Source organism: Paeniglutamicibacter sp., from assembly GCF_046714615.1.
Taxonomy (GTDB): Bacteria; Actinomycetota; Actinomycetes; order Actinomycetales; family Micrococcaceae; genus Paeniglutamicibacter.
The window spans coordinates 1-57,671 of record NZ_JBKKAP010000118.1; the positions used below are offsets into that span (position 1 = coordinate 1).

Genomic DNA, 57,671 nt, shown 5'->3' on the forward strand with positions numbered 1-57,671 from the left:
AATAAGTAGGGCCCGCAGCCCTACGGAATTATGGGTGTTGACTAAGACATTCATAATTCCAAGGACCACGAGCCGTGTTAAATACTACGGGCGCAGGCGATGCTGCGTCGACCCTGTTCAATCTTGACGACTATGCGGTGCTGGGCGTAGAAGGATCTGGTGATTCCCGCTCGGTGCTGGTGGAGCCCCGCAATCCCGAGGCTCCGTGCCCTGCGTGCGGGGTGTTCTCTCGGCGGATCCAGGCCCGGCCCGTGCACCGGGTCAAGGACGTGGCCTGCGGCGGCAAGGGCCTGGAGGTGCTAGTCAGGAAGCGGCGTCTGGTCTGCCAGGAGGATGCCTGCCCGAAGCGGACGTTCGTGCAGGTCACCGATCAGGTGCCCTTGAGGTCGCGGCTGACCACGAGGTTGGTCGGGGAAATCGTGGAGGACGCCGTCCACGAGCTGCGCGCGGTCAGCGGCATCGCCAAGGCGCACGGCGTCTCCTGGCCCACGGTCATGCGCAAGTTGTTGGTGACCGAGCAGATTGTCCTGGACGTGGACCGGCGCCTGGTGCGCCGGCTCGGAGTGGACGAGCACCGATTCCGACGGGTCCGTTTCGTGCTGGGCACCACGGGAAAAATGATGCGGGTTGAGCCGTGGTCGATCGTGTTCACGGACCTGGACACCGGCACGATCCTTGACATCGTGGACGGGCGCCGAGGCAAGGCCGTGACCAGCTGGATGTCCCAGCGCCCCGAGCAATGGAGGCGGAACATCGAGTACGTCGCCATGGACATGTCCGCGGAATTCCGCAAGGCCATCCGCGACTCCCTGCCCGCCGCCCGGATCTCGGTTGACCATTTCCACATCATCCAGCGTGCCAACCAGATGATCACCGCGGTGCGCCGGCGCCGTTCCCATGACACCCACGGCCGCCGCGGGCGGATCACCGACCCGGCCTACAAATACCGCAAGTTGCTGACCTGCAACATCGAGAAGCTCTCCAACAAGCAGACGGAGAGGCTCAAGGAAGTCCTGGCATCGGATGTCGAACTCGGGGTCGTCTACGCCATCAAGGAACACGTCCGTGACCTGTTGAAAACACGTGACCGGGAATCATTCGCAGCCGCCTGGGCGAAGCTCGAAGCCTCCGTCAAGGCCACCGGCATGCACGAAGCCAAGTCCCTGTTCCGGACCTTCACCGCCTGGAAAACGGAACTGGAAACCTTTTGCCTCACCAGACTCACCAACGCCCGCAGCGAGGCCGCCAACCTCACCGCCAAGAACATCAAGCGGATCGGCCGGGGATACGTCAACCACCACAACTACCGATGGCGGATATTGTTGTACACGGCACGCCTCCGGCCGTGCTGAACACCCGGTCACCACGCTTAAAGTCGGAGAGCCCGATTCACCCCGCCCCAAGCCGTCGCGGCCATGACGCGGCAGGCGAGCACACTGATGGCAGGCGTGAGGTGAACGCGGGAACAACGATGAGCCAGAAACCATGCGGCGCGGTTTGGTCCCGGATGCGGTCTTATGCCGTCGTCCCAGCGAGCCTCCGCGGGAAAAGTGGCTCACGGCATCTTCATAAAGGCGAAAAATACTAGTCAGAATAAGAATTAAGGCCGCTTGACCGACAACCGTGGCGTCATCCCTAACCGGAGCCTGCCGCTCGTGCTGCCCACACGATGCAGCGATCTCCGTGGGCAAACGTCATGACGATCCGCGGCCGCAATCAGGGCTGTCGAAATGGCCTGAAACCATGCTGAAACGGCTTGGTTCTTAGCACTGAAATGGACTACTTTTGGTCGCCGGAAATCACATGCTCCTACCCTCCCCAAGTGGGCCGTGAAGCGGATGTGGTGTGAAATGAGATGGGCGGGTCGTTTCCGACCCGCCCATCTCGAACTGCGCGAGTGGATCCCGGTTGTGTCGCTTGCGGTTAGGTGGCGGGAGGCGCAGCAGGCGCGATCTGGGTCCCAACCTTGTCGAACATGAGGTCCAGGTTCGTGCCGATCAGGAAGACGGCGACCATGACGACGACGGCAATGCCTGCGACCATGATGCCGTACTCGACTGCGGTCGCTCCCTTTTCTGCGCGGCGAAGCTTGTTGCCGACGGTCTGCATGGCAAAGTAGATGTTTGCGAGCATGGTGTTCATGATGTTTCTCCATTTTCTACGTCAAGAAGGTGCGAAATCTATCGCCCCCCAGCGAATCATTCTTGATGAGAAATTGTGAAGGAATGAAGTGGTCCCCAAGTATCTAGACCCCATCCGATGCCTACTGCCTCTGGCAGCCCCCCAAACGGTTCCCCAACCGTTGGCACCTAGCTTGGAGTCTAGGAGAGAACTTTTATTCTGTAAAGGGGCTTCAAGATTTATTCTCTTTTCATTCTTCTCGGCGTCTCGAACAACGAAATACCGCATGTTGGTCGTTTTTGAGTGAGAAGCAGATTAGGGTTTACAACCGGCTGGTGATTAGGCATGTTCGCTCGCACTGGCTCGGTCCGGCATGATGAGAAAGTGCGCTTCGAAATTTGACGACCATGCTTGAATGGGCGAATCCCGGGTTATATGTTGACCGGTCGACAGCACCCAAATCCACCGCAGTATGGCGGGGATCGGTTCAATGCACCGCCGCGACCAGTGGTCAACGAGCTGCCCCCTATGGCTTCCTGGCTTTGATAGCTCTCCTCATGCGAGGCATCGCAAATCAAATGCGTCATGCCATGCTCGGCATGGGGTGCAATCAGTCGGCAGATTGGGCTCAGGGCCCGAGGCCATGAGTACGGACCATACATCCGCGAACACCTGTCTTCGATCGAAATTACTGTGGCCGCGTAGTAACCAACGGCGCATACTTATGGGGCAGGAAGACCCACACACACCAGACCTTGGAAGGGCGTGCGGACATGGTTGGCTCATGGCAAGCATTGGTTATTGACTGCGAAAACCCCGATACGTTGGCCAGCTTCTATGAGGAGCTGCTGGGTATGGTCCGAATCGAAAACGACGACGATTGGGTGGGCATCGGCGATGCGCCCGACCGCCCGGCCATAGCCTTCCAACGGGTGGATCCCTACGTCGCCCCGGAGTGGCCCGGGCACCTGCATCCGCAGCAGGCCCACATTGACGTCAAGGTCAAGGACCTTGATCTGGCCGAAGCCGAGGTCCTGTCCATGGGTGCAACGTCAATGGGAGCGGGCTCCAAGACTTACCGTGTGTACCTTGATCCGCAGAAGCATCCGTTTTGCTTGGTCAGCTGGTGAGCGTCGACATCGTGGACGAAATCCGACTGACATTGGGGTAGCTTCGCACTAATATTCGGGTGGACAAGAAGCGATGGCGTTAGCTGGATTTGGCCACGACGGAACTTGTCCTTATCGTCCGGCAGGAAGGGCTTGTTTAGCCCAGGGTCCACGCTTGCTTGGAGGTTACCCGGGAGCGGCTCGACAACCTCATGACTTCGCCCTTGCCTAAAGCGGATAGCTATCGGCCCGATCGACCCTGCCAGGTCCACAAAAGACGAGGAACCGACTGCGATGTCGGCGAACACTCGGCTCCCCGTGCGCATTCCCGGTCCGTTCGGCCCGTGGTAATGCCGCGGCAGGTGATGTTGCGTGACTCCACGACCTGGCGAATCCAGGCCCGGCCCGTCTGATAGTGACAACCCTTTGACGACAGTCCGGCCCGTTACCAACTCTTTACTTGAGCTGCCGCAAAAAAGGCTTGACGTGAACTGCAAACGCTTGCAGTATGTTTCATGTCACAGCAGGTCATTGCTGTCGGCATTGGGGCAGGATCTGATACAAGGTGGTGTGGGGGTGGCTGTAACCGTTCGCGATATTGCCCGGATTGCCGGAGTTTCCATCTCCACGGTGTCCCGCGCACTGTCCTCGCCCGAAATGGTGAACGCAGCCACCCGAGCCCGAGTGCAGGAGACTGCACGGAAGCTCGGTTACACGCCCAACCTCAACGCCCGCAACCTCATCACCGGCCGCAGCGGCGCCATCGGTCTGGTCGTTCCGGACCTCGAGAACCCGTTCTTCGGCTCCATGGCCAAGGGCGTGCAGGCCAGAGCACGGACCGCCGGCTATGCCGTCTTCGTTGCCGACACGGACGAGGACGTCTCGGTCGAAAGTGAAATCATCCGGGGTCTTTCCCGGCAGGTGGACGGTGTCATCGTCTGTTCGGCGCGAGGCACCGATGCCAGCATCCAGCAGCTTTCCCGGGACATGCCGCTCGTGCTGGTCAACCGGCGCGTCCCGGAAGTACCCTCGATCACCTTCGACCATGCGGAGAGTTTCCGATCTGTCATGGGCCACCTGATGGCGCTGGGGCACCGCAGAATCGCCTACGCGGGCGGCCCGCAGACCTCTTGGTCGAACCTCCAGCGAGTGCACGCCTTTACGGCATCGGGGCAGGAATTCCCGGAACTCGAGCTGGTCGATCTCGGCAACTTCCAGCCGGTCTTCACCGGCGGCATCCACGCAGGGGACCTGGCCATCGCCAGCGGCGCGACGGCGGTCATTGCCTTCAACGACCTGGTCGCCGTCGGGCTCATGGACCGGCTCCGGCAGCGTGGCCTCAGCGTGCCGGGGGACATCAGCGTCACGGGCTTCGACAACGTCCCGGTTTCCACACTGGTCTGGCCCACCCTGACCACCGTCGACTTCCCCCGCGTGCAGATGGGCCGGACCAGCGTCGACGCGCTTCTCGAGGCACTGCAGGGCTCGCCACGCACGACGGACTGCCACGAAATTCCGTTTGAACTGGTCGTCCGGGAATCGACAGGTGTCGCCAGGCCCCGCCCCGCGGCGTCGCCATCTAGCACCACCACATCCGCCCTCGGCGGATGACTCGCAACTTCTGGGCACCCACGTCCAGAGAGAAAAAGGATGAAGGAACACGATATGAAGGCTCGAAAGATCAAATATCTTGCGTCTACAGTCGCCGTGCTCGCCTTGGCAATGACTGGATGTGCGGCGCCGAACACCGGCTCGACGAACACAAGCCCTGCCGCAAGCGGCGGAGAGGTGCCGGACAAACCCTCCGCCCCCGTTAGCCTGCATATTCTGGATGTCGCGGGAAACCAGAAGCTCACGGGCCAGATGGTCGAGGACTTTGCGGCGGCAAACCCGGATGTCATCTCCTCCGTCACGTGGGAGACCGGCGGCGCGCCGGACCTGGTAGGCACCATCAAGCCGCAGGTGGACAGCGGGAATCTGCAGGTTGACCTGGTCCTGACCGGCAACGACGGACTCTCCGCCGGAATTGGGCAGGACCTGTGGGTCCCGCTCGTGACGGAGTACGGCGACCGGCTCTCCAACCAGGCGAACTACCTGGAACCGGCAGCCGCCATGCAGGAACTTGCCGGCGGCTTCGGCGCGGTCGTCACCTACTACCCGTCCGGACCGCTGCTGCAGTACGACCCGGACGTGGTCAAGGACGTCCCGAGCACCCCCGAGGAAGTCCTGGCCTGGGCCAAGGCCAACCCCGGCAAGTTCGGCTACGCCCGCCCGGCAAACTCCGGACCCGGCCGCACCTTCCTGATGGGCCTGCCCTACATCCTGGGAGACTCGGACCCGACCGATCCCGAGAAGGGCTGGGACAAGACCTGGGCTTACTTGGAGGAGCTGGGTGCCACCATCGACAACTACCCGACCGGCACCGGCCAGGTCATCACGAACATGTCCGACGGAACCTGGTCGCTGATCCCCACCACCACCGGCTGGGACATCGAGCCGAGGGCCGACAACCGCGAGCCGAACAAGATCGAGGCAGCTGCATTTGACGACTTCACCTGGGTAACCGACGCACACTACGCGGTAGTCCCGAAGGGCCAGTCGGCAGACAAGATCTCCGCGATCCTGCTCATGCTCCAGGACATGCTCACCCCCGAGCAGAACGCCAAGGCCTACGATTCGGGCTACTTCTACCCCGGCCCGGCCATCGAGGGCGCCACCCTGGACAAGGCACCGCAGAAGAGCCAGGACACCATCGCCGAGTTCGGCCGCGACTGGTACGACGCGCTGATCGAGGAAAAGGACAAGGTGACCCCGTTGACCCCGGAGAAGATGGTCAAGGCATTCGATCTCTGGGACCGCAAAATCGGCGCCGGAAAGTTCGAGGTCAAGTAACCATGCCACTTTCGGCCAACGCATTCGGATCCCTTGAACTGAAAAACGTAGGACGCAGTTTTGGAGGCCACGACGCGTTGGTCGACCTCAACCTGACGATCCGGGCGGGGGAGTTCATCGCCCTGCTCGGACCGTCGGGCTGCGGGAAATCGACGGCACTGAACTGCCTTGCCGGACTCCTGCCACTGACCCACGGGCAGATCCTCATCGACGACAAGCGTGTGGACGTCCTGCCCTCCGAAAAGCGGGACTTCGGGATGGTCTTCCAGAACTATGCGCTCTTCCCCCACCTCACGGTGGAGAAGAACGTGGCGTTCGGGCTGCAGATGCGCAACCGGCCGCGGGCGGAAATCTCCCGCCGCGTCAAGGAAGCCATCGCCCTGGTCAAGCTGGAGGAACACGCCAAGAAGCTGCCCGGCCAGCTCTCCGGCGGCCAGCAACAGCGCGTGGCCATCGCCCGCGCCATCGTGATCGAGCCGCGGCTGGTGCTCATGGACGAGCCGCTGTCCAACCTCGACGCGAAGCTGCGGCTGGAGATGCGCACCGAAATCCGCCGGCTGCACCAGTCCCTCGGACTGACCACCATCTACGTCACCCACGACCAGGAGGAAGCCCTCAGCCTCGCGGACCGGCTGGTGGTGCTGCGCGAGGGCCATGTCCAGCAGGTCGGCACCCCTGCCGAACTGCACGACAACCCGGCCAACTGGCACGTGGCCGACTTCATGGGATACCGCAACCTGCTGGACTTGAAGGTGGTCTCGGTCTCCGGTTCCTCCGCAAAGGTCGAGGGCAACGGACTCTTGCTGAACGCGACGATGGTCCAGCCCGCGGCCGCCGGCGACGAGGTGAGGGTGGCCATCCGCCCGCACGACCTCGTGGTCGCCCGCGAGGGACAGCCGACCGAGGGACGCAACACGTTCGAGGCGACGGTGTCCGTGGTCGAGTACCAGGGCCGCGAATTCGCCGTCGGGGTGAACACGTCCACAGGCAAGAACCTGTTCGTTCATTCCGAGTATGCCCCGACGCCCGGGGAAACCGTCAGGTTGGTGCTGGATCCGGCCAGGGCACTGGTCTACCGCACCTCGCTGGCCGCCGTCTCCGCCGAGGAGCAGGAACTCCTGCAGGTGCGCGGATGAGTACCCTCAAGACTGCACCGCGCCCGAAGGCTTCGGCCAGCCGGCGGCACCGGCTGGCGGAGCGCGGCATTGACAGCCAGCTGCTCATGCTCATCCCGGCGTTGCTCTTCGGGCTCGTGCTCTTCGTCTATCCGTTCACCTACGGCATCGGCCTGACCTTCCAGCCGCTGCCACGGACCCAGGAGCAATGGGGAGGCGGCTTCCTCGCCAACTACGTCGCGTTCTTCAAGGACCCGTTCCTCTTCGACTCGGTCTGGATCACCATGCGGCTGGCCCTGCCGGTGGCGCTTTTCAACGTGCTGGTCTCGGTGCCGATCGCCTTCAAGCTGCGCCACCGGTTCCGCGGCAAGCGACTGCTCTCCACCCTGCTGGTCCTGCCGATCACCCTCGGCACGGTCCTCACGGCCCAGGGCCTGCTGATCTTTGGAGGGCGCCAGGGCTGGGTCAACCGCTTCCTGATGGAGGCGGGCATCATCAACGAACCGTTCCCGATCGTGAACAACTACCTGGGTGTCATGCTCTCGCTGGTCATCTCCGGGTTCCCGTTCGCGTTCCTGCTGATCTCCTCCTACCTCTCGGGCATCGACCCGGCGATCGAGGCCGCGGCAAAAACCCTGGGCGCGGATTGGAAACAGCGATTTCGGCGCATCATCCTTCCGCTGCTCGCCCCGGGGCTGGCAACCACCTTCATCCTCACCTTCGTCCTGGCGTTCAGCGTCTTCCCCTCGGCCCGGCTGGTCGGTGACCCGCTGGGGGAGACCAGGGTGATGGCGCTGATGGCCTACCGCGCGTTCGGCGAACAGCAGGACTACGCCATGGCCTCGACGATCGCCATCATGATGGGCGTCGTGGAGCTGGTGGTGATCGCCGTGGTGCTGCTGTGGCGTTCGTTCCTCTACAAGGGTTCAACAGGAGGCAAGGGATAATGGCAATCACACCCATGGTCGAGTCGGCGCCGGAACCCGGACCCGCCCGCAAGCGCGGCAGGAAGCCGTATGCCAAGCCCTCCCGGCCTCCCGGCGAGGGGGCGCTGATCGCCTCGCCTGGCACCTGGTTCGTCTGGGCGGGTATCGCTGCCTTCTTCATCTTCCTGGCCGGCATCATCTCCAGCGTCGTGGTCGACTCGTTCGGCAAGCCGTGGTTCGACGCGTGGCTGCCCGAGACATTTACCCTCGACTGGTACACCGGGGCCTGGGAACGGTTCAACCTGAGCCAGATCGTCCTGGTGACCCTCGGAGCATCCTTCACCGTCGTCGTCCTGTCGATCCTGATCGGGGTGCCTGCCGCCTACGTGCTCGCGCGCCGGGACTTCCCGTTCAAGAAGCTGGTTACGGTACTGTTCCTGCTGCCGGTGCTGATGCCGCCGATCACCTACGGCATCCCGTTGGCCACGGTGATGTACAACTTCGGCCTGGGCCGCACGGTGGTGGCGGTCATCCTGGTGAACCTGGTGCCGTCGGTGCCGTTCGTGATACTGACCATGACCCCGTTCATCGAACAGATCAACCCGGCCATCGAGAATGCAGCCCGCATGTCAGGTGCGAGCATGCGCCGGGTCTTCACCCGGATCCTCGCCCCGCTGCTCATTCCGGGGATCCTGGCGGCCGCCATCCTGGTCCTGGTCAGGACGGTCGGCATGTTCGAGCTGACCTACCTGGTCTCCGGTCCGACCTCGGACACCCTGGTGGTGGCGATCTACCGGGCCATGACATCCTCCGGCGGCGGCGAGGCCCGGCAGCTGGTCTCCAGCATGGGCGTGCTCTACACCGCGATGATGCTGATCATCCTGGTGGTTGCGCTGAGGTTCGTGAATCCGACCCAGTTGGTGGCACGGGTGAAGGAGTCCCGCGACGACTGAGCGGACACCGTTGGTCGGGCCGGTGCGGGGGCGCCTGCCCGACCAACGACGCAGTGCAGTGGTGCCAAGCCGGATTGTCGCCACATATGGCGTCATCAGGTGGTGGAAAAGGATGAGTGCTCGCACAAACCCGACCCGACGAGGCAACCCCTTTTCAGAATCCAAGCAATATGTGCAGTGATTTTCCGGATTCTCTGCCAAGACGAATGGAACGAAGATTCGCACACTTTGGACCTTGGGGAAGGTATCCAATGGGCGAATGATTGGGGGATCGGAAGCATGGGCATGGGGGATGCCAAATCGGCACAGCGCAATGTGGCTGTGTTCATTGACATGGAAAACCTCGTTGGCGGCAAAGCAGCGGGTAGCACGGGGCTGCGGCTTGGTGAGCTGGTGACCGGCATTGAGAGCATTGTGCGGAAATCCGGTGTCGGCTCACACACCGCCGTGGTTCGCGCTTTTGCCCATTGGGGGAGTCCCGTGATGGCCGGCTTCCAGAGAGAAATCCTTGAAATTGGCATCGAGCCGGTTCAGATTTTTTCTTTTGACAAGCAAGTCAAGAACGCTGCCGACATTGAGTTGTGCGTGGATGTCCTTTCGGTTGCGCACGAGTCGCCGTGGATTGACGTGTTTGTGATTGCCACCGGGGATGGAGGGTTCATTCCCTTGGTTCGCAGGCTTCACGCCCTCAACAAGTTCGTGATTGTGGTCTCTACCAATGATCCGGATTCCGGGTTTGTCAATTCGCTCTTGAAGTCCGTTGCCGATGAATACCACCAAATTCCGATGTCGATGGTCCACGTACCGGTTTCGGAGCGGCCGTTGAAAGCACCCGCATCATTGGCTGCTGCAACTGTGAAGACAGTTCCCAAGGCTTCTGCCGCGGCCGCACAGAAGAAGCCCATCCAGCAACCCAAGTTCATGGTGGTCCGAACGGAGCAGTTTCCGGATCGGAGCAAGTTCTCGGCCATCACGGAGTTTCGACGCACCATTTATAGGCTCATCGAGCAGAGCCCTGAGCTTGTGGTCGACAACAGGGTCAACGCTGCCGGGTTGGGAAGCCGCCTGCGCAGCGAGTATCCACGACTTGGCTACAAGGCATGCGGGTCCAGAACTCTGACCGAATTTTTGGCTACGTACTGTGCGCTGGGAATCATGAAAATCGGTTCGCCACAGGTGCCCACGGCGGCAGCAGATATCACCGCGCCCAATCCTGTGGGTGTGTTGGCAGCGCCGGATGCCCTATCAACGCGAGCACAGAGAGTTGTTGTGGATGCTGTCCGCAGGGAATTTACCGCTGGTTCGCTGGGGCACGAAGTCGAGGTACGCGGTGCCGACGGATTGAATCTCAGCCAGGTAGGAATTCAATTGCGTACCGTCATCGAGGGATTCACGCCAACTCGCGCTGGTTTCCCGTTTCTTCACCAAGTCTTGGACCATGCGCTGAATCGCACAGACTACCGTGTTCGTTTCGAAGCAGGCAGTGCCGCCGTTGTGCATGCCTCCTATGCCTAAAGGGCCAAAGGCGAGGACCGGGCACCTCGAACCGGCCTGAAGCACTGCGTACGTCTCGCACCGGCGGTTCGCCAACAATCCCCAACGATTTCGTCAAGGGCCTGTTCAGACCCTGAATGAAATGCCACTATTGCTTTAGGGTCCGGTCCTGCGGATCCAATGACTTGGGGGAGTTGCAACATGGACGCAATAGACACTTGGTTGATTCAGGTCGACGTCGAAACCGTGGAAGAGCACGCGCAGCAGATTGCCTACGCCGAAGAGCCGGAGCCATTTTGGCCCGTCGCAGATCGGTCCGGTACGAATCCTCAGGTTGGTGACCGGTTGGTGCTCTGGCAAATGGGGGCAGGTGAAATCGCTGGTGCTGTAGCACTCGGCGTCGTATCAGAAACCGGTATGCGTTATCACGACCCGGATTATCACCTTAAGACGGAGGAGGATAAGCTCCGCCGTTCAGTCCATATGCACTTCACTCACTGGTTCCGCGATGCTCGTGTGACGCGGGTGGAGTTGAAGGAGGACCCGCGCTTCGAGGGGTTTGTGATGTTCAAGCCCTATGGCCCCGTAGGCAAAAATCCTTGGGCGCTCACCGACGCCCAGTGGGACGCTATCTCTGAGCGTATGCCGAAGTGGGCTGCCGTGGACCATCCCCAAAAGTCCTACTCCGTCAGCATCGAATGTGATTTTCCGGTGGATGACCCTAGAGATCCTCTTGAGAGTTTCCGGGAATTGCTCATGAATAGAGAATTCGACTGGTTCGGACTGAGTGCCACAACAGAAGAAATTCCCCTGCGTGACTGGGATTCTTATTTCATCAAGTCAGTGGAAATCACGGGTGTAGATGATACACATTTGGTCACGTGGACATCGACGGTAGTTGCCCGCTCGGCGGAAGAGGCAGCGTACATTGGCCTGGTCAATTTAGCCCACGAAGCCGACGAATCGGCCAGCGAAGATATCGTCGTCAGCGCGAAGCGCTATCCGGTCAGGCTGTAGTTTTCGGGTGTCTTCGCCAACATAAATTCCAGTATCGGGCAGAGTGTCCCACGAATGATGTGTGCTTCCGTGGGGCAATCTGCCGATGTGGATTCGGAATTGATGTTGAGCAAGACCGTACGTTGAAGCATTAACCATGGCGTACGCCAGCGCCTGGTTGTACGCTAGCCACAGGGAACAATTGGCTTGGGGCCACGGCCGTTTGAAGGCGGCCGATCGCATTTAGTGGGGACAGATGCAGAACAAGAAATGGCTTGCTTGGGCGCTCGCCGTCATCGTGGTTTTCGTGGGGGCATCTATTGCCTTCAACGTTGCTGCGCGCACGCCGGCTGCCAGCGTGGCCGGTAGCGATCCGAGTCCGAGCGCCACAGAAACGGCCACAACACCAGCCACTTCCTCCGGTGCGAACGTGAGCGCGCCAAGCAGTGAGAGCACCGCTACGAGAGCCACCACAAAAAAGCCATCGTCGGAGCCACCGGCATCCAGTGCCACGGGATCGAAGGCAACGGGCTCGACGCGCAATTCAGCGCCGACTTCGACATCCGGCTCGGCAATAGCGTCACCCAAGCTCGAAGTTCCCGCCAGCTCCAAGCCCAGTGCCACCACGCTGCCCAAATCGGTGAAGAAGGCTCCGGTGCTCTCCGGAACCATTCCGAAGGAAGGCACCGCCAAGGGGGAACTCACATCCGGGTTCCCCACCAAGGCGATGCCCATCCCGCAAGGGGCACGCATCATAGATTCCTCGGTCAGCACGCAAAAACGAAACGTTCAGGTCGCGGTCAATTACCGCACCTCAATGAGCGTCGAGGCTGTGCTGAAATTCTACGAGTCCGAGGCGGCCAAGCGCGGCTGGGTCGCCACGCGGGGCACGGCCGCCGATGGTGCCAAGAGCATCACGCTGGGCTTCGGGAATGACACCATGGCTGCCACGGTGCGGACCGCGCCCACGGGCGCCACCACCGTCGCTGCCTTTGGCACCTACGAGGTTGGAAAATAGTTCGGTGAAACCCAAACGCCAGCTCATTGTCGCTGCCATGGTTTTGGTCGCGCTTCTTGCCGCCGCGGGATTCGCGGTGAACTCGTTCATGGGGTTCAGGGAAAGAACGCAAACCCCTGCAATGGCAGCCCAGGAAAACCCGGAAGGCATCGCACAGATCCCGTTGGCGAACGCGGTGGTCTTCCGCGACACCCGGGACAGTGAAGACTATGGCAGGGTCGCTTGGGTTCCCCTGGACGCCCCGGACGGGCAACGAACCACTACCGGACTGTCCTGCGACCGGGTGTACCGCACCGGCGGGATGCTCTCCTGCCTGAGCGCCCAACGTGGCATGAACACGAGCTACGATTCGACCGTCTACAGCATTGGCGGGCACCTGTTGGCCCAACGCCCCCTGCCGGGGGAGCCAAGCCGCACCCGGGTCTCCGCCACCGGAATGGTCGGTACCACCGCCTTCATTACCGGCGAATCCTATGAATTCGTCGGCTTCTCCACCCAGACGACGATTGCTGCACCCGGGGGAACTGACTACGGGAACCTGCAGGATTTCGGCATCTTCGTCGGTGACCAAAAGATCACTGCCGAAGATCGAAACTTCTGGGGCGTGACCTTCGCCAAAGACGCCAAGACCTTTTACGCGACGGCGGCATCGGGGAAGCAGACCTGGCTGATGCGTGGATCCCTGACGGAAAAGACCATGCGTGCCGTGGTCGAGAATGCGGAATGCCCATCGATCTCCCCGGACGGCAAGTTCATCGCCTACAAGAAGCGCCGCGTTGATTCAGTACCGGCCCATTGGGACATTGCGGTGTATGACATCGCCAAGCAGACCGAGCAGCTCTACCCGCTGGAATCCGGTTTTGACGACCAGCTCGAATGGCTGGATTCAAGCACCTTGCTCTTTGGCCAACCACGGGACGAGGCCCCGGGGGATGCGGATATCTTCTCCTTGGACCTCGTGCCCGGGTCCTCGCCGAAGATATTCATTGAACATGCGTGGTCGCCCTCCATCCAGCGTTGAGGAGCTGGATCGAGGATGACTCCGCTGCGGAAGTTGTCGTGAGGCCTTGGCCTGCGGCCGTGAGTCGAGCAGGTCCTCGAAGTAGTTGTGCGCTACGACGTGGCGGACGAATTCATGACATCGTCGGTGCCATAGTCGTACCTGCCGTTGCTGGCGGCCGCCGCGAGGGTCCCGTCGGTTGACTTCTTGACGAAGAAGAGTGCCGTGGTCGAGATACGGCACCCGGGTGCCCGCTTCGAGACGGTGTAGATGCCGGCCACCGGTGCCACCGGCGTGGCACCGGTGGCACCCTGCGAACCGCGAGTGCTTTCGCCGGTGAACGTCACCCTGGCAGGCAGTTGCCCGGAGCCCTGAAGAAGTGCATCTTAACGTGCGTGGTCGCCCTCCATCCAGCGCTGAGGAACTGGATGGAGGGCGACCACGGGTCCGAAACGGCTGTGGGCGTAGCGCCTATGGCCGTGAGTAGATCAGGTCCACGAAGTAGTTGTTGCGTAACGAGGTGGTGGAGGAAGGCATGACACCTCCGGTTCCGTAGCGGTGCCGGCCGTTGCTGGTGGGTGCCGTGATGGTCCCGTCGGTGAAGGACTTGGCGAAGTACAGGGACGTGGTGGAGACGTGGCCCCTGGGTGCCAGGTACGAGACCGTGTAGGTTCCGGCCGGCAGCGCCACCGGCGTGGCGAAGGTGGCGCTTTGCCATCCGCGGGTGCTTTCCCCGGTGAACGTCACCATGGCCAGCCGTTGCCCTGAGTTGTTCCAGATGCTTCCGGTGTGCGTTCCGGTGTTGGTGCTCTCCTTGTAGAACCTCACCCCGCGGGCCGTGATCGGAACGGTGGTGCTGAACCTCAGCCCGACTTCAATCGAGCGGGTGTCCAGAGAATCCGAAAGCAGCGGCAGCGTGGACCCGAACAGGTTCACTGTTGTCGGCGTCGGCGTCGGCGTCGGAGTCGGCGTTGGAGTCGGTGTCGGTGTCGGTGTCGGTGTCGGCGTTGGAGTCGGCGTCGGCGTCGGCGTCGGAGTTGCGGTGGGGCTTGGCGTCGGGGTCGGCGTCGGAGAAGGCGCCGGGGCTGCCACGGTGCTGTAGACGAGGTCCACGAAGTAGTTCGTGTCGTTCCACGAGTTGCTCGGGACAGTGCCTCCTGCCCCATAGACGAAGAGCCCGTTGCTTCCCACGGTGCTCAGCGCACCGACGGTGCGCGGCTGCGCAAAGTCACCTGCGGTGTAGGCGTAGCCGCCATTCGGGGCGAGGTAGGAAATGATGAACGTCTGATTTGCCGCGATGCGCACCGGATTGCTGAGCACTACCGTTTGCCAGCCGGATGCTGTTTCGTTGGCGAAGGTCGCGGTGGCCAGGCGTGTTCCGGTGTCGCTCCACACCGAACCGGTATGGACGCCGGTGTTCAGGGTGCCCTTGTAGAACCGGATAGCCGCAACGTCGATGTCCTTGCTGGTCTGCAAACGCACGCCGAGCTCCACGGACCCGTTGTCTTGCGGGTCCAGGTTGGCGGGCACTTGCGTACCCAGGAACGTCGAGGGCGTACCGTCGGCACTGGCCGTGTAGAAGGACCAGCTTTGGTCCGGCAGCGCCGCACCGGAGGTGCTGGTGACGTTCTTGAGTGCCACTGTGTATGGCTTGCCGTTGGACAGCGACTGGGTTGGCGTGAACGTCAGCGTCTTGCCGTCGCTCGAGACGGACACCGCGCCGGCCACGGCCCCGGCCGGGCCGGTGAGCGTGTACTGGTAGCCGGCGGCCACTGGCTGGTTCAGGACGGTCACGACAGTGGAAGTGACAGGCACGTCGGTCGCACCCGGCAGGGGGGAGCGTGAGACCACGTTGACGGCCTGTGCTCCGTCCGGAACAAACGCCACGTCGACCAGATAATCGGTACTGGTGGCATTGTTGGGGAATCCGGTCGAATAGATGAAGGCTCCGGCATTGGCGGTGGTGCGCAGCGGGCCGAAGGTCTTGGCATCAAGGAGCCCGTTGGGCGTCACCGAATAGGTGCCTTCTGTCGTGTAGGCAACCACGTACTCTGTGTTGGCACTCACGTTCACCGGCGTTGAGAAAGCGGCATATTGCCAGCCGGAGGCGCTGTTGTTGGCGAAGTTGACGGTTGCCAGCTGTGTGCCGTTGGCCGTGTACAACTTGCCCGTGTGGGCGCCGATGTTCCCCGCATCCTTGTAGAACTGGACTCCGGCGACCTTGCCGGCTTCCGTGGGGATGAATCGCATGCCCAGGGTCAGTGGGGTCCGGTCGTCGATCAGGCCGGTCGTTGGAACCGCGGAGTCTTGATAAAGACCGCACGGGCAATCCCCGGGGGCGGCATCGGCCAGCACGGTCGTGAAGCTCCAACTATTGCCGCTGCTGACGGCATTGCCAAGCGCGTCCTGGGCGGACACCGTGGCCGTGTAGCCGGTGCCCATGGCCAAGGCGCTGGCAGGGGTGAACGTTGCGCGGCGCGAGGTCGAGTCGTAACCCGTGGACCCGGCCACGGAGGTGCCCGCAGCGGTCTTCAGGGAGATGTTCACGGTCCCTGGCTGCACGGCCCGGGAGAACGTCGCGGCGATCGGCGTTCCCAACGGCACGCTCTTCGCGGTGTCGAGGGGGCTGGGGTTGTAGGCCCGCAACGGGGAGGAATCCTGCGACTCGAAGATCGCGTCCACGTAGTAGTTGCCCTGTTCGTAGCTACTGGTGGGCATGGATCCGTTGGTGTCGTAGACCCCGGCGGCGGTGGCCCCGAAGCCGCCGGCCACGTGGAGCGGATCGATTCCGATGCCCCCGTAGGCCAGCAGGTAGCTCTTGGAGGCATAGTGCCCGGTGTTCGTCGAGTAGGAAACGATGTATTCGGTTCCCGCCGTGACTGCTATGGGGGAGCCGAACCTGGCTTCCTGCCAACCGCTGGCCGATTCGCCCGAGAAGGACACGGTGGCCAGGCGCTGGCCGCCCAGCGACCAGACCGAGCCGGTGTGTGATCCGGTGTTGGCGGTGCTCTTGTAGAAACGGACGCCGGCGACAAAGCCGTCGGTGGTCGGGGTGAAGCGCAGGCCCAATTCGACGGGGGAGGGATCGCCCGAGTCGGGGGCGCTCGGGACGGTTTCCCCGAAGACGCTGAACGGTCCGGTGACGGTCAGGGGGATGACGGTGGCGGTGGCCGGGTAGTTGCCGCTGTCGTCGATGCCGCGCACCCACAAGGCCTCGCCGTCGATGCCCTGCTGGATGTAGCTGAAGGACCAGCTGGCGGTTCCGGTGGCCGGGTGCCAATGGGCCCCCGCGTCGGTCGAGTATTCCACGCCTGCGACCACGCCGCCGCCCGCGTCCACTGCGGTGCCGGAGACCGTGTACTTCTTGCCGTTCTTGGCAGCCGCCGGCGGAGGCGTGGTGATGCTGATGCCCGGTGCGGTCGTGTCCGTCGACTTGGTGGCTGCCACGAGGCCCGACATCAGCGTGGCCGGCTGGGCGCCCATGTCTGCCATGAGGTTGACTTGGGCCTGCTGCATGATCGGATCCGGGGCGGCGCCGTTGCCGTCGTGTTCGTCGTCCAGCCCCCAGGTCCACTGGATAGAGCCGGCGGAGAATACCAGTGCGCCGCTCGCCGCCTTGTACAGACTCAGGTGGTGGGTGGTGGAACCCGGTGCCACGGAATTGCCGAAGTCCTGCAGATATTCCGGAACGGGACCTGTGGTCGTGGAGAGGAACACCTGGCCGGCGGGCCTGAAGCCGTTGTCAGGGGACTCGTTGGACTCGTAACCGATGGTGTGCGGCGCCAAGGCGCGGCTCGAGCTGCCGGACAGGGTCGTCAGCGGCGTGTTGCGCCATAGCCGGGTCTTGCCTTCCTGCGCGTTGACCGTGACGGGCAAGTCTCCGTTGTTCACGAAGTACAGCGACCCGGTCAGTGCGTTTTCGGGTTGCCCGGCACCTGCGCTCGACGGGGCGAAGCGTGGATCGCGGGTGGTTCCGGTCCATTGTGTGTTCGGGTCGATCTTGGCATTGGCCCAGGTTTCCTTGTAGCTGACCAAGGTCCTGTAAGCGGTGCCGTCGGCGGTCGAAGACTCGTAGCGCGTGCGCCAGTAGGCTTCGTTGCCCGAGAGGAATTGCAGGTTCACACCCGCATCTCGCGCCCCCTCGACGTTGTCCCACTGATTGACCGACCAGTATTCGTCGTGCCCAACCGAGAGGAACGACTTATGGTTGGTCAGCAGGTTGCCTCGGCGGTCGGTGTCGACGCCGCTGAAGTAGCTCACGTCGTAGCCATTGCGCTCGAGGAATCGCACCATCGGGTATTCGCTCCCGAAGTAGAAGTCGCGCGCCTCGATCCCGCCCCGGGTGTTGAACGGGCGGTTGTAGCTGATCTTGTAGGCGCGCCCGTTGGCTGCTCCCTGGTAGAAGTCGGAACCGCCATAGGTGTTGTAGGCGTGCCAGGTCGGGTCCGAGGTCTGGAAGAGGATGTCCGAATGGCTGGAGTCATCGCGCACGATGAAGGTGATGTGGCTTTGGTCGTCACGATCGGCCCGGTCGAGTTTGGCCACATAGACGCCCGATACCGCATCGGCCGGCACGTTCCAGCTGGCCGACACCGCCCAGTTCCCGCAGTCCACCAATTCGGTGGCCACGTCGTTGCGGCAGGCCGGCTGGTTCTGCGGCAGCGAGGCGCTGGGGCTCACCGAGGCGATCTTGCGTGCACCCAGTCCCTGGTACCAGCCGGTGCGGTAGATGTCGATGGTGTAGGCGCTGGCATTGGTGCTGATCTTGAAATCAACCCGGGTTCCGACGTTGACGCTGATGTCGGTGGAAAAGCCCTGGATGCTGGCGTCTCCGGCTCCCTGGATGTCCCATACAACGGGATCGGTTCCCGGCTTGGAGTTTTCGCAGACGATCTTGTTGGCCCCGGGCGCGCAGGGATCTGCCGCCACCGAGCTGGGGGCAGTCAATGTGACTGCGACCATGGCCAGGGCACTGGCCAAAGCCAGGAATCGTCGCGATGTCCTGACCGGGGGAGGCGGGCTGCCCTTGAGATGGTTCGGACGCGAAATATTGCGACGAATAGGCCCCAAGAATCCGAATGACATTGCCATGATATTTCCCCACGAATCTGCGCATGCGGCGTGGCCGCGTTGCGTCCCCAGTCTCACGTATCTGGCTTGAGTGTAGGATTCCGCCAATTAAGCTAACAAGCGTAATCGATACTCGGATTCGGTCCTGCCGCCACGTGTTTGAGAGAATAGGACCATGGAACCCCTCGGTAGTAGACCGGCCCCCGCGCAGGGCAAAAAAATCACCATCAATGCCTCGACCCTCTCCCTGGCCGTCATGGTCACTGTCTTCCTGGTGGCCGTCGTCTTTGCAGCGAACCAGAATGACGTCATTGGCTGGCTCGTTGTGGTGATTTCGTTGGGCTGGCTGCTGCTCTCGGCGTTCCTGGTTCTTGGACTCAAGCGTGGTGCGGCGAAGATGACGACCCAGCTCAAGGCCGCAACTGCGGCAGCTGCCACACGTGGCCAGGGCGCCCCAAGCGCCGGCCCCGTCGTGCTGGACGAGGCAACGCGCAACCGCGACCTGAAGCTTGACCACTCCTTCAAGATCATCCAGGTGCAGACCCAGGTCGTGAACGAATACCGGGTCCAGGACGGTGAAGAGGCAGCGGGCATGGTTGACCGCGCCCTGGAAACCATCGAGATCACGGCCTCCAACGCCCGTGACATGATGAAGCCGTCCGGACGCGGAGAGCCCATGACCGGCGAGGTCATCGACTAACTTTTCGGAGCCGCCGATGGCTCGGCGACACCCCGGCAGAGAGCCGGGAACCCTTCGACAACTATCGGTAAGGTGGATAGCGTGATACCTACCTCAGAAGAGATCCTGACCAAGTCCGACGGCTCGTTGCGAGTCGCCTCGGTGAACGTCAATGGCATCCGCGCGGCCTACAAGCGCGGCATGGCCGACTGGATCGCCGCCCGTGACGTCGATGTGCTGTGCCTCCAGGAGGTCCGGGCACCGGATGCGATCCTGCGCGAACTCATTGGCGACGGCTGGCACATCGTGCACGCCGAGGCCAAGGACAAGGGCCGCGCCGGGGTGGCAATCCTCTCGCGTGCCGAGCCGGTATCCACGCGCAGCCACATCGGCGACGAGTACTTCGAGACCACCGGCCGTTGGGTCGAGGCAGACTTCGCGCTGGCCGACGGCAAGGTCCTGACCGTGGTGAGCGCTTACGTGCACTCCGGCGAGGTCGACACCCCCAAGCAGGTGGACAAGTACCGCTTCCTTGACGTGATGACCTCCCGCCTTCCGTCGTTGAAGTCCGAAAAGGACCACGTGCTCGTGGTTGGCGACCTGAACGTCGGCCACAAGACCCTCGACATCAAGAACTGGAAGGGCAACGTGAAGCGCTCGGGCTTCCTGCCCGAGGAACGCGCCTACTTCGACCGTTTCTTCGGCGAGGAAATCGGCTACAAGGACGTTGCACGCGAGCTGGCCGGCGAGGTCGACGGCCCATTCACCTGGTGGTCGTGGCGGGGGCAGGCCTTCGACAACGACACCGGATGGCGCATCGATTACCACATGGCCACGCCGGGACTCGCTGCCCTCGCGACCAAATCCGTCGTTGACCGCGCATCCAGCTACGACGTGCGCTTCTCCGACCACGCTCCGCTGGTCGTCGACTACCAGTTCTAAAGGACCTACCCCACGCATGAGCGATTCACTCGCCACCACCACCCGTCCGCGCGTCCTGTCGGGCATGCAGCCCTCGGCCGACTCCCTGCACCTGGGCAACTACCTTGGTGCCCTGGTCAACTGGGTCAAGACCCAGGACGACTACGACGCCTTCTTCTTCATCCCGGACATGCACGCCATCACGGTGCCGCAGGATCCCGCCGAGCTGCGCAACCGCACCCGGGTCACCGCCGCGCAGTACATTGCCGGCGGCATCGACCTGGAGAAATCGACGCTCTTCGTCCAGTCGCAGGTTCCCGAGCACGCCCAGCTGGCCTGGGTGCTCAACTGCCTGACCGGCTTCGGCGAGGCCAGCCGCATGACCCAGTTCAAGGACAAAAGCTCCAAGGGCGGCGCGGACGTCGCTTCGGTGGGCCTGTTCACCTACCCTGTGCTCATGGCAGCCGACATCCTGCTCTACCAGCCCCAGGGCGTTCCGGTGGGGGATGACCAGCGCCAGCACGTGGAACTGGCCCGCGACCTGGCCAACCGCTTCAACCACCGCTTTGGCGAGACCTTCGTGGTGCCGGAGGCTTTCATCAAGAAGGAAGGGGCCCGCATCTACGACCTGCAGAACCCGACCTCCAAGATGTCAAAGTCCGCCTCCAGCCCCAACGGCCTGATCAACATCCTGGACGAGCCCAAGACGGTTGCCAAGCGCATCAAGTCCGCCGTCACCGACGCCGACACCGTCGTGGCCCACGACCGGGCGAACAAGCCCGGGGTGACCAACCTGCTGGAGATCCTCTCGGCAGTCTCCGGGACCCCGATCCCGACGCTGGTCAATGAATTCGAAGGCAAGATGTACGGCCACCTGAAGGTGGCGGTGGCCGATGCCGTCGTCGAGGCGCTGACCCCGGTCCGCACACGCACCCTGGAACTGCTCGAGGACCCGGCCGAGCTGGACTCGATCCTGGCGGCCGGCGCCCACAAGGCACGCGAGGTCGCCTCCAAGACCCTTGCCGATGTCTACGAGCGTGTTGGCTTCATGGCTCCCTTGGGTGGGATCCGCTAACCATGGGCACCCAGGCGGGGGAGGCGACCGGCAGCGACGTCGCAGAGGCGACGGCGCTGGGGGTCGTCATCGAGATCCCCGCCCCGCTCGAGGACTCCCTGCGGGCCTGGCGCCAGCGCTACGGAGGGGAGGGCTCGGCGCTCATTGCACCACACATCACCCTGGTCTCCGGCTCCACCACCGACTGGGATGCGGCGGTGAGGCATGTGCACCAGGTCGCGGCCCGTGCCTCCGCCTTCACCGTGCGCCTGCATGGCACCGGGACCTTCAGGCCCATCAACCCGGTGGTGTACCTGAACGTCGAGGAGGGCGCCGAGGCCTGCGGGCAGCTGCACGACGCGTTGCTTGCCGGCCCGATGCAGCATGAGGTGAGCTACGGCTACCATCCGCATCTCACGATTGCCCATGAGGCCGACGACGCGGCGATGGACCTCGCCCAGGAAGAGCTCAAGGACGAATCCTTGAGCTTCACCGTGGACTCCATCGGCCTCTTTGGCCTTGATGCCGCCGGCGCCTGGTCCCTTCGTGAGGAGCTGGGCCTTGGCGGGCCGTCGCGCTAAGGGCGCCAAGGCGCCGGCGTGGGACTCGACTTACGACGTTGAACCGGCGGATTCCGCGACTACTTCCTTTGACCCCGTGGCCGAGGAACTGGGGACCCGGGCCCCCGGCGTGGTGGCCCGCCGCTTTGTCGGAGCCCCGGTCGTGGCGCCGCCCTCTCCCTTGGAGCCGCGCGCACTTCGCGCCTTCATCCGGCTGAAGACCCAGGAACTTTATGCCGTGCGTGCGGCCGGAACGCCCTGGCTGCGCTTCAAGGCGTTCTGCATCCTGCTCACCGCCAGGTTCTACGCGCTCTACCCCGTGCGGGTGTGGAACCTGTATATCCGCCGCCGCGGCCCGCTGCTGGCCGCCGGCAGCGCCTACCGGATGTTCTTCTCCATCGCCGCGATGCTCGTGGCGGGATTCGCGGTGCTGGGACTGTTTGCCAGCGACAATCCGGTGCTGCGCGACGGCGTGATCGACATGGTTGCCGCCGGAACCCCCGGGCTGATCGACACCGGCCACGGGGGACTTGCCACCCCCGAGCAGCTGCTGGGGTTGCGCAGCTTCGGGCTCACCCTGGCGATTTCCCTGGTGGCACTGGTCCTGACCTCTCTGGGCTGGCTGGCCGGACTGCGCGAGGGCATCCGCACCATCTTCGGCCTGAACCGGGACCGGTCCAACCCGGTGGTCTCCAGGCTGCGTGACGGCCTGCTGTTGCTGGCCCTGGCCGTGGCGCTGATTGCCTCCAGCGCCCTGGCACTGGCCAGTTCGTCGCTGCTCGATTCCATGGCCCACATGCTCGGCTTCAACGGGTGGTGGACCAACGCGCTGGCTCCGGTGGCCTTCGTCGTGGCCATGTTTGTCCTGGATTGCGCCACGGCCTGGATCCTGTTGCGGGTGGCCTCGCGGGCGAAGGTGATCGACGGGGGATTGGCGGCCGGTGTGCTGCTGGCCGGTTCGGTGGCAGCGATCCTGCGGTTCCTCTCGGCCATGTTGCTGGCCTCGTTGACCAACAACGTGCTGCTGGCGCCCTTCGCGGTGATCCTGGGGCTGTTTGTCTGGTTCAACCTGCTCAGCCAGGTGTACTTGCTCGCGGCGGCCGTGGTCGCGGTGCGCTCGGCGGACGTGGAGCGGGCGCAACGGGGCTAGGCTCCGTCAGGAAATATTGGGCCCCTTGGCCCGGACCTCATGTCTCAAAGGCAGCGGCACCCGCCTCGTTGAAAATCCATTGGTGATGGGCAACCCCCGAATATGTCTGGCAACGCGGGGGCGCAACCCGGGACCGTTGAGAGGGGAGGCGATCCGCGACAACCCATTTTCGGATCTCCTGGTCATATTCCGTTGACCGGCGGAACTACGTGGTTGGGGGTTTGACCTTTTGGGTCGCCCGCCCTGTCGTGGATTCCCGGACGACAAGTTGGGCACCAAAGACCCGATGTTGAATCTCCCGTGTGGCCGTTCGTTCGATTTGGTCCAGGAGCTGTTGGCCGGCCGCCCGTCCCATTTCATATGCGGGCTGGCGGACGCTCGTGAGCGGAACCGCAGCCTGGCGGGCGTACTGGACATCGTCGTAACCGACGATGGCTATGTCCTCTGGAACCTTGATCCCTGCCCGCAGAAATACATTCAAGGCTCCGACAGCCACCATGTCATTTGCAGCGAAGATCGCATCGGGCCGCTCATATTCCGGCATGGCCAAGATCTGTTCCGCCGCCCCGATCCCATCTTCCACGGTCAGGTTCTTTACCGAGATGGTAACGACGGTCGTCTCTGACTCGGAGGCCCCGACAGCCTGAAGCATGCCGGACAATCGGTCGGCGGACTGCACCACGTTGTTGGGATTGCCAAGGAAGGCGAGGCGGCGCCTGCCCATCTCCAGGAGATGCGCGCCTGCGAGCCGGCCGCCGCCTACATCATCGAATGTCACGGCCGAAATCTGGCTTGAGTCCTCCGTGGGCCCTACTACAACGCATTCAATGCCGCGATTTTGCAGCTGCTCCAACCTTGCCGCGACGTGACCCTGGGGGATGATCACCAGACCCTGTACCCGGTGGGCTTCAAACATGTCCAGGTTGGTTTTTTCGCGCTCGGGATCGCGATTGCTGTTGCTGAAAAACAGTGACCACCCCCGGTCTCGAACTACGTCCTCCACGCCCCGGGAAAGATCACTAAAGAACGGTAGCCAAGCATCCAGCAGAATCAGGGCCAGCGTCTTGCTGGACCCGGCTCGAAGCTGGCGCGCCGACTCATTGGGCACGAATCCGAGTTCGGCTATGGCGTCGGCAACCCGCTTGCGGCTTCGTTCGCCAAGGAGCTGCGGATGGTTGAGGTAGTTGGATACGGTGGACGCGGAAACGCCTGCCAGTGCGGCAACGTTCTTGACACTCGCTGCCATCATCTCTCCTTTTCGACAGGGTTCGTAGCGGTTAGAGTATGCCGAAAATTTACACGTTGCAAGTTTGCCGCGCATCCCTGCAGAAGCTTAACCGGCGGATGAGTTGCAACGTTACAAGTGATACTTGACACGTTGCAAGAGGGGGCATATTGTTTTCCTTACTGCCCAATTGCAACGTTACAAGTCTAGTGATCGTTGCACTGAATTCGAGCTCACTTAGGATATGCAATGAAAATTGGTTGCCATGGTCTGGTCTGGACCGGCCGCTTTGATGCTGAGGGTATCCGCTACTCCGTACAGAAGACCCAGGAAGCCGGGTTCGACCTCATCGAGTTCCCGCTGATGGACCCCTTCTCGTTTGACGTAGCCACTGCCAAATCCGCATTGGCTGCCAGCGGGTTGTCTGCCTCGGCATCGCTCGGACTCTCGGAAGCCACTGATGTCAGCAGCGAAGATCCCTCCGTTGTCAAGGCAGGCGAAGAACTGCTGAATCGCGCGCTGGAAGTCTTGGCGGAGCTGGATTCCACGGATTTCTGCGGCGTGATCTACAGTGCCATGAAGAAATACATGGAACCGGCGACCGAACGAGGGCTAGCCAACAGCAAGGCCGTCATCGGTCGCGTGGCAGACCGAGCTGCGGCCCTGGGTATCAACATGTCGCTCGAGGTTGTCAACCGATACGAAACCAACGTGCTCAATACCGGGCGACAGGCCTTGGATTACCTTGCCGACGTCCAGCGTGGAAACGTGGGCATCCATCTGGACACCTACCACATGAACATCGAAGAATCGGACATGTTCTCCCCGGTCCTGGACACCGCAGCGGCACTTCGATACGTCCACATCGGTGAGAGCCACCGTGGCTACCTCGGCACGGGAAGCGTCGATTTTGACAGTTTCTTCAAGGCGCTCGGCCGCATCGGTTACGAAGGCCCGGTTGTCTTCGAATCGTTCTCCTCCGCCGTTGTTGCACCGGACTTGAGCCGCATGCTCGGCATCTGGCGCAACCTGTGGGCGGACAACGAAGAATTGGGCGCGCATGCGAACGCGTTCATCCGGGACAAGCTCACTGCGATCAAGACCATCGACCTGCACTAACTGCTAGGGGGCCGCGGCGCAGCCGCACCCGGATTTCAATACCTATCCAAGAGGAGAAAACAATGTTGCGCAATCGACTGCTCAAGGGAGCCGTAGTGCTCTCCGTCGGAGTGTTGGCCATCACCGGCTGCACCAACAAGAACGATGCCGCCGCCAGCGGCGACGAAGGCGGCAAGACCACCGTCGCCTTCGTGCCGAAGCTTCAAGGAATTCCCTATTTTGAGGCGATGAATGAGGGTGGCAAGCAGGCAGCGGAGGAGCTCGGCATCGAATGGCTCTACCAGGGCCCGACGACCGCCGATGCCGCCGCCCAGGCGGATATCGTTCGATCGTTCATTCAGCAGAAGGTCGACACCCTGATCGTCGCCCCGAACGATCCCGACTCCATGGCTCCGCTGCTCAAGCAGGCACAGGATGCGGGAATCAAGGTTGCGACCGCCGACACGGACGCGCCAAACTCGGTACGCCAGGTATTCGTGAACCAGACCACGGAAGAAAACCACGGCAAGGCCCTCAACGAAAGCCTCATGAAGGCCATGGGCGGAAGCGGCGACTTCGCCATCGTTTCCTGCTCCGAGACCGCGGCGAACCTGAATGCCTACATCGACGTCATTAAAGAGGACATGGAGACAAACTACAAGGGTGTCAAGCTGGTCGATCTGGTTTACGCCGGTGAGGACCAGTCCAAGGCCGCAGCCATGGCAACCGACCTGATGAACGCCCACCCGAATTTGAAGGGAATCGTCGGACTTTGCTCCGCGGCAGCACCTGGTGTTGCCCAGGCGGTGAAGGACGCCGGGAAGATCGGCGAGGTCTTTACCGTGGGTGGTGGCACCCCCATGTCGATGGCCCCTTATTTGAAGGATGGTTCCGCGAGTGCTTCGGTGCTTTGGGATGTCCAGAACCTGGGCTACCTGACCGCATGGACCGGCAACGAGCTGGCCGAGGAGAAGACCCTTCGGGCCTCGTTCGACGTCAACGAGAAGATCAAGGGCGTCTCCTATGACGCGACGAGCAAGGTTGAGCTGCTCGGCCCGCCGCTGGTCTTCACCAAGGAAAACGTAGACCAGTTCAAGTACTGACATGTTCCGTGCGGTGCTCATGAGCACCGCACGGAATCTCGCCCTCGACTATCTCCCGACCAAGGACGGCACCAAGTGAGCGAACACAAGACAATGCCCCGGATCGCCATGCGAGGCATCTCCAAGAATTACGGAGGCGTGCGCGCTATCCGCCATGCGGACCTCACCGTCCAGCCAGGTTCCGTTCATGCCTTGGTCGGCGAAAACGGCGCCGGCAAGTCAACCCTTATCAAGATCCTCGCCGGTGCGGAACAGCCCGATACCGGCACCATTGAATTCGACGGCAAGTCTGTCACCGTCAACTCGACGTCGGACGCCATCGCACTCGGCGTGCAAACCGTTTACCAGGAACCGCAGCTCTTCCCGGACCTGAGCATCACGGAGAATATCTTTGTTGGCCGGGAAATCAAGCGGGGACCCCGTGTCGACTGGGCCGCGCAGGCAGCCCAGATCCAGGAACTGCTGGACATGATCGGGCTTCCGCACAAACTGGCAACGGCCCCGGTGGGAGACCTCTCCATTGCACAGCAACAGCAGGTGTCCATCGCCAAAGCGGTTGCCGGGGACGCCAGCATCCTGATTTTGGATGAGCCCTCCGCCATTCTCACCGACGCAGAGATCCAGGTCTTGTTCTCGATCGTGCGGAGGCTGACCGCCGGCGGTGTGGCAGTCATCTATATTTCGCACCGGCTCGACGAGCTCTTCGAAATCGCCGACACCGTTACGGTCATGCGGGACGGGCAAACCCTGGACACCTATGCAATTGAGGAGCTCAGCGTGACAAGGATCGCCGAGCTCATGGTTGGGGGAATCACCACGGAGGAGAAGGAACTGCGGACCTTCGACGGCATCGATCCGACCCTTGAGCTGCGCAACGTCAACGTCGGTGAGACGCTCAATGACATCAACCTACAAATCCGTCCCGGAGAGATCGTGGGCCTCTATGGCCTGCTCGGATCCGGCGTCGCCGAGATCGCCGAAACGGTCTACGGAATGAAGCACCCCTCCAGCGGACAAATGATCTATCGGGGAAAACCCATGGTCAACAAGGGGCCGGCAGACGCCAGACGACGGGGCATTACCCTCGTGCCGGCCAACCGCTCGGCCCAGGGCGTTTTTTCGTTCCTGAGCATTGGCTTCAACATCTCCATCGGAGACCTCGCAAAACTTAGCCCGCTTAAGGGCTGGGTGAACACGCGCCGCGAACGCCACATCGTCTTGGACCTGATCAAGCGGCTCGGCGTGAAGACCCCCAACGAAAACCAGCCCATCAGTGCCATGTCCGGGGGCAATGCCCAGAAGGTCGTCATTGCCCGGCAGCTGCTCTCCACTCCGAAGCTGCTTATTCTCGCCGAACCAACCCAAGGCGTGGATGTCGGTGCCAAGGAAGAGATCCATCGCCTGATCGGCCAATTGGCTGCCTCCGGCACCGCGGTGCTTGTCGTCACCACCGATCTGTCCGAGGTCCTGCGCATCTCCGACAGCGTGTTGGTCGTCAGGGAAGGCAATATTGTCGCTGAGTTCGGCGCGGAAGCGACCCAAGTCGACATTCTCGCAGCCGCTTCGGGGGCAGCAGACATTAGGAAAGTATCATGAGCACCAAGCTAGAATCATCGGGCACGGCAACTGCCGCAAGTCCCTCCGTCAAGCAATTCCTGCCCCGTCCGGTGACCGGACAAGAAATCGTCCTGATAGGCATCATCGCCGTTTTGTGGGTGGCGCTGGGCCTCTTTACCCCGGCGTTCCTCACTTCAGGTTCGATTCTTCCGTTGCTGGTGGCTGTCGCACCCATCGCCTTGATGGGCGTCGGAATGACTTTTGTCATCATCACCGCGGGGATTGACGTATCGGTCGGGGCAATGGTCATGGTCTCGGCCGTTGTCACGGCCCAGGCCATGGTGGCAACAGGCATTCCGCTGATCCCTGCCGTCCTGCTCTCCGTAGCCGTGGGTTCCTTGTTGGGCTTGCTCAACGGCTGGCTGGTTTCATACGGCAAGATTCACGCAATCATCATCACCTTTGGAACGGCGAATCTCTTCCAGTTCGTGGGACTACGTTTCTTTGGTTCCTCGACGGTCAACGGTGTGCCCGGCACATTCGACATCTTCGGTCGTGGCGAAGCCGGCAGGACGTTGGGTATTCCGCATAGCTTCGCCATCACCCTCGTAGTCGTCGCCGTGGCTTGGTGGTACCTGCGCCATGCAGCCAGCGGAAGGCACCTGCTTGCCATTGGCGGCAATGCCAACGCGGCACGACTGGCCGGAATCAAGGTCCAGCCACTGGTCCTGAAGACCTACGTGATCACCGGCGCACTCGTCGGCCTTGCCGCCTGCTTCATCATCGCGCAGGGCACCTCAACACTTGACCAATCCGTAGGGGTCGGACGTGAACTGGCGGTCATCGCTGCCGTCGTCATCGGCGGCACGTCCATTCTGGGCGGTAGGGGATCGGTCCTGGGCACCTTGCTGGGCGCGATCCTCGTCCAGACGGTTACCTCGGGTGTCACCCAACTAGGTTGGCCATCCCAACTCTCGGACCTTTTCGTCGGAGTGGCCATCATCGCAGCAGTCGGAACCGACATCATCCGCGAACGTTCCCGGAGGAAATCATGAGCACAACCCTGAACAAGACCGAGACCACGAATCGGCCCCACGAGGGCCTGGTCTACAGGGCGGTGAAAGTCGTGATGACACAGCGTATCGCACTGCTTGTCGTCCTGATCGTTGTGGTGGTGGCCTTCATGACGTCGATGAACAGCGCCGGGGCCCTGAGTGGATCTTACGATGCGGACTATCTCGCGGCCGCACTGATCAGTGCCGTGCCGCTGGCCATGCTGGGGCTCGCCGAACTCGTGGTGATCCTCTCCGGGCGCGGAGGAATCGACCTTTCAGTCGGGGCCATTGTGTCGCTGACCGGCGTCGTGTTCGGCTACACCTACGGAATCCTGGACCTGGGATTGCTGGCCGCCATGCTCATCACGGCAGCCGCCGGAGCGCTCTGCGGGGCCCTGAATGGGTTCCTGGTCGCCTACATGGGATTCCCGCCCCTGATTGCGACGCTGGCGACGTTCTACGCCTTTAAGTCCCTGGCGCTGATCAGCAGCGGACAAAAGCCCATCAGCACGGTCCAGATCCAGGAATTCTTCTCGGCAGCGCAGTCCGTGGAAATCCCTGTCATTGGACATAATCTGCCCAACGTCCCGCTGGGCATCTTCACCTTCCTGATCCCTACTGCAGCGTTGGTCTGGGTCTTGATGAACCGGACCACCTTTGGTCGTCGGCTGTTCGCCCTCGGCACCAACGACGTAGCAGCAACCTGGGCCGGCGTGAATGTCCGTTCCAACAGGATGACCGCCTACGTGATTTCCGGATTGATCTCCGGCTTGGTCGGCATCGTCACGGTGGCCCAGTTTGCTTCCGCGCGTCCCGATGCCGGAGTCTCCGGCAATGGAATGGCCCTGCCCGCTATCACTATCGCGGTGCTCGGTGGAGTTGCAATCACCGGTGGCATCGGCAGGGTTTCCGGCATCTTGTTGGCCGCGCTCCTCGTGGTGTGGCTCAATGCCGGCATCCTCTTGGCGTTCTCCGGCAACGAAGGATCGCAATTCCAGCTCTTGGCGCTCGGACTGCTGCTGATCGGGGCCTCGCTGATGAACCGACTGACGAGCAAGAAGTTTGGCGTTCTCCACTAATCCGCCTTGATTGCCTGCAGCCGTCCGTGATCCTTGCGGACGGACTGACTTCTCGGCAAAAAAACCATCGTGTCCCTCCCCGTTCTCAGCGGATCCAGTCGATCGATCCTTCCCGCCTGAAACAAGTCAGCACCGAATCCAAGCCGGCGCACCGCACATCCAATGAAAGTATCTCCAATGAACACACCTGTTGCCTTCCCCGGATCTCCTGACGTGATTGTTGTAGGCGAAGCTCTCATCGATATGGTCGTCTCCACAGGCGGTGTAACCGAGCACCCCGGGGGCTCGCCGGCCAATGTGGCATACGGGCTCGCTCGATTGGGCATTGACACCGGTTTTCTAACCGCTCTCGGCCGGGACGACCGTGGAGACGCGATACGTGCTCACCTTAATGGCGCCGGCGTTGAGACGGTTTCCGAATCCCGGAGCATCGATGCCACCTCCACCGCGAAGGCAACGCTGGGGAGGGACGGATCGGCAAGCTACTCGTTTGACGTGACCTGGCCGCTTGCCCCGGTGACACTCACCCATCAGCCCAAGGTGCTGCACACCGGTTCGATCGCCAGCTTCCTGGCTCCGGGGGCAGCCAGCGTCAGGGGCCTGATCGAGGACTGCAAAGCCGCCGCCACCATCACCTACGATCCAAACATCCGTCCCGAGCTACTTGGCAGCCATCAAGAAGCCTTGGCCATCTTCGAGGATCTCGTACCACTGACGGATGTCGTAAAACTCAGCGATGAAGATGCCGACTGGCTTTATCCCCGTCAAGCGATCGAAACAACGACGCGGCACCTCCTGGGCCTAGGCACCAAGCTCGTTGTGGTTACGCAGGGAGCCGGGGGCTCCCTGCTGAAAACGCCCGAATACCAAATCAGCGTTCCCGGCGTGCCATCCGTTGTCGCGGACACCATCGGGGCCGGCGACTCGTACATGGCCGCGTTCATCCTGGGCCTCTTGACGAAGGACATCTATGGCTGGACGCCAGACGTCCTGGAAAATGTGGGCAGGATGGCCTCGGCTGCTGCCGCGATCACTGTACGCCGACCCGGAGCGAACCCGCCCTCCGGCAATGAACTGCGTGACTTCCTGGCCTCTCCAACCATGGCCGCAATCTCCGACGGAAAGAACCGCCACACGTTGTAGATGGAAGAACCGTCTGCCGATTTGGTAAGTCAAGTCAACAGCGACGACGAAAGCCAGCTTGTCATGCGGTGCCCGGCAGCCCAGCGCGTCCAGGTAGGCCGATATTTGGAGTTATGCATCGGTCATTGCAAACGTCATTGAATTCCCGCCTCGAAGCCCCGACATCCACAGGGTGCGCGACCATGGAGCGGCTTTCAGCGCCCACGGTGAGAACCGGAACAGGAACGCCTTCGACCTCGGAGTGCTGGGGCGTATGCGTGCCATCGCTATTGATGGCGGGGGGCAAGGCCCTGGGACTGGCGATGTGAGTCATTCATTTGAGTCCGTCCGATCACCGTGATTGGGCAGGAAAATATCTCTCTCGCAATGTCCGCGGGTCGGACTAAGGGCTCGCCGGTTATTTAGCGGGTGTGTCGTGTGGCTTTTGCTGACGAGTGGCGGTGTTCTTTCGTCGCAGGATGGCGGCATTGCCGCCCGTAAGCGGAACCCTTGCCGGGCGGTTTGCAACATCGGCGTACTGACAAGTCCCGTTCGGCGATCGTGGCCCGGTGCACCCCGATCCTGCGGGCGATCTGCGCCTTGCTGGTGCCCTGCTCGTAAAGTATCTGAATCTCGATCCGGTCATCAATCATCAGATGTCGGTAATCTGCGGTCAAAGGAAGCGCAACCCCTCTCGGTGTGATCTCAATATCCACAACTTACGAGGTGTTGCGCTTCCGTCTAGAACTCGGGGCGCCTATAATCGCGGCATGAAAACTGGACTGGAAAAGGCCGGCTGGATCGTGCTGATCGTGCTCAACACTGGGATGCTGCTCAATCACGTGGTCGCGATCTTTTTGGTGGCCACCTCAGCAGATGAGGGCCGGATGTTCATCGCCTACGCGGTCGTCAACGCGTTCGCCCTGCTGGTGCTGTTCTTCGCTTACCGCGCCAGACAGCGCTGGGCGTGGGCCTCGATCTGGCTCGTGGTGCTGGCGACCGCGGTCACGATTGCCTACGGCATCGACACAATCGGGCTGATCTACGTCGCGGTGGCCGGCGTGATGGCGCTCGCCCAGTTGGCGACGGCACGCGAGTTCTTCGGAGCGGTGCGGGGTATCTAATCGACCGCAAACCGGACGTCCAGCGGGCGCTCCCGTGTCGTCGCGGCTTTCATCGCGTACGGCACGCTTGGGTGCCGCGTTTGCCCCGCCCGACATTTAGCCCGGTGATGGGGCGGCATGCGCAACAACCGTCATGTCTCGAAATCGTTCGTATTTGCTACATCGATCCTGCCCTGTCCGCCGTCGCCATCTGTCGAGTGACTTCGGGGGCGGTGAGATCAGATTTCGTCTCGGAGCACCTCCGCGGTCACGGACAGACCGTCGACCACTCCGGCCGAATACCGTGGAGACCCTTCGTCGAACTCGTGATCATCGACGAGTCAGAACGCTTGAGCGCGAATTGCCTCGAACTGATGCGAGACCGATACGACCGCACCAATGTCGCGTTCATCCTCATCGGCATGCCGGGGATAGAGAAACAGTTCAGCCATTACCCCCAGCTGTACAGCTGGCTCGGCTTCGCCCACGAATACCGCACTCTCGGCCACGACGAACTGCAATTCGTCCTCACTCGTCAGTGGAAGAAGCTTGGCAAAACGCTCGATCTTGACGATTTCACCGACGCCCAAGCTTTCGCTGCCGTCGAGCGCATCACTCGCGGCAACTTCAGGCTCCTTGAACGTCTCTTTCCTCAAATCGAACGCGTCCTCAAGATCAATGACCTCGACGTCATCACCAACGACGTCATCGAAGCCGCCCGCAGCACACTCGTTATCGGAACGGCCTGACCCCACCTTTTAGCGTCAACGAGACACCGCCATCAAACCCCAAGGCCACAGGTGTGTCGCGTTTTTTGAGCGTGTAGTTCCATTCGGGGTGCCATTCGTGCCTGGTGAGAGTGCCGGTGGCTTCCAGTGAGGCCATTTCCGCATCGAGTATCTTCACGCCGGTGGGATACTCGCTGGTGCCCAGTTTCGCCTGGACGGTGAGGCCTGTTGTGGTGGTGGTCGCGGCGATGGAATTGACGATGACTTCGTGGCTGGTCAGGGGCCGGCCGAGCCAGTTCATGGAGATGTGGGAGAAGAGCCTGTGCTCGATTTTGTTCCATTTGCTGGTGCCCGGGGGCAGGTGGCAGACGGTGATGTCCAGGCCGGTTTCGGCGGCCAGGGCGGCGAGTTCGGTCTTCCAGAGCCGGGTCCGGTAGCCGTTGGATCCGCCGCCGTCGGCGGTGATCAGCAGGCGGCTGGCGCACGGGTGGGTGGTGTTCCCGGTGGTGTTCCACCAGGAGCGGATGGTGTTCACGGCGAAGGCCGCGGTGTCGTGGTCGGTGCCCACCGAGACCCATCCGGTGTTGGTGCCCACGTCGTAGACGCCGTAGGGGTTGGCCTTGCCTTTTTCCTTGTCGATGAAGTCGTGGACCTTGACCTGTTCCGGGTCGCCGGCGGGCCGCCATTCGGCGCCCTTGTTCTTGTAGTCCCCGACCAGTTCCTTTTTCTTGGTGTCCACGGAAATGACGGGTTGGTTGTCCTCAAGGTGGTCGGCGGCCCGGGCGTTGAGGTAGGCGAATTGCGCATCCCGGTCCGGTTGCTGCCCGCCCTCAAGGGTCTTGGCGTTTGACTGCAGGCTGAAGCCGTTGTCGGTGAGCAGTTTCGCTACGGTGTCCGAGGCCGTCGGGTGTCCCTGTTCGGTCAGTTCGGTGGCGAGCTTCGCGGTGGACAGGGTGGTCCAGGACAAGGGGGATTCCGGGTCGCCGCGGCGGGTGGGTTCCACCAGGGCGAGCAGTGCCGGGACCAGTCCGGGGTCCTTCTCGATGAGGGTCTTGCGGCCGGCGCCGGCACGGCGGATACGGCCCAGGGGCTCTTCGCCGGCTTCCAGTTCGGCCACGCCCAGCTGGATGCGGGAACGGCCTGCACCCGAGGCCCTGGCGACTGCGGCAATGCCGCCGTGGCCCAGCGAGCGGGCTTCGGCGGCCAGCAGTAGTCGCCTGGCCCGCTCATCGAGGTGCGGCAGGATCGAGGCGAACTTCGCGCGCAGCGACTCAACGGTTTCAGCGGAAATGGCCCTACACCATCATCCCACGCCAAAAGCATGATTGACACGCTTATTTATCGGCAAGCCCTAGGGACGGATTTGACCTATGTCGCAGGGATGCTGGCCGCTCGTTCAGGACACTGCCCTGCCTACGCGAGGCACCCCTGCGTCCGGTTTGGGTTGCGAACTCGATGACTTCGTCGTTGGTCGAGGATTTCTGGTGGGATTATGTGCTCGCTGGCAGCGGCGGGAGGTCGGACGAGTTCGATCATGAATCAGCGGCCGAACACAGAATAGTGGCCCGGCTTCAGCGAACTCAGATGCCGATTAACGCAGTGTGGTCCGGCTTCCCCCAAGGGAAAACCGGACCACACCAGGGTCTAGCTGGAAACTAGATGGAGCGAGCCAGGATGGCCTGCTTGACCTCGGCGATTGCCTGGGTCACCTGGATGCCACGCGGGCATGCTTCGGTGCAGTTGAAGGTCGTGCGGCAGCGCCACACGCCTTCCTTGTCATTCAGGATCTCCAAACGCATGTCGCCTGCATCGTCGCGCGAGTCGAAGATGAAGCGGTGTGCGTTGACGATCGCCGCCGGGCCGAAGTACTGGCCGTCGGTCCAGAACACCGGGCAGGAAGAGGTGCACGCGGCGCAGAGGATGCACTTGGTGGTGTCCTCGAACTTGGCGTGGTCCTCTGCCGACTGGTAGCGCTCCGCCGAGGGCTCGTGGCCCTTGTTGATGAGGAACGGCATGACCTCGCGGAAGGACTGGAAGAACGGTTCCATGTCGACGATCAGGTCCTTTTCAAGGGGCAGGCCCTTGATGGCTTCAACGGTGATCGGCTTGGAGTGGTCCAGGTCCTTGAGCAGGGTCTTGCAGGCCAGGCGGTTGCGGCCGTTGATGCGCATGGCATCGGAGCCGCAGACGCCGTGGGCGCAGGAGCGGCGGAAGGACAGCGAACCGTCGTGATCCCACTTGACCTTGTGCAGGGCGTCCAGCACACGGTCGGTGCCGTACATGGTCAGCTCAAAGTCTTCCCAGTACGCGTCTGCGGTGGTCTCCGGCAGGTACCGGCGGACGCGCAAGGTGATGTTGAACTGCGGGATTTCTCCGCCGCCGCCAACACCTGGCTTCAGCTCAATCTTCGATGCTGGTTCCGGAAGTTCCGTGCTCATTAGTACTTACGCTCCATCGGCTGGTAACGGGTGAAGATAACGGGCTTGGTTTCCATGCGGATACCGGAGATGCCCTCGGTGGTGGCCGCTGCGTCGCGGTACGACATCGAGTGCTTCATGAAGTTCTCGTCGTCGCGGTTCGGGAAGTCCTCGCGGTAGTGACCGCCGCGGGATTCCTTGCGGTGCATTGCGGCTGCGGTCATGACCTCGGCCATGTCCAGCAGGAAGCCAAGCTCGATGGCCTCAAGCAGGTCAAGGTTGAAGCGCTTGCCCTTGTCCTGGACCGACACGTTCTTGTAGCGCCCGCGCAGTTCCTCAATGACCACCAGTGCACGATCCAGCGAGTCCTTGTCGCGGAACACCTGGACGTTGGCATCCATGATGTCCTGCAGTTCCTTGCGCAGTACTGCAACGCGCTCGGTTCCGGTGGAGTTGATCATGGCATCGATCTGGTCCGTGGTGAACTTCTCCGGATCCTCGGGAAGTTCAACGAACTCGGCACCCAGTGCGTACTTGGCGGCCGAGATGCCGGCGCGCTTTCCGAACACGTTGATGTCCAGCAGCGAGTTGGTGCCCAGGCGGTTGGAGCCGTGAACCGAAACGCAGGCAACCTCGCCGGCGGCGTAGAGGCCCGGGATGACGGTGTCGTTGTCCTGGAGGACCTCGGCGTCGATGTTGGTCGGGATGCCGCCCATGACGTAGTGCGCGGTCGGGAAGACCGGCACCGGCTCGGTGTACGGCTCGACACCCAGGTAGGTGCGGGCGAACTCGGTGATGTCCGGGAGCTTGGCATCGATGTGAGCCGGCTCCAAGTGGGTCAGGTCGAGCAGGACGTAGTCCTTGTTCGGGCCACAGCCGCGGCCCTCGCGCACCTCGTTGGCCATCGACCGGGCGACGATGTCACGCGGTGCGAGGTCCTTGATGGTCGGGGCGTAGCGCTCCATGAAGCGCTCGCCTTCCGAGTTACGCAGGATGGCACCTTCGCCACGTGCTGCCTCGGAGAGCAGGATGCCCAGGCCGGCCAGGCCGGTCGGGTGGAACTGCACGAATTCCATGTCTTCCAGCGGGATGCCCTTGCGGAAGGCAATGCCCATGCCGTCACCGGTGAGGGTGTGGGCGTTGGAGGTGGTCTTGAAGACCTTGCCGGCGCCGCCGGTTGCGAAGATGACGGACTTGGCCTGGAAAACGTGAAGTTCGCCGGTGGCCAGGTCGTAGGAAACGACGCCGGCAACGCGCTTCTGCTTGTAGGCGGTGCCGTCCTCGCGGAAGGCATCCTCCTCAACCATGAGCATGTCCAGGACGTAGTACTCGTTGTAGAACTCAACGTTGTGCTTGACGCAGTTTTGGTACAGCGTCTGCAGGATCATGTGACCGGTGCGGTCCGCTGCGTAGCACGCGCGGCGTACGGCGGCTTTGCCGTGGTCGCGGGTGTGGCCGCCGAAGCGGCGCTGGTCGATCTTGCCCTCGGGGGTTCGGTTGAACGGGAGACCCATTTTTTCCAGGTCGAGCACCGCGTCGATGGCTTCCTTCGCCATGATCTCGGCCGCGTCCTGGTCAACCAGGTAGTCCCCGCCCTTGACGGTGTCAAAGGTGTGCCATTCCCAGTTGTCTTCTTCTACGTTGGCCAAGGCCGCACACATGCCACCCTGCGCCGCACCGGTGTGCGAGCGGGTTGGGTAAAGCTTGGTGAGAACGGCCGTACGTGCGCGCTGGCCGGATTCAATGGCCGCGCGCATGCCTGCGCCGCCTGCTCCGACGATCACGACGTCGTACTTGTGTACCTGCATACCTGATGCTCTCTTTTCTTGAATTCTCTGCTTCAGCGAACGAACGGGGAGCCGAAGATTACTGGCAAGCCGGGATGGAGTTACCGGCGATGCAAGGATCGAAGGTGAAGATCACCAGGGTGCCCAGGACGACGATGACAATGGTCGCGACGTAGAGGATGCCCTTGAGCCACACGCGGGTGGCAGGCTTCTCGGCGTAGTCATTGATGATGGTGCGCACGCCGTTGGTGCCGTGCAGCATTGCCAGCCAGAGCATGGCCAGGTCCCAGAACTGCCAGACCGGGTCGGCCCACTTGCCGGCCACGAAGCCGAAGTCGATGCCGGAGATGCCGTCGCCGACCATGAGGTTGGCAAAAAGGTGCCCGAAGATCAGGACGACCAGGGCGACGCCGGAGAGACGCATGAAGAGCCATGCGACCATTTCGAAGCTGCCGCGCGACTTGCGTGCCCGGTTGTACTTCGGATCGATGCGTTGGCTGCGGGGTGCAGCGATATCTGCCGACATGGGTTAGTGACCTCCAAAGGCGATGGACAGGTGGCGGATGGAGAATGCCACCATGGTGATGACCCACAGGGCCAAAACGCCCCAGAGCATCTGGCGGTGGTACTTGGTTCCCGACTTCCAGAAGTCGACCAGGATCAGGCGCAAGCCGTTGAACGCGTGGAAGACGATGGCGGCGACCAGAGCGGTTTCGCCCAGTGCCATCAGCGGGTTCTTGTAGGTGGACATGACGGCGTCATAGGCTCCGGGGGAGACCCGGACCAGCGACGTATCGAGCACGTGTACCAAAAGGAATAAGAATATAACGACACCTGTTACGCGGTGCCCCACCCAAGACCACATGCCTTCATGGCCGCGGTAGAGGGTGCCTGACGAAGTCTTCGACACTGAATTAACCTCCATGACTCGCAAGGGCGCATGTGTATTTTCCACACAATAAATTGACGCCTTGGTGCGAGCGTTCCTTGCCCGATCTTAGACCACCATGGGCGGGGGTGCCCATTCTTTCGGCTACCCGTGTGAGGAGGCTCACCGGATGGCAGGGTGGATCGTCTAAACATCCAGGAAATACGCGAAATACATTAGATTCCAATGCCCTATTTCATTGGCGGCCAACACCGCATTCCTAGGCTTCATCCACTAGCCTTAGTCGGATGAACGCTGAACTCTTGGCACGATTCCACGGGGTCATCCCTGCCGGTGGTGTCGGCACCCGACTGTGGCCGCTCTCGCGCGCCGCTGCCCCGAAATTCCTCCACGACCTGACCGGCTCCGGATCGACCCTGATCCGCGCCACCTACGAGCGGCTGATACCGCTGGCGGGTGAAAACATCATGGTGGTCACCGGCCGTGCGCACCGCACCGCGGTGCTGGCGCAATTGCCCGAGATCGACGACATGAACCTGGTCCTTGAGCCGGACCCGAAGGACTCCGCGGCCGCCATCGGCCTGGCCGCGGCGATCCTCTATCTTCGCAACCCCGGGACCATCATGGGTTCCTTCGCCGCCGACCAGGTCATTGTCCCGGTCGAGGTCTTCCAGGAAGCCGTGCGCGAGGCCATCCACACCGCTGCCACTGGCAAGATCGTCACCATCGGCATCCGTCCCACCCTTCCGTCCACCGGCTTCGGCTACATCCGGGCCGGGGAGCGGATGGACATCTCCGGCGCGCCCACGGCGCGCGACGTGGTGGAGTTCGTGGAAAAGCCCGACGAGGACACGGCCCGCCGCTACCTGGCCGACGGAGGCTACCTGTGGAACGCCGGCATGTTCGTCGCACCGGTGTCCCTGATGCTCCAGCACCTGGCGCGCAGCCAACCGGAATTGCACGCCGGCTTGATGGAAATCGCGGCCGCCTGGGAAACCGGCGACCGAGTGGCGACCATGGACCGCATCTGGCCGACGCTGCCCAAGATCGCCATTGACTATGCCGTGGCCGAGCCTGCCGCCGCGGCAGGGGACGTCGCGGTGATCCCCGGGGTGTTCAACTGGGACGACGTGGGGGACTTCGCTGCCATTGGCCGGCTGAACCCGGCCAGCGAGAAGACCGGCGTCACCGTGGTCGGCGCCAACCCACGCGTGTATTCGGACAATGCCACCGGCGTGGTGGTCACCGACTCCAAGCGCGTGATTGCCCTGATCGGCATCCACGACGTGGTCGTTGTCGACACGCCGGATGCGCTGCTGGTCACCACCAAGGAACATGCCCAGTCCGTGAAGGACACCGTGGAGAAGCTCAAGGCAGAGGGCGCCGTAGACGTCCTGTAGGTTCGCGGGCCGGTGGTTGCCGGCCCCCTTCGATGCCCCGTCGGCAGCGCTGGTCCAGCGCTTGCCGCGGGGCATTTTTCATCGGTGGGAGCCGGCGCGCATTAAGGGGGTGGAAGCGAGCGGGGCAACAATTCGAAGCAGACTGCGCAAGCGCAGGTCCCAGCGCGTATTGTCGGTACGGTGCGAACGAGTGTGAATGAAGACCTGAAACTGCCTTCCGTCAAGCCCTGGGTAATGCCCCTGGTTGGCGATCTGGTGGAATTCCGCCGCGAGGTCCATGCAAATCCGGAGCTTTCGTTCGCGGAATACCAGACGACCGAACGCATCCTCACCCGGCTGCGCGACGTGGGCCTGGCCCCCGTCGCCCTGGAGGATACCGGCGCCTATGTGGACATCGGCTCCGGGCCCATCGCCCTGGGCCTGCGCGCCGACATCGACGCGCTGCCGATCCTGGAGGAGACGGGCCTGGACTACGCCTCGGTGGTGGACGGGGTTGCACACTCCTGCGGACACGACATCCACACCACCGTGATGCTCGGGGTCGCCAAGGTGCTCAAGGCCATCGACGACGAGGCGCCCCTGGGCGCGCGGATCCGCGTGATCTTCCAGCCGGCCGAGGAAAAGATGCCCGGCGGGGCACTGGCCGTCATCGCAGCCGGCGTCCTGGACGAGGTCCCGCGCATCCTGGCCCTGCACTGCGAGCCACGCATCGACGCCGGCAAGATCGGCACGCGCATCGGCGCGATCACCAGTGCGTCCGACACCATCAAGATCGAGCTCACCGGCCGGGGCGGGCACACCTCCCGCCCGCACCTGACCGAGGACCTGGTCTTCGCCATGAGCCAGATCGCGATCAACGTGCCGGCGGTGCTCAGCCGGCGCATCGACGTGCGCAGCGCCGTCTCGGTGGTCTGGGGCCAGATCCACGCCGGCAGCGCGCCCAACGCCATTCCCGCCACCGGCTACCTGGCCGGCACCATGCGCTGCCTGGACGGCGAGGCCTGGGAAGGTGCCGGGGACCTGCTGGACGAGGTGGTGCGCCAGGTGGCCAGCCCCTACGGCGTCGAAGTCAAGCTCGAACACATCCGCGGCGTGCCCCCGGTGATCAACACGGAGGAGGAAACCGACCTCATCGAGGATTCGGCGCGCGCCGAGATCGGTTCTGCAGCCATCGTGCTCACCCCGCAATCCATGGGCGGGGAGGATTTTGCCTGGATGACCAGCAAGGTGCCTGGCGCCATGATGCGCCTGGGTACGCGCACCCCCGGCGGGGAGGACTATGACCTGCACCGCGGGGACTACATCCCCGACGAATCGGCCATCGAGGTGGGCGTGACGGTCATGGCCGCGGCGGCCATCCGGGCAATTGCCCAGCTGAAATCGGCTACCGAAGAGTAACCCTGATTCGTAGAGTTATCCGGTTGTAACATTCTCCTCATCACGTCAAGCGTTTTACAGGTTAGGCTATGTGGTTGTGAAGCCGTTCTTTCCGAACGTGCCTTGGACCACAATTGTGGGCAGGGCGCAGTTGCAGGGAGGCCCCGGATTCATGCCGGCACCAGAGGTGGCCGGCGGCAGTGCACCACCGATCGTGGGCATGGATTCCGGCCAGGCAACTCCTGGGAGTCCGGGCCACGATACTTGTAGCTCGTAACTATATGGAGGAAATCCCTATGCGCACCATCAAGCGCAAGACCGGTATGGCTGCTGCCGTGCTCGGCATTTCTGCACTCGTTCTGACCGCCTGCGGCGCGGCACCCGAAGAGGGCGGCGGCGACACGAACGCGGCCTCCGACTACCTCGGTTGCATCGTCTCCGACTCCGGCGGATTTGACGACCAATCCTTCAACGAATCCTCCTTCCGCGGCCTGACCCAGGCCGGCAAGGACCTCGGATTCACCCCCAAGAGCGCCGAGTCCAAGGCCAACTCCGACTTCGCCACCAACCTCAACGGCATGATGGCAGCGGACTGCAACCTGACCCTCACCATCGGATTCCTGCTGGGCGACGCCACCAAGGCCGCCGCCGAGGCGAACCCGGACAAGCACTTCGCGATCATCGACTTCAACTACGACAAGCCGATCGCGAACGTCAAGCCGATCGTCTACGACACTGCCCAGGCCGCCTACCTCGCCGGCTACACGGCCGCGGCCCAGTCCAAGACCGGAACCGTTGCCACCTTCGGCGGCATCAAGATCCCGACCGTGACCATCTTCATGGACGGCTTCGCCGACGGCGTCGACAAGTTCAACGCCGACAAGAAGAAGAACGTGAAGCTGCTGGGCTGGGACAAGGCCAAGCAGGACGGCACCTTCACCGGCGACTTCGAGAAGCAGGACAAGGGCAAGCAGGTCACCAACAACTTCCTTGACCAGGGCGCGGACGTCATCATGCCCGTTGCAGGTCCGGTCGGCAAGGGCGCAGGCGCGGCCGTCAAGGCAGCCAACGCGGCCGGCAAGTCCGCCTCACTGGTGTGGGTCGACTCCGACGGGTTCCTGACGGCACCGGACTACAAGGACGTCATGCTGACCTCGGTCATCAAGACCATGGACACCGCAGTCGAAGAGGTCGTCACCGCGGACAAGGCAGGAACATTCGACAACACCGCCTACGTCGGCACCCTGGAAAACACCGGTGTCGCCCTGGCACCGTTCCACGACTTCGACTCGAAGGTCTCCGCCGAGACCAAGGCAGAGCTCGAGGCCCTGAAGGCCGGCATCATCGACGGTTCGATCAAGGTCGAATCGCCGGCCAGCCCCAAGTCCTAGCACCCGCACACCGGCGGGTTCCAGGCACTGAAACCACACGGCGCGCTGCCGGCACCATGAATTCCCCACGAAACGTGGGAGTCAGATGGGGCTGGCGGTGCGCCGTTGGCCTGCATAGTCTAGGAACCAGCTGGCACTGGCAATGCGGCGGGAGGCCCCACGGGGGCCGCCCACCGGTATCTGACAACCAAGAATGGTGGTGTCGTGAAACTCGAACTCCAAGGAATCTCAAAGGCGTTTGGATCGTTCTACGCCAATGAGGACATCGACCTCGTCGTCGAAGAGGGGCAGATCCACTGCCTCCTCGGTGAAAACGGTGCCGGCAAGTCAACGCTGATGAATGTGCTCTATGGGCTCTACGAGCCGACGGCCGGACGCATCCTCGTGGACGGCAAGCCGGTGGCCTTCCGCGGCCCGGGCGATGCCATGGCCGCCGGCATCGGGATGGTGCACCAGCACTTCATGCTGGTCCCCGTCTTCACGGTGGCCGAAAACGTCGCCCTGGGCGCCGAGGCCACCAAGGCCGGAGGCTTCCTTGACCTGGAGGTCACCCGGAAGAAGATCCGGGAAATTTCCGACAAGTACGGTTTCGACGTCGACCCCGACGCCTTGGTCGAGGACCTGCCGGTGGGCGTGCAGCAGCGCGTGGAAATCATCAAGGCCCTGGTGCGCAACGCCGAGGTGCTGATCCTCGACGAGCCCACCGCCGTGCTGACCCCGCAGGAAACCGACGAGCTGCTGGACATCATGCGCCAGCTCAAGGCCAACGGCACCTCCATCGTGTTTATTTCGCACAAGCTGCGCGAGGTCAAGGCCGTCTCCGACGTCATCACGGTGATCCGCCGCGGCCGCGTCGTGGGGGATGCCCCGCCCGATGCCGAGACCACCGCACTGGCCTCCATGATGGTGGGCCGCGAGGTCAAGCTGACCATGGACAAGGAGCCCGCCACCCCCGGCGAGGCCACCTTCAAGGTCAAGAACCTCACCGTCACCTCCGCCACCGGCCAACGCGTGGTGGACGATTTGAGCTTCGAGATCCGGCGCGGCGAGATCCTGGCCATTGCCGGGGTCCAGGGCAACGGGCAAACCGAACTCACCGAGGCGATCCTTGGCATCCAGGACCGGGTCGCTGGGTCGATCACCCTGGAGGGCAAGGAACTGCTGGGCCGCAGCGTCAAGCAGATCCTGGGCTCGGGCATCGGCTTCGTGCCCGAGGACCGCACCGTCGACGGACTGGTCTCGGACTTCACCATTGCCGAAAACCTCGTCCTTGACCTCTACGACAAGGCACCCTTCGCCAAGGGCATTTCCATGCGCCCGGCAGAGGTCGCGAAGAACGCCGCATCCCGCGTCGCCGAATTCGACGTGCGCACCCCCTCGGCAGAGAACCTGGCCTCCTCCCTCTCGGGCGGCAACCAGCAAAAGGTCGTCATGGCCCGCGAGCTCTCCCGCCCGCTGCGCCTGTTCATCGCCTCCCAGCCCACCCGCGGCGTCGACGTGGGCTCCATCGAATTCCTGCACCGCCGCATCCTTGCCGAACGCGACGGCGGCACCCCGGTGATGATCGTGTCCACCGAGCTCGACGAGGTGCTCCAGCTTGCCGACCGCATCGCCGTGCTCTACAAGGGACGGCTCATCGGCATCGTGGATGCCGACACCCCGCGCGATGTCCTGGGCCTGATGATGGCAGGCGTCTCACCGACTGAAGCCGAAAACGCCCACCAGGACACCCCCGACGACACAGAAGGAGACTTCGCGTGAGCCAGAGCGAACTATCCCCGGGCAGCCCGCCACCGACCCACGCCAACACCATCGACGAAAAACAGCACGGCATCTGGGTGAGGATCACCCAGGGCCCCGGGCTCGTCTCGGTCTTGGCCGTCATCGTGGCACTGGTGCTCGGCGGCCTGCTGATCGCCGCCACGGATCCAAAGGTCTCCACGACCGCCGGCTACCTCTTCTCCCGCCCCTCCGACTTCTTCGGAGCGCTGTGGGCCGCCGGGACCGACTCCTACGTCTCGCTCTTCCAGGGTTCGATCTACAACTCCCGCCAGGGATTTGCGCCGTTCCTGGAAACCCTCACGGTTTCCACGCCGCTGATCTGCGCGGGCCTGGGCGTTGCCCTGGCCTTCCGCGCCGGGCTTTTCAACATCGGTGCCCAGGGCCAGATCATCATCGGCGCCACGATGGCCTCCTATGCCGGTTTCGCCTGGCATCTGCCCTTCGGCCTGCACCTGCTGCTGGTGATCCTCATGGGAGTCATCGGCGGGGCAGTCTGGGGCGGGCTGGTCGGTTTGCTCAAGGCACGGACCGGAGCCCACGAAGTGATCCTCACGATCATGTTCAACTACGTGGCCCTGTACTTCCTTGACTTCCTGCTCAACACCAAGGCCTTCCAGCGGCCGGGGGAGACCAACCCGATTTCCCCGATCCTGGATCCCAGCGCGGTCTTCCCGGCATTGCCCGGTTCCCGCCTGCACCTGGGTTTTGTCATGGCCATCGCCCTGACCATCCTGGTCGCCTGGATCCTGAAGCGCTCCACCATCGGCTTCGAGTTCCGTGCCGTGGGCGCCAACGCCGCGGCCGCCCGCACCGCGGGGGTCAACGTGGCCCGCTCCACCATCCTGGTCATGGCCCTCGCCGGCGCCCTGGCCGGGGCCGCGGGCGTCGCCCAGGTGGCGGGCACCGAAAAGGTGCTCACCGCCGGCATCGCCGCATCCCTGGGCTTTGACGCGATCACCGTGGCGCTGCTGGGCCGCTCCACCCCGTGGGGCACCTTCTTTGCCGGCCTGCTCTTCGGCGCCTTCCGCGCCGGCGCGGTGACCATGCAGATCTCCACCGGCACCCCCATCGACATCGTCCTGGTGGTCCAGTCGCTGATCGTGCTCTTCATCGCCGCGCCACCCCTGGTCCGCGCCATGTTCGGGCTGAACCGCAAGTCGAAGAACCAGCCACCGACGAAACCCAAGCACGCGGCGCCAGCGTCCGCTGCACCTGCCAGCCAAGGAGGTGGCGCATGAGCGCGCCGGCCCCAACCCTGTCCACCAAGGCCCTGGTGCATGCGCCGGTGGCCTGGAAGACCCCCATCATGCTCTCGGTCATCGGACTGCTCTCGCTGGTGTTCTTCGGCTTCGGCGGCTCCGCACAGACCGCCACCTTCGGCATCTCCACCGGCGGCGACGTCTTCACCCTGCCGAACCTGGTGGTCCCGGGCATTGCCACGGGAATCGTGCTGGGCCTGGGAATGTGCGTGCTGGCCGGATACTCGATCTACCTGGCGCGCGAGCACCGCCCGACCCCGGGCTGGGTGCCCATGGTCTTTGCCGCACTTTTCATCTTCGCGTTCCTGGTCTGGGTCGTCTCCGGCGCCCGGACCCCGCAGATCTCGCTGGCCGGGTTGATTGCCGGTTCGGTGACCCTGGCCGTGCCGCTGGTCTTCGGTTCGCTTTCCGGGGTGCTGTGCGAGCGTGCAGGCGTGGTCAACATCGCCATCGAGGGCCAGCTGCTCGGCGGTGCCTTCAGCGCCGCGATCATCGCCTCGGTGACCGGCAGCCCGATGCTGGGCTTGCTTGCCGCCGCGGTGGCCGGCGCGCTGGTCTCCGTGGTGCTGGCCATCTTCTCCATCAAGTACGTGGTCAACCAGATCATCGTCGGCGTGGTGCTCAACGTGCTGGTCTCGGGCATCACCGGGTTCCTGTTCACCACCGTGATGCAGTCGGACCCGGAGCTCTACAACTCCCCGGGCCGCCTGAGCGTCATCGAGATCCCGCTGCTCTCGGCCATCCCGATCATCGGCCCGATCCTCTTCCGCCAGTCCATCGTGGGCTACCTGATGTACATCGCCGTGGCAGCCGTGTGGATCGGGCTCTTCAAGACCCGCTGGGGGCTGCGCGTGCGCGCCGTGGGCGAGCACCCCAAGGCTGCAGACACCCTGGGCATCAAGGTCAACACCACCCGCTTCGTCAACGTGGTCCTCGGCGGGGCGATCGCCGGCATCGGCGGCTCGTTCTTCACCCTGGTCGCCATCGACTCCTTCACCAAGGAAATCTCCGGCGGGCGCGGCTTCATCGCCCTGGCCGCCGTGATCTTCGGGCGCTGGAACCCGATCGGCGCGTTCTTCGCCGCGCTGCTCTTCGGCTTTGCCGACAACCTGCAGTCGATCCTCACCATCATCGGCACCCCGGTGCCCAGCCAGTTCATGGCGATGCTGCCCTACGTGGTCACCGTCTTTGCCGTGGCAGGCCTGGTCGGCAAGTCCAGGGCACCCGCCGCTGACGGCGAACCCTACGTGAAGGGCTAGGGGCAATCCATGGATGATTCGCCCCTGGCCCTGCCGAACGTGGGCGAGGCCCAATGGGAGGCCCTTCGCCTGGCCGCCGTTGCGGCCATGGAAAGGGCCTACGCGCCGTACTCGAAGTTCAAGGTCGGTGCCGCGGCGCTGACCGAAGACGGGCGCATGGTCTCGGGCTGCAACGTCGAAAACGCCGCCTACGGGGTCACGCTGTGCGCCGAATGCAACATGGTCGGCGAGCTCTTTGCCACCGGCGGGGGCAAGCTGCACGCCTTCTACTGCGTGGATGCCAGCGGCACCTCGCTGATGCCCTGCGGGCGCTGCCGGCAACTGCTCTTCGAACACCGCGGGGAGCACCTGCAGCTGATGACCCCGCGCGGCATCCAAACCATGGACCAGGTGCTGCCGGACGCGTTCGGGCAGCACAACCTCTAGGCCGCAGTCCCGCACCAGCGGGCAGGCGTCCGGATCAAGGAAGATTGATGAGCACCGAGAACTTTGACGCCGTCGACATCATCCGCACCAAGCGCGACCGCGGCGCCCTGAGCGGCGAGCAGATCGACTGGACCATCGACGCCTACACCCGCGGGGTGATCGCCGAGGAACAAATGTCGGCGCTGAACATGGCGATCCTGCTCAACGGCATGAACCGGGCGGAGATCTCCCGCTGGACCACCGCCATGATCAACTCGGGGCAGCGCATGGACTTCTCCACGCTGCGCACCCCCTCCGGGCTGGTGATGGCCACCACCGACAAGCACTCCACCGGCGGGGTGGGGGACAAAATCACCCTGCCGCTGGCCCCGCTGGTCGCCGTCTTTGGCGTTGCAGTCCCGCAGCTCTCGGGCCGCGGACTGGGGCACACCGGCGGCACGCTGGACAAGCTCGAGGCCATCTCCGGCTGGCGCGCCGAACTGACCCACGACGAAATGATGCGCCAGCTCTCCGAGGTCGGCGCGGTGATCTGCGCCGCCGGGGCGTCACTGGCCCCGGCGGACAAGAAGCTCTACGCGCTGCGCGATGTCACCGGCACCGTCGAATCGATCCCGCTGATCGCCTCCTCGATCATGAGCAAGAAGATCGCCGAGGGCACCGGGGCACTGGTGCTGGATGTGAAGGTCGGCTCCGGCGCCTTCATGAAGAACCTCGCCGACGCCCGCGAACTGGCGCGCACCATGGTGAACCTGGGCACCGACGCCGGAGTGCACACCGTGGCGCTGCTAACCAACATGGACACCCCGCTGGGGCTGACCGCCGGCAATGCCATCGAGGTTGAAGAATCCATCGAGGTACTCGCCGGCGGGGGACCGGTCGACGTGGTGGAGCTGACCATCGCGCTGGCCACCGAAATGCTTGCAGGGGCCGGAATCCGCGACGTGGATGTCGCCGCTGCGCTGAAGGACGGCCGTGCCATGGACAAGTGGCGTGCCATGATCGCGGCGCAGGGCGGGGACAACGACGCACCGTTGCCGGTGGCCAAGGAATCGGAAACCCTCTACGCGCAGGCCGACGGGGTCCTCACCTCCCTCGACGCCATGGACGTGGGCGTTGCCGCCTGGCGCCTGGGCGCCGGACGCGCCCGCCGCCAAGACCCGGTGCAGGCCGGGGCCGGAGTGCGCCTGCATGCCAAGCCCGGCGACGTGGTGCGCCGCGGTGCGCCGCTGGCCACCATGCTCACCGACACCCCCGAACGCTTCGAGCGGGCACGCGGGCTGCTGGAAGGCGCGGCAACCATCGCCCCGGCCGGCAGCCGGCCGGACATGGAGCTGGTCATCGACAGGATCACGGCTTCCTGAGGTTTCCCCCGCCCCGGACGCATGGGAGACACGTGGTCCGAAAGGACGAGGCACGGCACGCATGATTCAACCTGCGGAATGATACACAGGCTGGCGGAAATGCGGGAGAATAAGAGCCAAGTGGCTCTTGGACTTACCTTCATGCCGCGCCTTGGGGTTTCCATCGGTGCGCACCAAAGCAATGGAAAGCCGGTTTCTTAGTGGACCTGATCAATGAGGCCATCGTGCACGCTGCCAACGCGTGGTGGATCCTGCCGATCGTTTGCCTCTTTTGCTTCATCGACGGATTTCTTCCCATCCTGCCCTCGGAGACGCTACTTGTCGCCCTCGGGGTCGTTGCCGCAGGCACCGGGATCCCCAACGTCTATCTGCTGATCCTTGCCGGTGCCATTGGGGCGATCACCGGGGACCAGATGGCCTACATGCTGGGCCGGCGCATCGGCACCGAGCGCTTCGGCTGGATGAGGCGCCCGCGCATACAGAAACTCTTTGCCTTCGCCCGCCGCGAGCTCAACATGCGCGGGGCCATGCTGATCTTCACAGCCCGCTACGTGCCCATCGGCCGCGTGGTGGTGAACCTCAGCTCGGGGGCCACCGGCTTCTCGCACAGGCGCTTCACCGTGCTGGATGTCGCCGGGTGCCTGACCTGGTCCAGCTACTCGGTGGCCATCGGGGTGGTGGCTGGTGCCTGGTTCCACGACAACCAGCTGCTGGGGATCGTCCTCTCGGTCGCGTTGGCCATCCTTATGGGCTACCTGATCGACAAGCTCTCCCACGCCATCCTGGTGCGGACCGGGCGCCGAGTCCTGGAACGCGAAAACCGCCTCTCCAATGGACGGGCAAGCGACGTGCAATCGCCCCGCCCGGTGCGCGTTCCCGGCCAGGACCCGGAGCCCGAGCCAATGGCGTCGGAAGGCAACTAGAACACCGTGGAAGCGTTGGGTGAACATTTGCCCCAACACCACCTGCACCCACTGTTGGAACCCCGCGCGCACCGCTAGGCTGGGCGGGTGACTGACGAGATGATCCACATTGCATATGACCCTTCCTTCGACTTCCGGGCCCTGCCCAAGGTATCGCTGCACGACCACCTCGACGGCGGATTGCGCCCGCAAACCATCATCGAGCTGGCGGCAGAGGCCGGCCACGAGCTTCCCTCCACCAACGCCGAGGAACTCGGTGCCTGGTTCCGGGCCTCGGCCGACTCCGGTTCGCTGGAGCGCTACCTGGAAACCTTTGACCACACCATCGCCGTGATGCAGACCAAGGACGCGCTCAAGCGCGTGGCCAGCGAATTCGTTGAGGACCTCGTCGCCGACGGCGTGGTCTACGGCGAGGTGCGCTGGGCTCCCGAGCAGCACCAGCGCGAGGGCCTGTCCCTGGATGACGCCGTCGAGGCAGTGCAGGCGGGAATCGAGGAAGCCAGCGAGAGGCTGACCGAGGCCGGCACCCCGATCCAGGTTGGCCAGCTGCTCACCGCCATGCGGCACGCCGACCGCGGAGTCGAGATCGCCGAACTCGCGCTGCGCCACCGCTCTCGCGGTGTCGTTGGCTTCGACATTGCCGGGGCCGAGGAGGGCTTCCCGCCCTCGCGGATGAAGAAGGCCTTTGACCTCTTGGCCGAGAACTTCTTCCCCACCACTGTGCATGCAGGGGAGGCAGCGGGCCTTGAGTCCATCCGCGATGCGTTGATCACCGGTCGCGCCCAGCGCCTGGGCCACGGCGTGCGCATCGCAGAGGACATCGAGATCCAGTACGGCGGCGTGGACGACGACGGCGACGAGGTCGGCGAGGACACCGGCCTGGTCAACCTCGGCCCGGTGGCCAACTGGGTCCGCGACCGCGGCATCGCCCTGGAAATCTGCCCGTCCTCCAACCTGCAGACCGGTGCCACCGCCGCCTTCGGCGAGGGCATCGAGTCCCACCCGGTGGACCTGCTGATCCAGACCGGCTTCAACGTCACCATCTCCCCGGACAACCGGCTGATGAGCGGCACCACCCTGTCGGACGAGTTCGAACTGCTCGTCGAGGCCTTCGACTACGATCTCGAGGACCTGATGGACCTCACCTTGAACGCCGCCGAGGCAGCCTTCCTTCCCCTGGAAGAGCGCGAAGCCCTGGTCGACTTCATCAACGAGGCCTACGACGCGCTCAACGACGAAGACGACGACGATGACCTCGAGTTCGAGGACATCGACGACGAGGACGAAGACTAAGGGATATCCCCAAGCAGGGGCCGGCTGCAACCGGTCCCTGCCACCGACCGCCGGTGCATCGACGCTCGTCTTGGAGCGTGGGTGCATCGGCCTTGGTGCTTAAGGCCCCCGAGGCCATCTGCGGCTTACCCGCCCATGTGACCAACACCAAATACCGCCGCGGAAAGCCAAGGTCCGGGCTTCGGATATCGTTGGATGCGGGCAACGCCGCCCACGGGATTTCCACGCACCGCGCCTCCGCGGGCGAACGCCGTACGGGAACCTTCGCCGCACCAGGGGAGAAGCATCAGTGAGTGAGCAGGTCGACCGCCTCGTTGAAATCATTTCCCAACTGCGCGAGCACTGTGCCTGGACCGCGGCGCTGACCCACGAGTCCCTGGTCCAGTACCTGCTCGAGGAATCCTACGAACTCACCGAGGCCATCGAGACCCACGCACCGGATACGGAACTGGAAGCCGAGCTCGGCGACATCCTGCTTCAGGTCGTCCTCCATGCGGCCATTGGGTCCGAACGCAGGTCCTTCGACCTGGAATCGATCGCCGCTTACCTGGGCGCCAAGATGATTCGCCGCAACACCCACGTTTTCCATGCCGACGGCAGCCTCAAGAACAGCTTCCCCGACTCCATTGCCGAGATCATCGAGTCCTGGGACCGTGCCAAGCGCGCCGAAAAAACGCAAAACGAATCGGCCGCCGCTGGCCTGCCCTCCAACCTGCCGGCCCTGCTGTACGCCCAGACATTTCTCTCCCGCACCGCCCGCCACGCAGCGATCACCGAAACCCGGGACGAACCCGGCGCCGCGGAGGAACGGGACATCAAGGATTCTGTCCGCTGGGGGGAACCGCTGCAAGGCGGCATCCCGGAAAGCGAACAGGAATTGGGCGAGCACCTGCTCGCCCTGTGCGCCATGGCCCAGGCCCAGGGGCTCGACGCCGAACGGGCCCTGCGCAACGTCGTGCAACAACGCATCGCGCAGGCCACGGCGGGCAACGAATGAAACAACTTAGTGAACTGGGTCTCGCCCAAGCTAGGCTAGGGGCAGGCAACGGCGCCTGCATCATGCAGTTCACGTTTGACTAACATCCACACCCCTTGAAGGAGTACCTTCCCATGGCATTGATTGAAGCCATTCACGCCCGCGAAATCCTCGATTCGCGCGGCAACCCAACCGTTGAGGTTGAGGTCCTGTTGTCCGACGGCTCGATGGGTCGTGCAGCAGTTCCGTCCGGTGCATCCACCGGTGCCTTTGAGGCTGCAGAGCGCCGCGACGAGGATCCCAAGCGCTACCAGGGCAAGGGTGTCCTCGGTGCCGTCGGCGCAGTCATCGACGACATCGGCGAAGTCATCGAGGGAATGGACGCCACCGACCAGCGCGCCATCGACCTCACGATGCTGGACTTGGACGGCACGTCGAACAAGTCCAAGCTGGGCGCCAACGCCATCTTGGGCGTTTCGCTCGCCGTGGCCAACGCCGCGGCCGAGTCCGCGAACCTGCCGCTATACAAGTACCTGGGCGGCCCGAACGCCCACGTGCTGCCGGTTCCGCTGATGAACATCCTCAACGGCGGCTCGCACGCCGACTCCGATGTCGACATCCAGGAATTCATGATCGCCCCGATCGGCGCCTCGACCTTCTCCGAGGGCCTGCGCTGGGGTGTTGAGGTCTACCACAACCTCAAGTCCGTGCTCAAGGAAAAGGGCCTGTCCACCGGCCTGGGCGACGAGGGCGGCTTCGCACCGAACCTGCCGTCCAACCGTGCAGCACTGGAACTGATCACCGAGGCCATCATCCGCGCCGGCTATACCCCGGGTTCGGACATTGCCATGGCCCTGGACGTTGCCTCCTCCGAGTTCTTCGAAAACGGAACCTACCAGTTCGAAGGCAAGTCGATCACCGCCCAGGAAATGAGCGACTACTACGCTCAGCTGGTCGCCGACTTCCCGCTGGTGTCCATCGAGGACCCGCTGGACGAGGATGACTGGGAAGGCTGGAAGACCCTCACCGACGCCATCGGTGACAAGGTCCAGCTGGTGGGCGACGATTTGTTCGTCACCAACCCGGAGCGCCTGGCCCGCGGCATCGAGTCCGGTACCGCCAACTCGTTGCTGGTGAAGGTCAACCAGATCGGTACGCTGACCGAGACCTTGGACGCAGTGTCCATGGCCCAGCGCGCCGGCTACACCACGATCACCTCGCACCGCTCGGGCGAGACCGAAGACACCACGATCGCCGACATCTGCGTTGCCACCAACGCAGGTCAGATCAAGACCGGTGCCCCGGCCCGCTCCGAGCGCGTGGCCAAGTACAACCAGCTGTTGCGCATCGAGGAAGAACTCGGCGATGCAGCGGTTTACGCCGGTGCCGGTGCTTTCCCGCGTTTCGGTGCATAGTAAGGCGTAATTACACGTAGGCTCGTGGGGGAACTATTCTTGGTTCCCCCACGAGTTTTTGTGTTAACCCCCGAAAGCTCGCTACCACGATCCATCCGGGGCCATGTGAAAAGGGCCCGGCATTACCGGGCAAGGAGTCAGATGGCCGCGCGACGTCCCCCCATGCCACGCTCCGGGGCCTCGGCCAATGACCCCGCGCGTGCGGCCGAAACGGATCCCCGCCAGGGGGCAGGTTCCCAGGTGCCGGCGACGGATGCCGCACCCAAGCGACCGCGGCCCTACCGCGAGACGCCGCCCGCATCCGCTCCGGCGGTGCCCCGGACCACGGCCCCGCGTGGACCCGCGCGCCCGGGCGCCGATGCGCACCGCGCCAAGGTCATACCGCTGGGCGCGGTGAACGCCTCCGGCAAGACAATCCCCGGTGCCCCAAAGCCCGCCGAGGCCAAAACCGCTGCGGCCAAGGCTTCCCCCGGCAAGATTCCGTCCAAGCAGACCGGTCCCAAGGCCGCTTCCAAGCCCAAGGCAGGCGCCAAGGGCGGCGGCACGCCAAGGCCCAAGGCCACCGCTTCGCAGCGGCGCATCGATGACCGCAACCTGCTTTCCGGCGCCGTGCGCAAGGATGGGAAGTCAGCCCAAAAGACCGAGCGCAAGGGCCATGACGGGCCCAAGATACCCATTCCTGCACGCAGTTTTTCCGGCCGCCTGCTGGCACTGAGCATCGCGCTCTCGGTCTTCGCCGTCCTGTTGATCCCCAGCATCGGCACCTATGCGCGCCAGCGCGACGAAATCGCCGAGCTGCGCACCTCGATTGCCGCCAAGCAGGCCGAACAGGAAGCGCTCAAGGACCAGATCGCACGCTGGGACGATCCGCTGTACATCAAGCAGCAGGCCCGCGACCGGATAAACTTGGTCATGCCCGGCGAACGGAACTACATGGTCGTCGGCTCCCGGCCGGAAGAAGATGTTCCAGGCGAAGCCAACCAAAGCCCCGAGGAAGTCCGCACGGACCTGCCCTGGGTCGATGCACTCTTTGACTCGGTGCAGCGCGCCGCCACCGACTGAGCCTGCCCACACCCCCCTGACCTGACACACCGACGCGAGGAGATGCTCCCAACCGTGGACGCCGCGAACCAAAACCACGAAGCCCTTGATGCTGCAGCCCGCGTGCCCAGCGCCGGAGACCTGGAGACGCTTTCCCGCCAACTGAACCGCCCGGTGCGCGATGTCGTGGAAATCGGCGCCCGGTGCGTCTGCGGAAACCCGCTGGTGGCCACCACCGCGCCCCGGCTCTCCTCCGGGATCCCGTTCCCGACCACGTACTACCTGACCCACCCGGTGATCACCGCCGCGGTGTCGCGTCTCGAGGCCGGCGGCGTGATGAACGAGATGAACACAGAACTGGAGCAGGATCCTGCGTTGACCGCCGCCTACGCCCAGGCGCACGAGGCGTACCTGGCCGTGCGCGAGGCCATTGGCGAGCGCTCCGGCACCGGGGCCGTCCCGGAAATCGCCGGCGTCTCCGCCGGGGGCATGCCCACCCGTGTCAAGTGCCTGCACGTGCTGGTCGGCCACTCCCTGGCCGCCGGCCCGGGAGTGAACCCGTTGGGGGACAGGGCCCTTGAAGCCATCTCCGAGTGGTGGACCAAGGACACCTGCCGCTGCGCCGGCGCCTGGGACACGCAGGCGCCGGCCCCGAGCCAGGACCGCTCGCGCCACGTGAAGACCCAGGCCATGGACCCGGCCATCAAGAAGGCCGAGCGGGCCGCCGCCCGTGCCGCCCGCGAGGCCGCCGCCAATGATGATGCAGCCGGCACGAACGAAGCACCCGGAGCATGACACGCGTCGCCGCCATCGACTGCGGAACCAACTCCATCCGCCTGCTCATTGCCGACACGCACGAGACTCCCGCCGGCCCGGCGCTCACCGACGTGCTGCGCCAGATGCGCGTGGTGCGCCTGGGCCAGGACGTGGATGCCACCGGCGAATTTGCGCCCGAGGCACTGGAACGCACCTTTGCCGCCATTGACGAATACGCGCTCATGATCCGCGAACACGGCGCCACATCGATCCGCTTCGTGGCCACCTCCGCCACGCGCGACGCGAGGAACCGCGACGAGTTCGTCGCCGGGGTGCGCGGGCGACTGGGCATCGACCCTGAGGTCGTGCCCGGCGAGGTCGAGGCAGCGCTGTCCTATGCCGGGGCAGCCTCCGTGGCGCCGGCAGCCCCCGGAACCCACATCCTGGTCATCGACCTGGGCGGGGGATCCACCGAGTTCGTCCTGGGCAACGGGCACGGCCCGGTCGCATCGCGCAGCATGGACATGGGCTGCGTCAGGCTGACCGAGCGCTTCTGGCGCCTGGAAAAGCCCACGGCCGAATCGATTGCCGCGGCCCGCGCCCAAGTCAACGCGGTGCTCGACGAGGTCCAGCAGGACGTCGACTTCTCCCAGGTGGACCGGATCGTGGGCGTGGCCGGAACCATCACCACGCTCACCGCCGCCGCGCTGGGCCTGGACAAGTATGACTCGTCCCTCATCCACGGTGCCGAGGTCGGTATCGACAAGCTCGAATCCGCCGTCGCGTTCATGCTCGAGTCGGGACGTGAAACCCGCGCTTCACTAGGGTTCATGCACCCCGGTCGAGTGGACGTGATTGCCGCCGGTGCCCTGATCTACGGATGCATCCTGGAACGGGTGGGGCAGGCGAGCTCGGGGCGGATCACCACCGCCACGGCCTCTGAGCACGATATTCTGGACGGAATTGCCTTGGGACTTGGCACAAGTAACTGAGAAACACCGCCAGAGCCCCCCGTCCACGCACCACGCTAGGAGAACACTTGAGCCACAGACTGCGCCGCGTCGCCGCCACGGTCCTGACCCTGGCGCTCTGCCTTTCGGCCGCGCTCGCCACGGCTCCGGCCGTGCACGCCGACGCGGCCCGCGACGGTGAATGGTGGCTGAATGCCTCGGGCATCTCCAAGGCCTGGGCAGTCTCCAAGGGGGCGGGGGTCAAGGTCGCCGTCATTGACACCGGCATCGACACCGCCCATCCTGACCTGCGCGGCGTGGTGGTAGGTGGCAGGGACGTCTCCGGCGCCGGGAATCCGGACGGCTCGAAGCCGCTGGGCACGCTGCCGGAACACGGGACCCTCGTGGCAACCCTGCTGGCCGGCCGCGGGAACAACAGGGCCGCGATCGCCGCGGCCAAGGCCGATGCGGAAGCGCAGAGGATCGCCTACGACAAGGCCTTGACGTCCGCGCAGGAGGCCAAGGAGGATCCGCCTCCGGTGCCGGCAGCGATCGAAATCCCGAAGCCTGGCCCCGGGCCCGACGGGATGCTGGGCGTGGCTCCGGAGGCCGAGGTGCTCTCGGTGTCGTTGTGGATGGGCACCGAGAACCCCGCCGGCATCTCCGTTGAGGAACAGGTGCCCGCGGCAGTGAAGTGGGCGGTCGACAACGGCGCCTCTGTCATCAACATCTCCCTGGGGTCCACCCAGCCGGACTGGCCGGTCAGCTGGGACACCGCGTTCAAGTACGCGGAGGACAAGGACGTGGTCATCGTCGCGGCGGCGGGCAACCGTGCCGGCGGCATGAAACAGGTCGGGGCGCCCGCGACCATTCCCGGCGTGCTCACCGTGGCGGGCATCGACCGCAAAGGCAAGGCCAGCGTCGATTCCTCCACCGAGGGCATCAGCATCGGCGTGGCGGCGCCCGCCGACCCGTTGGTGGGAGGGCTGCCGGGAGGCCGCTACGCCGATTGGTCGGGCACCTCCGGAGCTGCCCCGTTGGTTGCCGGGGTCGCGGCAATGATCCGCTCCAAGTATCCGGAGATGAAGGCCCCGCAGGTCATCAACCGGATCCTGTCCACCGCGCGCGATGCGGGGGCTCCGGGCGTCGACAACCTCTACGGCCATGGCATCCTTGACGCCTACGCGGCGCTCACCGCACCTGTCCCCGAGGTCAAGGCCAATCCCATGAACACCATCACCGAATGGATCCGGGTGCACCGCCGCGGCGCGCAGGTCAATGTCGGGCCAACCGTGGATCCGGGCATTTCCACGGAGAAATCCAGCATCAAGCCCATTGCCGCACCCGCCCCGCTGGCCCCGGGCGACGAGGCCGGCTTCCTGCCGCCCCTGCTGGTGCTGGGCTTCGGGGGACTGCTGGGGCTCACGGCCCTGGCCGGGACCCTGCACTTCACCCGAATCCGGCGCCGGGCCGCCTTGGCCGAATCGGCAAAAAGCGCACCCGTTGCGGCACTGAAACTCAGCGACCACTCGGGGGCCAAGGACATTTTTGACGAGCTTCCGGAGTCAGGCGAGGACTCCTAGAAACGTCCGGAACAAGTGGCGGTTGCCACCCCGAATGGAGCTAGTGAAGACTTTCACAAACGGCGTTTTTCGGGATAGGATGGGCTACATGCCTATCACTCAACAATTTTCCGATCGCCCGCGCATCCTGGTCGTCGGCGGTGGCTACGTTGGACTTTACGTCGCAATGAAGCTGCAGAAGAAGGTCAAGGACCACGGCGGCATCGTCACGGTTGTCGACCCGCTTCCCTACATGACCTACCAGCCCTTCCTCCCCGA

The 57,671-nt window shown here is 63.6% G+C and carries 50 protein-coding genes and 2 pseudogenes (1 of these 52 running past the window's edge); 41 read left to right on the forward strand and 11 right to left on the reverse strand.

All coding sequences use genetic code 11. The features are described from left to right. Positions 1–74 precede the first annotated feature (74 nt). A complete protein-coding gene (locus ACLQ7E_RS14030; RefSeq protein ID WP_411733195.1) occupies positions 75–1,352 on the forward strand; it encodes an ISL3 family transposase in 1,278 nt (425 codons plus the stop codon). Positions 1,353–1,923: 571 nt separating this feature from the next. Here the strand turns inward: ACLQ7E_RS14030 and ACLQ7E_RS14035 are convergent. Further along, entirely contained in the window at positions 1,924–2,142 is a 219-nt protein-coding gene (locus ACLQ7E_RS14035) for a Flp family type IVb pilin (protein WP_411733196.1), read from the reverse strand. A gap of 752 nt (positions 2,143–2,894) precedes the next feature. Here ACLQ7E_RS14035 and ACLQ7E_RS14040 point away from each other — a divergent pair. From ACLQ7E_RS14040 to ACLQ7E_RS14075, 8 genes are all read left to right on the forward strand, one after another. Beyond that, positions 2,895–3,251: a VOC family protein gene (locus ACLQ7E_RS14040; RefSeq protein WP_411733197.1), complete on the forward strand. Its 357-nt coding sequence runs from the start codon at positions 2,895–2,897 to the stop codon at positions 3,249–3,251. 555 nt (positions 3,252–3,806) lie between these two features. Continuing rightward, on the forward strand, positions 3,807–4,841 hold the full coding sequence (locus ACLQ7E_RS14045; RefSeq protein WP_411733198.1) for a LacI family DNA-binding transcriptional regulator: 1,035 nt from the start codon (positions 3,807–3,809) through the stop codon (positions 4,839–4,841). A 54-nt stretch (positions 4,842–4,895) separates the two neighbouring features. Beyond that, entirely contained in the window at positions 4,896–6,122 is a 1,227-nt protein-coding gene (locus ACLQ7E_RS14050; RefSeq protein ID WP_411733199.1) for an extracellular solute-binding protein, read from the forward strand. A 2-nt stretch (positions 6,123–6,124) separates the two neighbouring features. Continuing rightward, positions 6,125–7,258, forward strand: coding sequence for an ABC transporter ATP-binding protein (locus ACLQ7E_RS14055; protein ID WP_411733200.1), 1,134 nt, complete (start codon positions 6,125–6,127; stop codon positions 7,256–7,258). Further along, positions 7,255–8,184, forward strand: a complete 930-nt coding sequence (locus tag ACLQ7E_RS14060) for an ABC transporter permease (protein WP_411733201.1) — start codon at positions 7,255–7,257, stop codon at positions 8,182–8,184. Before ACLQ7E_RS14055 ends, ACLQ7E_RS14060 begins: the two co-directional genes overlap by 4 nt. Then, a complete protein-coding gene (locus ACLQ7E_RS14065) occupies positions 8,184–9,116 on the forward strand; it encodes an ABC transporter permease (RefSeq protein WP_411733202.1) in 933 nt (310 codons plus the stop codon). Before ACLQ7E_RS14060 ends, ACLQ7E_RS14065 begins: the two co-directional genes overlap by 1 nt. Positions 9,117–9,293: 177 nt before the next feature. Next, positions 9,294–10,631 carry an NYN domain-containing protein gene (locus tag ACLQ7E_RS14070; protein WP_411733203.1) on the forward strand — a complete coding sequence of 446 codons (1,338 nt, stop codon included), beginning with the start codon at positions 9,294–9,296 and terminating at the stop codon, positions 10,629–10,631. Positions 10,632–10,811: 180 nt separating this feature from the next. Next, the gene (locus ACLQ7E_RS14075) at positions 10,812–11,627 is read left to right on the forward strand and encodes a hypothetical protein (protein ID WP_411733204.1); all 816 of its coding nucleotides are present in this window, start codon (positions 10,812–10,814) and stop codon (positions 11,625–11,627) included. Positions 11,628–11,849: 222 nt separating this feature from the next. Here ACLQ7E_RS14075 and ACLQ7E_RS14080 read toward each other — a convergent pair whose 3' ends face one another. Next, a complete protein-coding gene (locus ACLQ7E_RS14080; protein ID WP_411733205.1) occupies positions 11,850–12,278 on the reverse strand; it encodes a hypothetical protein in 429 nt (142 codons plus the stop codon). On the opposite strand from ACLQ7E_RS14080, the gene ACLQ7E_RS14085 reads away from it, so the two are divergent. Further along, the gene (locus tag ACLQ7E_RS14085) at positions 12,262–12,624 is read left to right on the forward strand and encodes a hypothetical protein (protein ID WP_411733206.1); all 363 of its coding nucleotides are present in this window, start codon (positions 12,262–12,264) and stop codon (positions 12,622–12,624) included. The genes ACLQ7E_RS14080 and ACLQ7E_RS14085 overlap by 17 nt on opposite strands. Before the next feature lie 4 nt (positions 12,625–12,628). Further along, complete coding sequence (locus ACLQ7E_RS14090; protein ID WP_411733207.1) at positions 12,629–13,645, forward strand: hypothetical protein; 1,017 nt, start codon at positions 12,629–12,631, stop codon at positions 13,643–13,645. A gap of 92 nt (positions 13,646–13,737) precedes the next feature. On the opposite strand, the pseudogene ACLQ7E_RS14095 reads toward ACLQ7E_RS14090, so the two are convergent. Then, a pseudogene (locus ACLQ7E_RS14095) lies at positions 13,738–13,989 on the reverse strand (DUF4082 domain-containing protein); the annotation flags it as partial. A 106-nt stretch (positions 13,990–14,095) separates the two neighbouring features. Beyond that, entirely contained in the window at positions 14,096–18,586 is a 4,491-nt protein-coding gene (locus ACLQ7E_RS14100) for a DUF4082 domain-containing protein (protein WP_411733208.1), read from the reverse strand. A gap of 283 nt (positions 18,587–18,869) precedes the next feature. Between ACLQ7E_RS14100 and ACLQ7E_RS14105 the strand changes: the two genes are divergently transcribed. From ACLQ7E_RS14105 to ACLQ7E_RS14125, 5 genes are all read left to right on the forward strand, one after another. Next, positions 18,870–19,394 carry a hypothetical protein gene (locus tag ACLQ7E_RS14105; protein WP_411733209.1) on the forward strand — a complete coding sequence of 175 codons (525 nt, stop codon included), beginning with the start codon at positions 18,870–18,872 and terminating at the stop codon, positions 19,392–19,394. A gap of 81 nt (positions 19,395–19,475) precedes the next feature. Further along, positions 19,476–20,315, forward strand: coding sequence for an exodeoxyribonuclease III (locus tag ACLQ7E_RS14110; protein WP_411733210.1), 840 nt, complete (start codon positions 19,476–19,478; stop codon positions 20,313–20,315). A 16-nt stretch (positions 20,316–20,331) separates the two neighbouring features. After that, positions 20,332–21,369 (forward strand): tryptophan--tRNA ligase, encoded by a 1,038-nt coding sequence (gene trpS, locus ACLQ7E_RS14115; protein ID WP_411733211.1) that lies wholly within the window; start codon positions 20,332–20,334, stop codon positions 21,367–21,369. Between the two features lie 2 nt (positions 21,370–21,371). Then, positions 21,372–21,929, forward strand: a complete 558-nt coding sequence (locus ACLQ7E_RS14120) for a 2'-5' RNA ligase family protein (protein ID WP_411733212.1) — start codon at positions 21,372–21,374, stop codon at positions 21,927–21,929. Then, complete coding sequence (locus ACLQ7E_RS14125; protein ID WP_411733213.1) at positions 21,910–23,058, forward strand: YihY/virulence factor BrkB family protein; 1,149 nt, start codon at positions 21,910–21,912, stop codon at positions 23,056–23,058. The genes ACLQ7E_RS14120 and ACLQ7E_RS14125 overlap by 20 nt, the downstream gene beginning before the upstream one ends. A gap of 205 nt (positions 23,059–23,263) precedes the next feature. Here the strand turns inward: ACLQ7E_RS14125 and ACLQ7E_RS14130 are convergent, their stop codons facing one another. Then, on the reverse strand, positions 23,264–24,307 hold the full coding sequence (locus tag ACLQ7E_RS14130; RefSeq protein ID WP_411733214.1) for a LacI family DNA-binding transcriptional regulator: 1,044 nt from the start codon (positions 24,305–24,307) through the stop codon (positions 23,264–23,266). 225 nt (positions 24,308–24,532) lie between these two features. Between ACLQ7E_RS14130 and ACLQ7E_RS14135 the strand changes: the two genes are divergently transcribed. The 6 genes from ACLQ7E_RS14135 to ACLQ7E_RS14160 all read left to right on the forward strand — a co-directional run bounded on the left by ACLQ7E_RS14135 (position 24,533) and on the right by ACLQ7E_RS14160 (position 31,318). Next, positions 24,533–25,402 carry a sugar phosphate isomerase/epimerase family protein gene (locus ACLQ7E_RS14135; RefSeq protein WP_411733215.1) on the forward strand — a complete coding sequence of 290 codons (870 nt, stop codon included), beginning with the start codon at positions 24,533–24,535 and terminating at the stop codon, positions 25,400–25,402. A 62-nt stretch (positions 25,403–25,464) separates the two neighbouring features. Beyond that, positions 25,465–26,484, forward strand: a complete 1,020-nt coding sequence (locus ACLQ7E_RS14140; protein WP_411733216.1) for an autoinducer 2 ABC transporter substrate-binding protein — start codon at positions 25,465–25,467, stop codon at positions 26,482–26,484. Positions 26,485–26,559: 75 nt separating this feature from the next. Continuing rightward, positions 26,560–28,080 carry a sugar ABC transporter ATP-binding protein gene (locus ACLQ7E_RS14145; RefSeq protein WP_411733217.1) on the forward strand — a complete coding sequence of 507 codons (1,521 nt, stop codon included), beginning with the start codon at positions 26,560–26,562 and terminating at the stop codon, positions 28,078–28,080. Beyond that, a complete protein-coding gene (locus tag ACLQ7E_RS14150; RefSeq protein WP_411733218.1) occupies positions 28,077–29,096 on the forward strand; it encodes an ABC transporter permease in 1,020 nt (339 codons plus the stop codon). Before ACLQ7E_RS14145 ends, ACLQ7E_RS14150 begins: the two co-directional genes overlap by 4 nt. After that, on the forward strand, positions 29,093–30,175 hold the full coding sequence (locus ACLQ7E_RS14155) for an ABC transporter permease (protein ID WP_411733219.1): 1,083 nt from the start codon (positions 29,093–29,095) through the stop codon (positions 30,173–30,175). Before ACLQ7E_RS14150 ends, ACLQ7E_RS14155 begins: the two co-directional genes overlap by 4 nt. A 177-nt stretch (positions 30,176–30,352) precedes the next feature. Beyond that, a complete protein-coding gene (locus ACLQ7E_RS14160; protein ID WP_411733220.1) occupies positions 30,353–31,318 on the forward strand; it encodes a carbohydrate kinase family protein in 966 nt (321 codons plus the stop codon). Between the two features lie 401 nt (positions 31,319–31,719). Here ACLQ7E_RS14160 and ACLQ7E_RS14165 read toward each other — a convergent pair whose 3' ends face one another. Continuing rightward, the gene (locus ACLQ7E_RS14165) at positions 31,720–31,950 is read right to left on the reverse strand and encodes a helix-turn-helix domain-containing protein (RefSeq protein WP_411733240.1); all 231 of its coding nucleotides are present in this window, start codon (positions 31,948–31,950) and stop codon (positions 31,720–31,722) included. 117 nt (positions 31,951–32,067) lie between these two features. Here ACLQ7E_RS14165 and ACLQ7E_RS14170 point away from each other — a divergent pair, with 117 nt between their 5' ends. Further along, positions 32,068–32,421 (forward strand): hypothetical protein, encoded by a 354-nt coding sequence (locus ACLQ7E_RS14170; protein WP_411733221.1) that lies wholly within the window; start codon positions 32,068–32,070, stop codon positions 32,419–32,421. Between the two features lie 107 nt (positions 32,422–32,528). Further along, the gene (locus ACLQ7E_RS14175) at positions 32,529–33,149 is read left to right on the forward strand and encodes an AAA family ATPase (protein WP_411733241.1); all 621 of its coding nucleotides are present in this window, start codon (positions 32,529–32,531) and stop codon (positions 33,147–33,149) included. Positions 33,150–33,213: 64 nt separating this feature from the next. Here ACLQ7E_RS14175 and ACLQ7E_RS14180 read toward each other — a convergent pair. From ACLQ7E_RS14180 to sdhC, 5 genes and pseudogenes are all read right to left on the reverse strand, one after another. After that, positions 33,214–34,419 (reverse strand): annotated as a pseudogene (locus tag ACLQ7E_RS14180) (ISAzo13 family transposase); the annotation flags it as partial. A gap of 364 nt (positions 34,420–34,783) precedes the next feature. Beyond that, a complete protein-coding gene (locus ACLQ7E_RS14185; protein WP_411733222.1) occupies positions 34,784–35,566 on the reverse strand; it encodes a succinate dehydrogenase iron-sulfur subunit in 783 nt (260 codons plus the stop codon). Next, positions 35,566–37,353 (reverse strand): succinate dehydrogenase flavoprotein subunit, encoded by a 1,788-nt coding sequence (gene sdhA / locus ACLQ7E_RS14190; RefSeq protein WP_411733223.1) that lies wholly within the window; start codon positions 37,351–37,353, stop codon positions 35,566–35,568. The genes ACLQ7E_RS14185 and sdhA overlap by 1 nt, the downstream gene beginning before the upstream one ends. A gap of 58 nt (positions 37,354–37,411) precedes the next feature. After that, positions 37,412–37,858 carry a succinate dehydrogenase hydrophobic membrane anchor subunit gene (locus ACLQ7E_RS14195; protein WP_411733224.1) on the reverse strand — a complete coding sequence of 149 codons (447 nt, stop codon included), beginning with the start codon at positions 37,856–37,858 and terminating at the stop codon, positions 37,412–37,414. Positions 37,859–37,861: 3 nt separating this feature from the next. Then, positions 37,862–38,257, reverse strand: coding sequence for a succinate dehydrogenase, cytochrome b556 subunit (sdhC, locus tag ACLQ7E_RS14200; protein ID WP_411733225.1), 396 nt, complete (start codon positions 38,255–38,257; stop codon positions 37,862–37,864). A gap of 251 nt (positions 38,258–38,508) precedes the next feature. On the opposite strand from sdhC, the gene ACLQ7E_RS14205 reads away from it, so the two are divergent. The 17 genes from ACLQ7E_RS14205 to ACLQ7E_RS14285 form a co-directional block, all read left to right on the forward strand. Further along, complete coding sequence (locus ACLQ7E_RS14205; protein ID WP_411733226.1) at positions 38,509–39,621, forward strand: mannose-1-phosphate guanylyltransferase; 1,113 nt, start codon at positions 38,509–38,511, stop codon at positions 39,619–39,621. Between the two features lie 234 nt (positions 39,622–39,855). Next, a complete protein-coding gene (locus ACLQ7E_RS14210; RefSeq protein ID WP_411733242.1) occupies positions 39,856–41,019 on the forward strand; it encodes an amidohydrolase in 1,164 nt (387 codons plus the stop codon). Between the two features lie 275 nt (positions 41,020–41,294). Continuing rightward, positions 41,295–42,389, forward strand: a complete 1,095-nt coding sequence (locus ACLQ7E_RS14215) for a BMP family lipoprotein (protein ID WP_411733227.1) — start codon at positions 41,295–41,297, stop codon at positions 42,387–42,389. Between the two features lie 204 nt (positions 42,390–42,593). Further along, positions 42,594–44,150: an ABC transporter ATP-binding protein gene (locus ACLQ7E_RS14220; RefSeq protein ID WP_411733228.1), complete on the forward strand. Its 1,557-nt coding sequence runs from the start codon at positions 42,594–42,596 to the stop codon at positions 44,148–44,150. Positions 44,151–44,200: 50 nt separating this feature from the next. Then, positions 44,201–45,409: an ABC transporter permease gene (locus tag ACLQ7E_RS14225; protein ID WP_411733243.1), complete on the forward strand. Its 1,209-nt coding sequence runs from the start codon at positions 44,201–44,203 to the stop codon at positions 45,407–45,409. After that, positions 45,406–46,689: an ABC transporter permease gene (locus ACLQ7E_RS14230; protein WP_411733229.1), complete on the forward strand. Its 1,284-nt coding sequence runs from the start codon at positions 45,406–45,408 to the stop codon at positions 46,687–46,689. Before ACLQ7E_RS14225 ends, ACLQ7E_RS14230 begins: the two co-directional genes overlap by 4 nt. Before the next feature lie 9 nt (positions 46,690–46,698). Next, positions 46,699–47,115 carry a cytidine deaminase gene (locus tag ACLQ7E_RS14235; protein ID WP_411733230.1) on the forward strand — a complete coding sequence of 139 codons (417 nt, stop codon included), beginning with the start codon at positions 46,699–46,701 and terminating at the stop codon, positions 47,113–47,115. 47 nt (positions 47,116–47,162) lie between these two features. Further along, complete coding sequence (locus tag ACLQ7E_RS14240) at positions 47,163–48,476, forward strand: thymidine phosphorylase (protein ID WP_411733231.1); 1,314 nt, start codon at positions 47,163–47,165, stop codon at positions 48,474–48,476. A 200-nt stretch (positions 48,477–48,676) separates the two neighbouring features. Then, positions 48,677–49,399 (forward strand): DedA family protein, encoded by a 723-nt coding sequence (locus ACLQ7E_RS14245; protein ID WP_411733232.1) that lies wholly within the window; start codon positions 48,677–48,679, stop codon positions 49,397–49,399. Positions 49,400–49,498: 99 nt separating this feature from the next. Next, positions 49,499–50,692 (forward strand): adenosine deaminase, encoded by a 1,194-nt coding sequence (locus ACLQ7E_RS14250; protein WP_411733244.1) that lies wholly within the window; start codon positions 49,499–49,501, stop codon positions 50,690–50,692. A 289-nt stretch (positions 50,693–50,981) separates the two neighbouring features. Next, complete coding sequence (locus ACLQ7E_RS14255; protein WP_411733233.1) at positions 50,982–51,689, forward strand: MazG nucleotide pyrophosphohydrolase domain-containing protein; 708 nt, start codon at positions 50,982–50,984, stop codon at positions 51,687–51,689. A gap of 113 nt (positions 51,690–51,802) precedes the next feature. Further along, positions 51,803–53,083, forward strand: coding sequence for a phosphopyruvate hydratase (gene eno, locus ACLQ7E_RS14260; RefSeq protein ID WP_411733234.1), 1,281 nt, complete (start codon positions 51,803–51,805; stop codon positions 53,081–53,083). 141 nt (positions 53,084–53,224) lie between these two features. After that, on the forward strand, positions 53,225–54,145 hold the full coding sequence (locus ACLQ7E_RS14265) for a septum formation initiator family protein (protein ID WP_411733235.1): 921 nt from the start codon (positions 53,225–53,227) through the stop codon (positions 54,143–54,145). A gap of 42 nt (positions 54,146–54,187) precedes the next feature. Next, on the forward strand, positions 54,188–54,919 hold the full coding sequence (locus ACLQ7E_RS14270) for a DUF501 domain-containing protein (RefSeq protein WP_411733236.1): 732 nt from the start codon (positions 54,188–54,190) through the stop codon (positions 54,917–54,919). Next, the gene (locus tag ACLQ7E_RS14275; protein WP_411733237.1) at positions 54,916–55,872 is read left to right on the forward strand and encodes an exopolyphosphatase; all 957 of its coding nucleotides are present in this window, start codon (positions 54,916–54,918) and stop codon (positions 55,870–55,872) included. Before ACLQ7E_RS14270 ends, ACLQ7E_RS14275 begins: the two co-directional genes overlap by 4 nt. 47 nt (positions 55,873–55,919) lie before the next feature. Beyond that, the gene (locus ACLQ7E_RS14280) at positions 55,920–57,413 is read left to right on the forward strand and encodes a S8 family serine peptidase (RefSeq protein WP_411733238.1); all 1,494 of its coding nucleotides are present in this window, start codon (positions 55,920–55,922) and stop codon (positions 57,411–57,413) included. An 88-nt stretch (positions 57,414–57,501) separates the two neighbouring features. Further along, a protein-coding gene (locus ACLQ7E_RS14285) for an NAD(P)/FAD-dependent oxidoreductase (RefSeq protein WP_411733239.1) crosses the window boundary here: on the forward strand, positions 57,502–57,671 show its start. The gene runs 1,204 nt beyond the window's last position; 170 of the gene's 1,374 nt are visible here — the first part of the coding sequence; the start codon lies at positions 57,502–57,504; its stop codon lies off the right edge, out of view.

Coding starts and splice junctions, on each gene's coding strand:
- ACLQ7E_RS14035 (WP_411733196.1), bottom strand. CDS start 2,142: ATGAACACCATGCTCGCAAACATCTACTTTGCCATGCAGACCGTCGGC.
- ACLQ7E_RS14040 (WP_411733197.1), top strand. CDS start 2,895: ATGGTTGGCTCATGGCAAGCATTGGTTATTGACTGCGAAAACCCCGAT.
- ACLQ7E_RS14050 (WP_411733199.1), top strand. CDS start 4,896: ATGAAGGCTCGAAAGATCAAATATCTTGCGTCTACAGTCGCCGTGCTC.
- ACLQ7E_RS14055 (WP_411733200.1), top strand. CDS start 6,125: ATGCCACTTTCGGCCAACGCATTCGGATCCCTTGAACTGAAAAACGTA.
- ACLQ7E_RS14060 (WP_411733201.1), top strand. CDS start 7,255: ATGAGTACCCTCAAGACTGCACCGCGCCCGAAGGCTTCGGCCAGCCGG.
- ACLQ7E_RS14065 (WP_411733202.1), top strand. CDS start 8,184: ATGGCAATCACACCCATGGTCGAGTCGGCGCCGGAACCCGGACCCGCC.
- ACLQ7E_RS14075 (WP_411733204.1), top strand. CDS start 10,812: ATGGACGCAATAGACACTTGGTTGATTCAGGTCGACGTCGAAACCGTG.
- ACLQ7E_RS14080 (WP_411733205.1), bottom strand. CDS start 12,278: ATGGTTCCGGAGAGCACCGGAGCCTTCTTCACCGATTTGGGCAGCGTG.
- ACLQ7E_RS14100 (WP_411733208.1), bottom strand. CDS start 18,586: ATGGTCGCAGTCACATTGACTGCCCCCAGCTCGGTGGCGGCAGATCCC.
- ACLQ7E_RS14105 (WP_411733209.1), top strand. CDS start 18,870: ATGGAACCCCTCGGTAGTAGACCGGCCCCCGCGCAGGGCAAAAAAATC.
- trpS (WP_411733211.1), top strand. CDS start 20,332: ATGAGCGATTCACTCGCCACCACCACCCGTCCGCGCGTCCTGTCGGGC.
- ACLQ7E_RS14120 (WP_411733212.1), top strand. CDS start 21,372: ATGGGCACCCAGGCGGGGGAGGCGACCGGCAGCGACGTCGCAGAGGCG.
- ACLQ7E_RS14130 (WP_411733214.1), bottom strand. CDS start 24,307: ATGATGGCAGCGAGTGTCAAGAACGTTGCCGCACTGGCAGGCGTTTCC.
- ACLQ7E_RS14135 (WP_411733215.1), top strand. CDS start 24,533: ATGAAAATTGGTTGCCATGGTCTGGTCTGGACCGGCCGCTTTGATGCT.
- ACLQ7E_RS14140 (WP_411733216.1), top strand. CDS start 25,465: ATGTTGCGCAATCGACTGCTCAAGGGAGCCGTAGTGCTCTCCGTCGGA.
- ACLQ7E_RS14150 (WP_411733218.1), top strand. CDS start 28,077: ATGAGCACCAAGCTAGAATCATCGGGCACGGCAACTGCCGCAAGTCCC.
- ACLQ7E_RS14155 (WP_411733219.1), top strand. CDS start 29,093: ATGAGCACAACCCTGAACAAGACCGAGACCACGAATCGGCCCCACGAG.
- ACLQ7E_RS14160 (WP_411733220.1), top strand. CDS start 30,353: ATGAACACACCTGTTGCCTTCCCCGGATCTCCTGACGTGATTGTTGTA.
- ACLQ7E_RS14165 (WP_411733240.1), bottom strand. CDS start 31,950: ATGATTGATGACCGGATCGAGATTCAGATACTTTACGAGCAGGGCACC.
- ACLQ7E_RS14170 (WP_411733221.1), top strand. CDS start 32,068: ATGAAAACTGGACTGGAAAAGGCCGGCTGGATCGTGCTGATCGTGCTC.
- ACLQ7E_RS14175 (WP_411733241.1), top strand. CDS start 32,529: ATGGGGCGGCATGCGCAACAACCGTCATGTCTCGAAATCGTTCGTATT.
- ACLQ7E_RS14185 (WP_411733222.1), bottom strand. CDS start 35,566: ATGAGCACGGAACTTCCGGAACCAGCATCGAAGATTGAGCTGAAGCCA.
- sdhA (WP_411733223.1), bottom strand. CDS start 37,353: ATGCAGGTACACAAGTACGACGTCGTGATCGTCGGAGCAGGCGGCGCA.
- ACLQ7E_RS14195 (WP_411733224.1), bottom strand. CDS start 37,858: ATGTCGGCAGATATCGCTGCACCCCGCAGCCAACGCATCGATCCGAAG.
- sdhC (WP_411733225.1), bottom strand. CDS start 38,257: ATGGAGGTTAATTCAGTGTCGAAGACTTCGTCAGGCACCCTCTACCGC.
- ACLQ7E_RS14205 (WP_411733226.1), top strand. CDS start 38,509: ATGAACGCTGAACTCTTGGCACGATTCCACGGGGTCATCCCTGCCGGT.
- ACLQ7E_RS14210 (WP_411733242.1), top strand. CDS start 39,856: ATGCCCCTGGTTGGCGATCTGGTGGAATTCCGCCGCGAGGTCCATGCA.
- ACLQ7E_RS14215 (WP_411733227.1), top strand. CDS start 41,295: ATGCGCACCATCAAGCGCAAGACCGGTATGGCTGCTGCCGTGCTCGGC.
- ACLQ7E_RS14230 (WP_411733229.1), top strand. CDS start 45,406: ATGAGCGCGCCGGCCCCAACCCTGTCCACCAAGGCCCTGGTGCATGCG.
- ACLQ7E_RS14235 (WP_411733230.1), top strand. CDS start 46,699: ATGGATGATTCGCCCCTGGCCCTGCCGAACGTGGGCGAGGCCCAATGG.
- ACLQ7E_RS14240 (WP_411733231.1), top strand. CDS start 47,163: ATGAGCACCGAGAACTTTGACGCCGTCGACATCATCCGCACCAAGCGC.
- ACLQ7E_RS14250 (WP_411733244.1), top strand. CDS start 49,499: ATGATCCACATTGCATATGACCCTTCCTTCGACTTCCGGGCCCTGCCC.
- eno (WP_411733234.1), top strand. CDS start 51,803: ATGGCATTGATTGAAGCCATTCACGCCCGCGAAATCCTCGATTCGCGC.
- ACLQ7E_RS14265 (WP_411733235.1), top strand. CDS start 53,225: ATGGCCGCGCGACGTCCCCCCATGCCACGCTCCGGGGCCTCGGCCAAT.
- ACLQ7E_RS14270 (WP_411733236.1), top strand. CDS start 54,188: ATGCTCCCAACCGTGGACGCCGCGAACCAAAACCACGAAGCCCTTGAT.
- ACLQ7E_RS14275 (WP_411733237.1), top strand. CDS start 54,916: ATGACACGCGTCGCCGCCATCGACTGCGGAACCAACTCCATCCGCCTG.